The organism is Salinifilum aidingensis (genome assembly GCF_054782015.1).
This window is the reverse complement of sequence record NZ_BAAGTH010000001.1, coordinates 169433-225493: the sequence shown is the minus strand read 5'-3', so window position 1 is coordinate 225493 and position 56061 is coordinate 169433. Positions and strand designations below refer to the sequence as shown.

The 56061-nt window shown below is 73.3% G+C and carries 52 protein-coding genes and 1 pseudogene (2 of these 53 only partly in view); 32 read left to right on the top strand and 21 right to left on the bottom strand.

The features are described 5' to 3' along the window. Positions 1 to 317, top strand: partial view of an NAD(P)/FAD-dependent oxidoreductase gene (locus tag ACYVJE_RS01075; protein WP_459159910.1) — the 3' end only. It extends 664 nt beyond the left edge of the window; 317 of the gene's 981 nt are visible here — the last part of the coding sequence; the start codon falls outside the window, past its left edge; its stop codon occupies positions 315 to 317. A 124-nt stretch (positions 318 to 441) separates the two neighbouring features. Here the strand turns inward: ACYVJE_RS01075 and glpX are convergent, their stop codons facing one another. Next, entirely contained in the window at positions 442 to 1488 is a 1047-nt protein-coding gene (glpX, locus tag ACYVJE_RS01070) for a class II fructose-bisphosphatase (protein ID WP_459158396.1), read from the bottom strand. Positions 1489 to 1658: 170 nt separating this feature from the next. On the opposite strand from glpX, the gene ACYVJE_RS01065 reads away from it, so the two are divergent. Further along, entirely contained in the window at positions 1659 to 2246 is a 588-nt protein-coding gene (locus tag ACYVJE_RS01065) for a DUF4245 domain-containing protein (RefSeq protein ID WP_461142846.1), read from the top strand. Between the two features lie 229 nt (positions 2247 to 2475). On the opposite strand, the gene ACYVJE_RS01060 is transcribed toward ACYVJE_RS01065, so the two are convergent. From ACYVJE_RS01060 to ACYVJE_RS01045, 4 genes are all read right to left on the bottom strand, one after another. Next, positions 2476 to 2730 (bottom strand): exodeoxyribonuclease VII small subunit, encoded by a 255-nt coding sequence (locus ACYVJE_RS01060; protein ID WP_461143143.1) that lies wholly within the window; start codon positions 2728 to 2730, stop codon positions 2476 to 2478. 92 nt (positions 2731 to 2822) lie between these two features. Next, on the bottom strand, positions 2823 to 3434 hold the full coding sequence (locus ACYVJE_RS01055; protein WP_461142845.1) for a hypothetical protein: 612 nt from the start codon (positions 3432 to 3434) through the stop codon (positions 2823 to 2825). A gap of 17 nt (positions 3435 to 3451) precedes the next feature. Further along, on the bottom strand, positions 3452 to 4684 hold the full coding sequence (gene xseA / locus ACYVJE_RS01050) for an exodeoxyribonuclease VII large subunit (RefSeq protein ID WP_461143142.1): 1233 nt from the start codon (positions 4682 to 4684) through the stop codon (positions 3452 to 3454). Between the two features lie 57 nt (positions 4685 to 4741). Next, positions 4742 to 5287, bottom strand: coding sequence for a lipid droplet-associated protein (locus ACYVJE_RS01045; protein WP_461142844.1), 546 nt, complete (start codon positions 5285 to 5287; stop codon positions 4742 to 4744). Positions 5288 to 5432: 145 nt separating this feature from the next. Between ACYVJE_RS01045 and ACYVJE_RS01040 the strand changes: the two genes are divergently transcribed. Further along, a complete protein-coding gene (locus ACYVJE_RS01040; RefSeq protein ID WP_461142843.1) occupies positions 5433 to 6497 on the top strand; it encodes a 4-hydroxy-3-methylbut-2-enyl diphosphate reductase in 1065 nt (354 codons plus the stop codon). Between the two features lie 49 nt (positions 6498 to 6546). On the opposite strand, the gene ACYVJE_RS01035 is transcribed toward ACYVJE_RS01040, so the two are convergent. Beyond that, positions 6547 to 7584, bottom strand: a complete 1038-nt coding sequence (locus ACYVJE_RS01035) for a DUF6542 domain-containing protein (RefSeq protein WP_461142842.1) — start codon at positions 7582 to 7584, stop codon at positions 6547 to 6549. A gap of 694 nt (positions 7585 to 8278) precedes the next feature. Between ACYVJE_RS01035 and ACYVJE_RS01030 the strand changes: the two genes are divergently transcribed. From ACYVJE_RS01030 to ACYVJE_RS01015, 4 genes are all read left to right on the top strand, one after another. Further along, complete coding sequence (locus ACYVJE_RS01030; RefSeq protein WP_461142841.1) at positions 8279 to 10840, top strand: glycoside hydrolase family 172 protein; 2562 nt, start codon at positions 8279 to 8281, stop codon at positions 10838 to 10840. A 369-nt stretch (positions 10841 to 11209) separates the two neighbouring features. After that, on the top strand, positions 11210 to 12625 hold the full coding sequence (locus ACYVJE_RS01025) for an L-fucose/L-arabinose isomerase family protein (protein WP_461142840.1): 1416 nt from the start codon (positions 11210 to 11212) through the stop codon (positions 12623 to 12625). Continuing rightward, on the top strand, positions 12622 to 13593 hold the full coding sequence (locus ACYVJE_RS01020; protein WP_461142839.1) for a family 43 glycosylhydrolase: 972 nt from the start codon (positions 12622 to 12624) through the stop codon (positions 13591 to 13593). Before ACYVJE_RS01025 ends, ACYVJE_RS01020 begins: the two co-directional genes overlap by 4 nt. A gap of 96 nt (positions 13594 to 13689) precedes the next feature. Then, positions 13690 to 15183: an FGGY-family carbohydrate kinase gene (locus tag ACYVJE_RS01015; protein WP_461142838.1), complete on the top strand. Its 1494-nt coding sequence runs from the start codon at positions 13690 to 13692 to the stop codon at positions 15181 to 15183. Positions 15184 to 15198: 15 nt separating this feature from the next. On the opposite strand, the gene ACYVJE_RS01010 is transcribed toward ACYVJE_RS01015, so the two are convergent. Continuing rightward, entirely contained in the window at positions 15199 to 16146 is a 948-nt protein-coding gene (locus tag ACYVJE_RS01010; protein WP_461142837.1) for a DNA recombination protein RmuC, read from the bottom strand. A gap of 152 nt (positions 16147 to 16298) precedes the next feature. On the opposite strand from ACYVJE_RS01010, the gene ACYVJE_RS01005 reads away from it, so the two are divergent. After that, complete coding sequence (locus ACYVJE_RS01005) at positions 16299 to 17474, top strand: exonuclease SbcCD subunit D (protein WP_461142836.1); 1176 nt, start codon at positions 16299 to 16301, stop codon at positions 17472 to 17474. Next, a complete protein-coding gene (locus ACYVJE_RS01000) occupies positions 17474 to 20524 on the top strand; it encodes an AAA family ATPase (RefSeq protein WP_461142835.1) in 3051 nt (1016 codons plus the stop codon). The genes ACYVJE_RS01005 and ACYVJE_RS01000 overlap by 1 nt, the downstream gene beginning before the upstream one ends. Positions 20525 to 20689: 165 nt before the next feature. Here ACYVJE_RS01000 and ACYVJE_RS00995 read toward each other — a convergent pair whose 3' ends face one another. Both ACYVJE_RS00995 and ACYVJE_RS00990 read right to left on the bottom strand, forming a co-directional pair. Continuing rightward, positions 20690 to 21232, bottom strand: a complete 543-nt coding sequence (locus tag ACYVJE_RS00995; RefSeq protein ID WP_461142834.1) for a methylated-DNA--[protein]-cysteine S-methyltransferase — start codon at positions 21230 to 21232, stop codon at positions 20690 to 20692. Then, positions 21214 to 22773: an AlkA N-terminal domain-containing protein gene (locus ACYVJE_RS00990; RefSeq protein WP_461142833.1), complete on the bottom strand. Its 1560-nt coding sequence runs from the start codon at positions 22771 to 22773 to the stop codon at positions 21214 to 21216. Before ACYVJE_RS00990 ends, ACYVJE_RS00995 begins: the two co-directional genes overlap by 19 nt. A gap of 88 nt (positions 22774 to 22861) precedes the next feature. On the opposite strand from ACYVJE_RS00990, the gene ACYVJE_RS00985 reads away from it, so the two are divergent. Beyond that, entirely contained in the window at positions 22862 to 23155 is a 294-nt protein-coding gene (locus ACYVJE_RS00985; protein ID WP_461142832.1) for a hypothetical protein, read from the top strand. Positions 23156 to 23295: 140 nt separating this feature from the next. Continuing rightward, a complete protein-coding gene (gene ychF, locus ACYVJE_RS00980; RefSeq protein ID WP_461142831.1) occupies positions 23296 to 24372 on the top strand; it encodes a redox-regulated ATPase YchF in 1077 nt (358 codons plus the stop codon). A 205-nt stretch (positions 24373 to 24577) separates the two neighbouring features. On the opposite strand, the gene ACYVJE_RS00975 is transcribed toward ychF, so the two are convergent. From ACYVJE_RS00975 to ACYVJE_RS00965, 3 genes are read right to left on the bottom strand one after another with little or no spacing between them, the layout of a single operon-like run. After that, positions 24578 to 25678, bottom strand: coding sequence for a tyrosine-type recombinase/integrase (locus tag ACYVJE_RS00975; protein WP_461142830.1), 1101 nt, complete (start codon positions 25676 to 25678; stop codon positions 24578 to 24580). Between the two features lie 2 nt (positions 25679 to 25680). Further along, on the bottom strand, positions 25681 to 25854 hold the full coding sequence (locus ACYVJE_RS00970) for a helix-turn-helix domain-containing protein (RefSeq protein ID WP_461143141.1): 174 nt from the start codon (positions 25852 to 25854) through the stop codon (positions 25681 to 25683). Positions 25855 to 25856: 2 nt separating this feature from the next. Further along, positions 25857 to 26192, bottom strand: a complete 336-nt coding sequence (locus ACYVJE_RS00965) for a replication initiator (RefSeq protein ID WP_461142829.1) — start codon at positions 26190 to 26192, stop codon at positions 25857 to 25859. Between the two features lie 635 nt (positions 26193 to 26827). On the opposite strand from ACYVJE_RS00965, the gene ACYVJE_RS00960 reads away from it, so the two are divergent. Beyond that, entirely contained in the window at positions 26828 to 27301 is a 474-nt protein-coding gene (locus ACYVJE_RS00960) for a hypothetical protein (RefSeq protein WP_461142828.1), read from the top strand. 39 nt (positions 27302 to 27340) lie between these two features. Then, the gene (locus ACYVJE_RS00955; RefSeq protein WP_461142827.1) at positions 27341 to 27547 is read left to right on the top strand and encodes a hypothetical protein; all 207 of its coding nucleotides are present in this window, start codon (positions 27341 to 27343) and stop codon (positions 27545 to 27547) included. 110 nt (positions 27548 to 27657) lie between these two features. Here the strand turns inward: ACYVJE_RS00955 and ACYVJE_RS00950 are convergent, their stop codons facing one another. Next, positions 27658 to 29358 (bottom strand): putative bifunctional diguanylate cyclase/phosphodiesterase, encoded by a 1701-nt coding sequence (locus ACYVJE_RS00950; RefSeq protein ID WP_461142826.1) that lies wholly within the window; start codon positions 29356 to 29358, stop codon positions 27658 to 27660. 503 nt (positions 29359 to 29861) lie between these two features. Here ACYVJE_RS00950 and ACYVJE_RS00945 point away from each other — a divergent pair. Further along, entirely contained in the window at positions 29862 to 30518 is a 657-nt protein-coding gene (locus tag ACYVJE_RS00945) for an arsenate-mycothiol transferase ArsC (protein WP_461142825.1), read from the top strand. Positions 30519 to 30969: 451 nt separating this feature from the next. Here the strand turns inward: ACYVJE_RS00945 and ACYVJE_RS00940 are convergent, their stop codons facing one another. Continuing rightward, positions 30970 to 31383 carry a VOC family protein gene (locus ACYVJE_RS00940; RefSeq protein ID WP_461142824.1) on the bottom strand — a complete coding sequence of 138 codons (414 nt, stop codon included), beginning with the start codon at positions 31381 to 31383 and terminating at the stop codon, positions 30970 to 30972. A 459-nt stretch (positions 31384 to 31842) separates the two neighbouring features. On the opposite strand from ACYVJE_RS00940, the gene ACYVJE_RS00935 reads away from it, so the two are divergent. The 3 genes from ACYVJE_RS00935 to ACYVJE_RS00925 all read left to right on the top strand — a co-directional run bounded on the left by ACYVJE_RS00935 (position 31843) and on the right by ACYVJE_RS00925 (position 33726). Then, on the top strand, positions 31843 to 32043 hold the full coding sequence (locus tag ACYVJE_RS00935; RefSeq protein WP_459158420.1) for a cold-shock protein: 201 nt from the start codon (positions 31843 to 31845) through the stop codon (positions 32041 to 32043). Positions 32044 to 32173: 130 nt separating this feature from the next. Next, positions 32174 to 32443 (top strand): hypothetical protein, encoded by a 270-nt coding sequence (locus ACYVJE_RS00930; RefSeq protein ID WP_461142823.1) that lies wholly within the window; start codon positions 32174 to 32176, stop codon positions 32441 to 32443. A 419-nt stretch (positions 32444 to 32862) separates the two neighbouring features. Further along, a complete protein-coding gene (locus ACYVJE_RS00925; protein WP_461142822.1) occupies positions 32863 to 33726 on the top strand; it encodes an AraC family transcriptional regulator in 864 nt (287 codons plus the stop codon). A 121-nt stretch (positions 33727 to 33847) separates the two neighbouring features. Here the strand turns inward: ACYVJE_RS00925 and ACYVJE_RS00920 are convergent, their stop codons facing one another. Further along, on the bottom strand, positions 33848 to 34819 hold the full coding sequence (locus tag ACYVJE_RS00920) for a zinc-binding dehydrogenase (protein WP_461142821.1): 972 nt from the start codon (positions 34817 to 34819) through the stop codon (positions 33848 to 33850). A gap of 477 nt (positions 34820 to 35296) precedes the next feature. Between ACYVJE_RS00920 and ACYVJE_RS00915 the strand changes: the two genes are divergently transcribed. Next, positions 35297 to 36253, top strand: coding sequence for an FAD-dependent oxidoreductase (locus ACYVJE_RS00915; RefSeq protein ID WP_461142820.1), 957 nt, complete (start codon positions 35297 to 35299; stop codon positions 36251 to 36253). A gap of 3 nt (positions 36254 to 36256) precedes the next feature. On the opposite strand, the gene ACYVJE_RS00910 is transcribed toward ACYVJE_RS00915, so the two are convergent. Continuing rightward, positions 36257 to 36553: a 4a-hydroxytetrahydrobiopterin dehydratase gene (locus ACYVJE_RS00910; RefSeq protein ID WP_459158424.1), complete on the bottom strand. Its 297-nt coding sequence runs from the start codon at positions 36551 to 36553 to the stop codon at positions 36257 to 36259. 190 nt (positions 36554 to 36743) lie between these two features. Here ACYVJE_RS00910 and ACYVJE_RS00905 point away from each other — a divergent pair, with 190 nt between their 5' ends. Then, positions 36744 to 37613 carry a (deoxy)nucleoside triphosphate pyrophosphohydrolase gene (locus tag ACYVJE_RS00905; protein ID WP_461142819.1) on the top strand — a complete coding sequence of 290 codons (870 nt, stop codon included), beginning with the start codon at positions 36744 to 36746 and terminating at the stop codon, positions 37611 to 37613. A gap of 119 nt (positions 37614 to 37732) precedes the next feature. On the opposite strand, the gene trpS is transcribed toward ACYVJE_RS00905, so the two are convergent. Both trpS and ACYVJE_RS00895 read right to left on the bottom strand, forming a co-directional pair. Beyond that, on the bottom strand, positions 37733 to 38896 hold the full coding sequence (gene trpS, locus ACYVJE_RS00900; RefSeq protein ID WP_461142818.1) for a tryptophan--tRNA ligase: 1164 nt from the start codon (positions 38894 to 38896) through the stop codon (positions 37733 to 37735). Positions 38897 to 39054: 158 nt separating this feature from the next. Continuing rightward, positions 39055 to 39480, bottom strand: coding sequence for a hypothetical protein (locus tag ACYVJE_RS00895; RefSeq protein WP_461142817.1), 426 nt, complete (start codon positions 39478 to 39480; stop codon positions 39055 to 39057). Between the two features lie 135 nt (positions 39481 to 39615). On the opposite strand from ACYVJE_RS00895, the gene ACYVJE_RS00890 reads away from it, so the two are divergent. The 7 genes from ACYVJE_RS00890 (at position 39616) to dapC (ending at position 47726) form a co-directional block, all read left to right on the top strand. Continuing rightward, entirely contained in the window at positions 39616 to 39924 is a 309-nt protein-coding gene (locus tag ACYVJE_RS00890; protein ID WP_459158426.1) for a YciI family protein, read from the top strand. 365 nt (positions 39925 to 40289) lie between these two features. Then, positions 40290 to 42290: a translational GTPase TypA gene (gene typA, locus ACYVJE_RS00885; RefSeq protein ID WP_461142816.1), complete on the top strand. Its 2001-nt coding sequence runs from the start codon at positions 40290 to 40292 to the stop codon at positions 42288 to 42290. A 337-nt stretch (positions 42291 to 42627) separates the two neighbouring features. After that, positions 42628 to 44382: an ABC transporter family substrate-binding protein gene (locus tag ACYVJE_RS00880; RefSeq protein ID WP_461142815.1), complete on the top strand. Its 1755-nt coding sequence runs from the start codon at positions 42628 to 42630 to the stop codon at positions 44380 to 44382. Between the two features lie 159 nt (positions 44383 to 44541). Then, positions 44542 to 45441, top strand: a complete 900-nt coding sequence (gene mshB, locus ACYVJE_RS00875) for an N-acetyl-1-D-myo-inositol-2-amino-2-deoxy-alpha-D-glucopyranoside deacetylase (protein WP_461142814.1) — start codon at positions 44542 to 44544, stop codon at positions 45439 to 45441. Further along, the gene (locus ACYVJE_RS00870; RefSeq protein ID WP_459158430.1) at positions 45438 to 45854 is read left to right on the top strand and encodes a hypothetical protein; all 417 of its coding nucleotides are present in this window, start codon (positions 45438 to 45440) and stop codon (positions 45852 to 45854) included. Before mshB ends, ACYVJE_RS00870 begins: the two co-directional genes overlap by 4 nt. Before the next feature lie 448 nt (positions 45855 to 46302). Continuing rightward, positions 46303 to 46623, top strand: a complete 321-nt coding sequence (gene fdxA / locus ACYVJE_RS00865; RefSeq protein WP_459158431.1) for a ferredoxin — start codon at positions 46303 to 46305, stop codon at positions 46621 to 46623. After that, on the top strand, positions 46620 to 47726 hold the full coding sequence (gene dapC, locus ACYVJE_RS00860; protein WP_461142813.1) for a succinyldiaminopimelate transaminase: 1107 nt from the start codon (positions 46620 to 46622) through the stop codon (positions 47724 to 47726). Before fdxA ends, dapC begins: the two co-directional genes overlap by 4 nt. A gap of 141 nt (positions 47727 to 47867) precedes the next feature. On the opposite strand, the gene ACYVJE_RS00855 is transcribed toward dapC, so the two are convergent. Both ACYVJE_RS00855 and dapD read right to left on the bottom strand, forming a co-directional pair. After that, positions 47868 to 48905: a CHAD domain-containing protein gene (locus ACYVJE_RS00855; RefSeq protein WP_461142812.1), complete on the bottom strand. Its 1038-nt coding sequence runs from the start codon at positions 48903 to 48905 to the stop codon at positions 47868 to 47870. 271 nt (positions 48906 to 49176) lie between these two features. Further along, the gene (dapD, locus tag ACYVJE_RS00850) at positions 49177 to 50172 is read right to left on the bottom strand and encodes a 2,3,4,5-tetrahydropyridine-2,6-dicarboxylate N-succinyltransferase (protein WP_459158434.1); all 996 of its coding nucleotides are present in this window, start codon (positions 50170 to 50172) and stop codon (positions 49177 to 49179) included. Positions 50173 to 50197: 25 nt separating this feature from the next. Here dapD and dapE point away from each other — a divergent pair, with 25 nt between their 5' ends. Continuing rightward, positions 50198 to 51274, top strand: coding sequence for a succinyl-diaminopimelate desuccinylase (gene dapE / locus ACYVJE_RS00845; protein WP_459158435.1), 1077 nt, complete (start codon positions 50198 to 50200; stop codon positions 51272 to 51274). 668 nt (positions 51275 to 51942) lie between these two features. Here dapE and ACYVJE_RS00840 read toward each other — a convergent pair. After that, positions 51943 to 52681: pseudogene (locus tag ACYVJE_RS00840) on the bottom strand (slipin family protein); the annotation flags it as partial. 292 nt (positions 52682 to 52973) lie between these two features. Here ACYVJE_RS00840 and ACYVJE_RS00835 point away from each other — a divergent pair. The 5 genes from ACYVJE_RS00835 to ACYVJE_RS00815 form a co-directional block, all read left to right on the top strand. Continuing rightward, on the top strand, positions 52974 to 53540 hold the full coding sequence (locus tag ACYVJE_RS00835) for an LOG family protein (protein WP_461142811.1): 567 nt from the start codon (positions 52974 to 52976) through the stop codon (positions 53538 to 53540). After that, positions 53540 to 54418 carry a dihydropteroate synthase gene (gene folP / locus ACYVJE_RS00830; protein WP_459158437.1) on the top strand — a complete coding sequence of 293 codons (879 nt, stop codon included), beginning with the start codon at positions 53540 to 53542 and terminating at the stop codon, positions 54416 to 54418. The genes ACYVJE_RS00835 and folP overlap by 1 nt, the downstream gene beginning before the upstream one ends. A gap of 315 nt (positions 54419 to 54733) precedes the next feature. Next, positions 54734 to 55069 carry a PadR family transcriptional regulator gene (locus ACYVJE_RS00825; protein WP_459158438.1) on the top strand — a complete coding sequence of 112 codons (336 nt, stop codon included), beginning with the start codon at positions 54734 to 54736 and terminating at the stop codon, positions 55067 to 55069. Between the two features lie 171 nt (positions 55070 to 55240). After that, complete coding sequence (locus ACYVJE_RS00820; protein ID WP_461142810.1) at positions 55241 to 55828, top strand: DivIVA domain-containing protein; 588 nt, start codon at positions 55241 to 55243, stop codon at positions 55826 to 55828. Then, positions 55825 to 56061 carry the 5' end (the start) of a DNA-3-methyladenine glycosylase I gene (locus tag ACYVJE_RS00815; RefSeq protein ID WP_461142809.1) on the top strand. 333 nt of this gene lie beyond the right edge of the window, so 237 of the gene's 570 nt are visible here — the first part of the coding sequence; its start codon is at positions 55825 to 55827; its stop codon lies beyond the right edge, outside the window. Before ACYVJE_RS00820 ends, ACYVJE_RS00815 begins: the two co-directional genes overlap by 4 nt.

Sequence of the window (56061 nt, the reverse complement as noted above, 5' to 3'; positions counted from 1 at the left end):
AGCTGGTCGACCGGGAGGGCGCCCGCAGCGTGCTGCCCGCGCAGACGGTCGTCGCCGCCCTCGGGTTCACCGCCTCGCTCGGGCCGATCGAGTCCTGGGGGCTGGAGATCGACAAGCGGTCGATCCACGTGGACACGCACATGCGCACCGCCCGGCAGCGGGTGTACGCCGCGGGGGACGTGGCCACCTACCCGGGGAAGGTGAAGCTCATCGCCACCGGGTTCGGCGAGGCGGCCACGGCCGTGAACAACATCGCGGTCGAGCTCGACCCGGGAGCTCACCTGTTCCCCGGGCACTCCTCGGACATGGACACCTGAGCGGTGGGGACGGGTGTGCCGGGGCGGCTGGAAGCGCCGGGACGAGCGGGCCTGCAGCCGCCCCCGGAACGTCGGCCGCCGAACCGCCCCGGTGCGGTCCGCGGACTCCCCCAGCCGGGCCCGGTCAGCCGTCCTCGGGGCTGCCGAGGTCGACGTTGGCGTACTCGCGCAGCTTCGCCAGCTTGTGCGAGGCGTCGACCACGCGCACGGTGCCGGACTTGGAGCGCATCACGATCGATTGCGTCGTCGCCCGGTTCGCCCGGAAGTGCACGCCGTCGAGCAGGGCGCCGTCGGTGATGCCGGTGGCGCAGAAGAACGAGTTCTCCCCGCCGACCAGGTCCGAGGTGCCCAGCACCTGGTTCGGGTCGTAGCCCAGCTCGGACACGCGGGCGCGCTCGGCGTCGTCCTTCGGCCACAGCCGCCCCTGGATCTCGCCGTCCATGCACTTGAGCGCGCAGGCGGTGAGGATGCCCTCCGGCGTGCCGCCGATGCCCAGCAGCATGTCCACACCGCTGTTCGGCCGGGCCGCCGCGATCGCACCGGCCACGTCCCCGTCGCTGATGAACCGGACCCGGGCGCCGGCCTGCCGCACCTGGGCGACGAGGTCCTCGTGCCGCGAGCGGTCCAGCACGCACACCGTCACGTCCGAGACGTCCAGCGACTTCGCCTTGGCGACCCGGCGGATGTTGTCCGCCACCGGAGCGTTCAGGTCGATCGTGCCGGCGGCCTCCGGGCCGACGGCGATCTTCTCCATGTAGAACACGGCTGAGGGGTCGAACATGGCGCCGCGTTCGGCCACCGCCAGCACCGACAACGAGTTCGGCATCCCCTTGGACAGCAGCGTGGTGCCGTCGATCGGGTCCACGGCGACGTCGCACTCGGGTCCCTGCCCGGTGCCGACGTGCTCGCCGTTGTACAGCATCGGCGCCTCGTCCTTCTCGCCCTCGCCGATGACCACGACACCGCGCATGGACACCGTGCTGATGAGCTTGCGCATGGCGTCGACGGCAGCGCCGTCCCCCGAGTTCTTGTCGCCGCGTCCGACCCAGCGTCCCGCGGACATCGCCGCGGCCTCGGTCACCCGGACCAGTTCCATGGCCAGGTTGCGGTCGGGGGCATCGTTGATGCCCTGCGCAGCCTCGTTGGTGCCCTGCGCGCCGGCAGTGCTCATGGGCCCTCCCCGTGATGCGTCGTTGCATGCCGCCGAGGTGCCGTCCCCGACGTGTGTGGCGCCTCGGTGCGCCGGATCCTGGCAGATGATCGGGTCGCGCACCGCTGTGTGGTGGGACACGACACGTCGGTGCCCGGTGGGCGGGGGCGCTTCTGCGGACGGGTGAGAGCATGCGGGTCGTGGCCCAGTCCCGCAACCAGCAGCCGAACTCCGGTCAGCAGCGCACCATGACCGGGATGGTCATGGCCGTGCTCGCGCTGGCGCTCGTGGTCGGCGGTGTGACCGCTCTGATGGGCCGCTGCTCGTTCACCCCCGGCGGGCCCGAGGTGGACGGCTCCGCCGCGCCGAGCGTGAACGCCGCCCGCGAGCTCGACGAGGCGGAGGAGCGGGTGGACTTCCCGCTTGCGCACCCGCGGGTGCCGGACGGCTGGCAGGCGAACTCGGCCAACGTGACCACGCTGCCCTCCCACGACGAGGTCGTGCGCGTCGGATGGGTCACCGGCGCGCGGCACTACCTCCGGCTGGCCCAGTCCGCGGCCGCGGAGGAGGAGTTCGTCGCCGCCGAGACCCGGCAGCAGCGGCCGCGGGCGCGGGGCACCGCCGAGGTCGGCGGCCAGCGGTGGGTGATCTACGACAGCATCCGCGATGAGCGGGCCTGGATCACCGAGCGCGGGGGCGCGCACCTGCTGATCACCGGCGACGGGCAGCGGTCGGAGTTCCGCGAGCTCGCCCGGGCCGCCCTCCGCGACGCCGGCTGAAGGACCTGCTCCCGCGGAGCCCGGGGCGGGTTCGCGCGGCCGCTGGCGGAGCCGGGGCCGCTGCGCTGGCGAAGGTGCGCGAACCGAAGCCCCGTGCCGGTTTCGCAGGACGCGGGGCGACGAGCGCGAACCGAACTGTTCTTCGATGCGTCAGCGTCGAGCGGAGCTCGAGCAACCGGACCCGCCGCGGGGGGTTCTGCTGCTGAACCCCGCGCGCGAACAGGTGGCTCTACTCGGATCCGTCCTCCTGGACGGACTGGAGCGCCTGGTCGACCCGCTCCTGCGCCCCGGCGAGGTGCCGCTCGCACACGGTGGCGAGGGCTTCGCCGCGTTCCCACAGGGCCAACGAGTCCTCCAGCGACAGCCCGCCGGCTTCGAGCCGCTTGACCACGTCGGCGAGCTCGTCGCGGGCCTGCTCGTAGCCGAGCTCGGCGACCTCGGGGTGCGCTGCGACCGGGTCGAAGGGCTCGGACTCCGCGGCCACCGCCTGCTCGGCCGCCTCGGCCTCCGCGGCCTGGGCCCGCGGGCCGCCCTCCGCGGCTTCCGCGGGGTCCTCGGGGGTGTCGTGCGTGTCGCTCAACGGGTCGAACTCTCCACTGTGGTGCGTGCGGAAACCATCGCGGTGGCCAGCGCCTGGTCGTAGCCGACGAACGCCTCGGCGAACTCGGCGCCGTCCCCCTCGTGCACGGCCTCGTCGATGCGCTGCTGCGCCTCCGCGACCTTACGCCGGTGCGGTGACCCCCTGCCGTACCACCACCGGGGGTCGACGTAGTCGGAGGCGGCCTGCACGAGGTCGTCCAGCCGCGCCGGCAGCAGGGCGCGCTCCGCCGAGCGGCAACCGCCGCGCAGCGCGTTCCAGCAGCCGTCCGCGGTGAACTCCGCCGCCTCGGCGCAGCGGCGCACCTCCTGGGCGGAACCCCGTGCTCCGGACCCCTGGGCACCGGGCTCCTGGGCACCGGACCCCTGCGAACCGGATCCCTGGGCACCGCGCGGGCCGCCTCGCGCACCGGGGGAGGGGGCGCCCGCCGCACCGGCGGGCGCGGCGCGGCGCGGCGCCTCGGCGCGCTTCGGCTCCGCGGTGGCGACCGAACGCGCGACCTGCACCGTCAGCGGCAGGAACACCGGTTGCCGGTGCCCGGCACCGCGGGCGGTGTCGCCGGCGGGTGTGTGTCGCGGGGAAGTGTGCACGTCGTGTTCCTCACCGATCAGTCCGCACCGTGCTCGCCGACCACGGCGTGCAGCACCCCGTCGGCGACCCGCACGCGCAGGCGGGTGCCAGGGGGAGCTTCGTCGACCGAGCGCACGACTCCGTCCACACCGTGGAAGTCGACACGCTGCACGATCGCGTAGCCGCGCGCAAGGGTCGCCGCCGGACCGAGCGTCGTCAGCCGCGACCGCATCGCGGCCAGGGCGCGCTGCTCGGTGCCGAGCAGGGTGGTCACCGCGCGCCGGCTCCGCTGCCGCATCTGCTCGACCTGCTCGGCGCGCTGCCGCAGCGGTCCGTGCGGGTCGGCCAGCGCGGGGCGGCTGCGCAGCGCCTCCACGGTGCGCCGCTCCCGCTCGACCCAGCCCTGCAGGGCGCGGCGGGCGCGGTCGCGCAGCTGCCCCACCTGCCGGGTCTCCTCGGCCACGTCCGGGGCGACGCGCTTGCCCGCGGCCGTGGGGGTGGAGCAGCGCACGTCGGCGACGTGGTCGACCAGCGGCGAGTCCGGCTCGTGCCCGATCGCGCTGACGACCGGGGTGCGGCAGTTCGCCACGGCCCGGCACAGCGTCTCGTCCGAGAACGGCAGCAGGTCCTCCACGCTGCCGCCGCCGCGCGCGAGCACGACCACCTCCACCGCCGGGTCCCGGTCGAGCTCGTCGAGCGCGTCGAGGACCTGGCTGACCGCGCTGGCCCCCTGCACGGCGACGTTGCGCACCTCGAAGCTCACCGCGGGCCAGCGCAGGCGGGCGTTGCTGAGCACGTCGTGCTCGGCGGCCGAGGCCCGCCCGGTGATGAGGCCGACGCGGTTCGGCAGGAACGGCAGTTCCCGCTTGCGCGCCGGGTCGAACAGGCCTTCGGCCTTGAGCAGCTGCCGCAGCCGCTCGATCCGGGCGAGCAGCTCGCCGATGCCGACCTGGCGCATGTCGTCCACGCGCAGGCTCAGCGTGCCGCGGGCGACGTAGAAGTCGAACTTGCCGTGCACGACGACGCGCGTGCCCTCCACCGGCGCCGGGTCCATCCCCCGCAGCAGGGAGGCGGCGCAGGTCAGCGTCAGCGAGACGTCGGCGCTCGGGTCGCGCAGGGTGACGAACGCGGTCTTCGCGCCCGGCCGCAGCGAGATCTGCGTGATCTGCCCCTCCACCCAGACGGCGCCGAGCCGGTGGATCCACTCGGCCACTTTGCGGGCGACGGTGCGGACCGGCCACGGCTGGTCGGCGCTGGTGGCGGAACTCAGTGCTGCTCCCGGGGTCGTCGGTGCGTGCGGTTTCGTCGGTGTGCTGGTGGGCGCGGGCTAGCGACCGGTGCGGATCCGGTCGAGCCGGTTGCTGAGCATCCGCTCGAACTCCGGTCTGGCCGCGTGCTCGCGCTCGTGGCGCACGAGTTCGACCAGGTCGTCCTCGGACAGCGCGCGGAGCTTGCCGCGCAGCTGCGCCAGCGACAGCGAGGTGTACTCGGGCAGGCACGCCGGTGGCGCGTCGTCCCGGGCGCGGCCCGGCGGAGCGTTCGCGGCCGCTGGGCCCGGCCCATCCTCCTCCACCGGACCGGCGGGACCGAGATCGTCCCCCGCCGGGGTGGTCGACCCCACCTCGTCCTCGTCGTCCTCGTCGAAGGTCGCCCACGCCGGGCGCTCCTCCGGGCGCCCCAGCCCGGCCAGTGCGGTGTCGCCCTTCAGCGCGAGCTCGGTGACCTGCTGCTGCAGCCGCATCGACGTCTGCAACGTCCAGCTCAGCGCGGTGATCGGCAGTCCTGCGAGCGCGCCGGGGGCCCGCCGCGCGCATTCCGCGGCGGTCACGGCGGCGCCGGCGGCGACCCGCACGGGGAGGGGGAACGATCGCATGTGCCCAGCCTGCCCCAGGCGGGCGCGCGAATCCATGGGGCGGGACGCGTCGGGCGGCCACCCGGGTGTTCCGTGTCCCACGGCGGGGCGGGGAGGAGGCGGCTGCGGCTGACTGCTTTCCGCGGCGATCCGTACCCTTGGTGGCATGACGAGCTCGCCGCAGGCCCCCCAAGCCGCCGACGACACAGCCGACGACACAGCCGGAGCCGCCCTCTCGTCCGCGGACGGGGCGACGGGCAACGGCAAACGCGTCCTCCTCGCCCGGCCGCGCGGTTACTGCGCCGGCGTCGACCGCGCCGTCATCACGGTGGAGAAAGCCCTGGAGAACTACGGTCCGCCGGTGTACGTCCGCAAGGAGATCGTGCACAACAGGCACGTGGTCGACACGCTCACCGAACGGGGCGTGATCTTCGTCGACGAGGTCGAGGAAGTGCCGGAGGGCTCCCTGCTGGTGTTCTCCGCGCACGGCATCTCCCCGGCGGTGCGCCAGGAGGCCGCCGAGCGCAACCTGCAGACCATCGACGCCACGTGCCCGCTGGTCACGAAGGTGCACAAGGAGGTCAACCGGTTCGCCCGGGACGACTACGACATCCTGCTGATCGGGCACGAGGGCCACGAGGAGGTCGAGGGCACCGCGGGTGAGGCGCCCGAGCGGGTCCAGCTCGTGGACAAGCCCGAGGACGTGGACCAGGTCCAGGTCCGCGATCCGAACAAGGTCGTGTGGCTGTCGCAGACGACCCTCAGCGTCGACGAGACGATGGAGCGCGTCGACCAGCTGCAGGGCCGGTTCCCCGACCTGCAGGCGCCGCCGAGCGACGACATCTGCTACGCCACGTCGAACCGGCAGCACGCGGTGAAGGCGATGGCGGCCGAGTGCGACCTGGTGCTGGTCGTGGGCTCGCAGAACTCGTCGAACTCGAAGCGGCTGGTGGAGGTCTCCCTCGACGCCGGCGCTTCGGACGCGCGGCTCATCGACTTCCCGCGCCAGGTGCAGCCGGAGTGGCTGAACGGCGTGCGCACGGTCGGTGTGACCAGCGGGGCCTCGGTGCCGGACGTGCTGGTGATGCAGCTGCTGGACTACCTGGCCGAGCAGGGCTGGGACGACGTGGACGAGGTGACCACGGCCAACGAGAAGGTCTCCTTCGCCCTGCCCCGGGAGCTGCGCAAGGACCTGGACAACAACCCCGACCAGCCTTCCAGCGTCCGCTGACGTCGAGGGATCTCCGCCCGCCCGGGACCGGGTCGCCCCGGGCGGGCTCTCAGCGCTCGTGCGGGGGGCGCGGGCGCCGCGGCGGCTGCTGACCCCGCCCCGGCGGTGGTTCGGGAGGGCGGCCCCGCCCCGGTGCCGGCCTGCCCGGCGTGTTGCCCTGCGACGGGCGCCGCCCCTCCGGCGCGGCGCGCTGCTCCCCGCGGCGGGGCGGCTGCTGGCCGCTCGGCGGGGGCTGCTTCTGCGGTCGCCGAGCGGGCGGGCGCGCCGCGCGCTGCGGGTCGGCCTGAGCCCGCGGTTCGGGTTCCTCGGCGGGGTCCTTCCTCTTGCGCGCCGGGGCGTCCTTCTTCGGCGGAGCTTCCCGCTTCGCGCGGGAGTCCTTCTTCGGCGGGGCGTCGCGTTCGCGCGGGGACGATCCGCGCTTGCGCGGGGGAGAACCCTGCTGCGCGGCGCTCTCCTTCCGCGCGGGGCCTTCCTCGCGAGCGGCCCCCTCCTTCTTCCGCGCGGGTGCGTCCGCGGGGGACTTCCGCTGGGACCGACCTCGCCCGCCCCGGCCTCGTTGCCGACCGCCGGCCGCCCGGTCCTTGTCACCGCCGGCCTCGGGATCGACGGGTTTGCGCTTCTTCGTCGGTTTGTCGTCGCCGTGCGCGATGGCGGCCTCGGTCGAGGCGCGCCGGCGCCGCGGGTCGCGCTGCGTCACGAAGATGCGGACCAGTCCGATGCCGAGCGTGGCGGTCGTGGTGGCCGCCATGACGGGGAAGCTGCTGATGAGCGGCTGCAGCAGGCTCAGCGCGGCACCGATGACGCCGCCGCCCCCACCGCCGCTGGTCAGCAGCACGACCGCGGGCACGACCACCGCGAGGACGAGGGGAGGCTGCACCATCGGTCCGAACACGCTCTTGCGCCGGGTCAGCCCGACCGCGAGGACGCTGCCGGTGAAGAACGCCGCCGAGACGATCAGGGAGGGCCGCGACCAGACGAGGACGTCCAGTGCGGCTCCGAGCGCGGTGGGAAGCGCGGCGAGCAGCAACGCCCCCCACAGCGGGATGCCCCGTACGCTGGGTACGACGCTTCGTTCCCACCATTGCACGGGGCCGTTACCGCGTCGGCGGGTTTCGCGCTGACTCTCGCGGGTGGCGGTCACGGTTTCCAACCGTAACGGTCCAGCGCCCATGTGCGGGACGTGTCCGGGCATCTTCCCCGATCGGTGGGCGTGCGCTGCGGAGATTGCTCACCTGTTCCCGCTGTTCGGTGTCCGGTTCCGCCTGCGCTGGGGTTCTCGCGGAACGGCCGCTGTGAGGCGCCGCATACTCGCGCCGGTCCCGCCGCCCTCTCGCGGCGGGAAAGCGCCCCCTGCGCTCGTTCCGGTTCGTCGCGGTGCCGCCACGTGCCGTGACGCCGGAGGCGGCGGGTCCGCGATCGCGACGACCGTCCCGGGAATGTCGATAGTGGACAAAAATGCCGCGGCGGGAACGTGCCGGAAATACCGGAGATGACACTCGGTTGGAGGTTGCCGCTGCCGGTGCGCGCGGCAACCATCACTTCGTGTGATTCGCGGTCCCGGGCCCGGGTCTCGCGCTGAGAGCACCGCGATCAGCGGGGACGATCGTCGGCGTCTTCAGTTGATCTCCGCGAACCGGCCGCGGGGACGCGGTCCTCGGCGGTGAGGACCGTTCCCGTGCTCCGGGAGCGGCCGCGCGAGCGGGGATCCGTTCACGCCGTGCGTCACCGTTGGCGAGCACTGCTGTCCGCAGTGGACATCAGTGCGGGGAGGGGCGAGTCCGATGGGCAACGCGACAGCACCGCAGCACCACCGTCGGCGGCGCAGGAGGCACCGGCGCGGTGCGCTCCTCGGCGCTGCGCTCCTCGCGGCGACCGCGCTCGCGGTCGACGCGGGCACCGGCGGCCCACCCGCCGGGGCAGCACCCCCGAACCGGATCGGCCCGGTCGGCTGGGAGGCCTACCGGGACCTCGACGCGTTGGCCCAGTCCCGCGGGGACGAGCAGAGCCTCCAGTTCTCCAGCTTCGACCGCAGCGGCGGCAACGACGACGGGTTCGAGGGAACCTACTCGTGCCTGCGGCAGAGCTCCCAGGGCTGCGTGATCGCCGAACACGCCGGAGCCGGGGAGATCTCCACGATGTGGTTCACCCGGGAACCGATGGGCGACGTCACCGGCACCGGCGACATCACCGTGGAGCTCGACGGCGAGGTGGTGCTCGACGCCCCGCTGCGCGACGTCGTCGACGGCAAGCTCGGCGACCCCTTCTCCTGGCCGCTGGTGGCCAACGCCGCCGACGCCTCCGGCGGGGCGGTGATCAAAGTTCCCATGCCCTACCGCGAATCGATGCGGGTCACCGTGGACAACAACCCCCGCTTCTACCACGTGGACTACCGCGCCTTCCCCGACGCGTCCGGGGTGCGGACCTTCGACCCGTCCGACCCGGCCACCGACGTGCTCGAACGGCTGCGGCGGTTCGGCGTCGCCGACCCGAAACCGCCCGCGCGCGAGGCCCGCTCGACGCGGGAGGACTTCCGGCTGGCGCCCGGCGAGACGCGGACGATCGCCGAGCTCGGCGGGCCGGGCCGGATCGACCGGTTGCGCGTGCGGATCCCGCAGATCACCGCCAGCCCGCGGGTGGTCGACGACGGCCGCGCGTACGGCCCTGGGGGCGGCAGCAGCTTCACCGCGCGGATCGACCCGGGCAACGACGGCATCCGCCTGAGCCGCCGCTACGACCCGAGCACCGCCGGGCAACGCGCCGAGGTGTTCGTCGACGGGCAGCGCGTGGGCCTGTGGGACGGCGGAGCGGCGCGCAGCGGCGAGTGGGGCGTGCAGGAGATCGACGTGCCGCCCGAGCTGACCGCGGGCAAGAGCAGCGTCCGCATCAGCACCCGCTTCGCCGGTGCCTCCGGGGACGAGCAGCGCGGCGTCACCGAGTACCGCTACGACGTGCGGAGCAAGCTCGGCGGCGATTGGCACCGCACCGACGTGCTCGACCTGGGCCCGAACCACCCGGGTGAGGAGCAGGCGCACGACTACCGCATCGAGCGGCAGAGCTCGCAGGACGGCAAGCGCGTGGCGCGCTACCCCGCCGCCCAGGAGGACGTGCTCGCGACGAAGCGGTTGCTGGAGAGCACGCGGGTGCGGATCACCTTCGACGGGCGCACCACAGTGGACGCACCGCTCGGCGAGTTCTTCGGCTCCGGCCTCGGCGCCTACGACGTGCGCACGATGATGAGCTCGATCGACCCCGCCCGGGGCTGGTTCACGGCCTGGTGGCCGATGCCGTTCCGCGAGCGCGCCGAGGTCGAGCTGGTCAACAACAGCGACGTGCCCGTCGCGGAGGCCACCGGCGAAGTCACCAGCGCTCCCGCGGAGATGCCGGCCGACGCCGGCTACTTCCACGCCACGCACCACCGCGGGCGCACCGCGCAGGGCCAGGACTGGACGTTCCTCGACGCGCAGGGGGCGGGCACCTTCTACGGGGTCACGCACAGCATGCGCGGGCTGATCCCGCCGGGCGGTGCGGGTCAGCAGCAGCGTCCGCACTCGTTGGACACCCCGCAGGCGAACCAGCGCAACTACCTGGAGGGCGACGAGCGCTTCTACGTCGACGGCTCGTCCACGCCCGCCTGGCACGGCACCGGCACCGAGGACCTGTACGAGGGCGGCTGGTACTTCCGCGAGGGGACGACCTTCTCCATGCCGCTGGCGGGCAATCCGTCGCACGAGCGCTCCGCCGACGGTTGCCGCTACGACTGCACCGGTGCCTACCGGCTGTTGAACAACGACGCGGTGCCGTTCTCCGACGGCGGCCTGTTCGGCATCGAGCACGGCCCGGCCAACGACGAACCGGGCGAGTACAGCTCCACCGCGTACTGGTACGGCGGACGACCCGCCGAGCAGCACCGCACCGATGCGATCGACCTCGGCGACCCGGTGAGCCGGGCGCTGCACGGCTACACCGCCGAAGGCGAGCGCAGCGCGCCGCTGACCGCGCGCTTCGAGGGCGGGCGGGCCCCGGAGCCGCGGACGCGGACGGCGACCACCGCCACCGGGCCGGTCTCCTTCCGCGTGGCGCTCGACCCGGACAACCGGGGGCTGCGGCTGCGGCGGATGAGCGACCAGCAGCAGGCGTACCAGCAAGTGCGGGTGCGCGTCGACGGCGAACCGGCGGGGACGTGGATGCAGCCGCGCGGCAACGAGCACCACCGCTGGCTGCAGGACCACTTCGACGTGCCGGCGCGGCTGACCGCGGGCAAGGACCACGTGCGCGTCGAGCTGGCCCCCGTTGACGGGGCGCCCGGGTGGTCGGCCGCGAGCTACACCGCGCTCTCCCGGTGATCCCCGGTGGTCGACGAGCGCGGCACCGGACCGGCCGCAGCACGGCCGGCCCGGTGCCGCGCACCGGCCGCGGGGACGTGCGCCCACCGGCCCGGGTGTCGCCGGACCGGGTCACAATCGCGGTCGCACGACGCCGATCCGCTGCCCGCGTGATCGCGCGGCGATATTCTTGACACCCGCACGGGGCGTGCTTAGCTTGCCGACCACGACCGCTCGACCGTCCTTCGGTGGCCGGATTCGTGGAAGTGCGCCAACCGGAATCGGCCGGCACGTCCGCGGTGGCGGCCCGCTGCTGCGGCGCGCTCAGGCGCAGCGGCGGGCCCGGGCACCGCGCACCATCACCGCGCCCGTCTGCGTGTGGGAGGAATCGTGGCTCGAATCGGCGTCATCAGCATCTCGGACGGTCGTGGGCACGTCCACGAGCGCAACAGCGACTTCATCAGGTCCAAACAGGACGCCCTCGTGGCCTCGCTGCGGCGCGCCGGGCACGAGGTGGTCGTCGGCGAGGACCTCGTCGCCGCCAACGTCACCGCGAACGCCGTCGCCCGGCAGGTCGCCGCCGCCGACGTGGACCTCACGGTGCTGTACTACACCGTCTGGTCCTTCCCGCACTTCACGATGCTCGTCGCCGATGCCACCAGCAGCCCGCTGCTGCTCGCGGCCAGCACCGATCCGACCGAACCCGGCCTGGTCGGGATGCTCGCCGCGGGCGGTGCGCTCGACCAGGTCGGCCGCACCCACGCGCGCGCCTGGGGCGCACCGGACGAGCCCGCGCTCCTCGAAGCGATCGGCGTGCGCGCGGCCGCCGCGGCCGCGGTGAAATCGCTGCACGGCTGCACGTTCGGCCGGTTCGGCGGACGTCCGATGGGCATGAACACCGCCGTGGCCAACACCGACCAGTGGCAGCGGCAGTTCGGCATCGACGTGGAGGAGATCGACCAGTACGAACTGGTGCTGCGCGCCGAACGCGCCGACGCCGCCGAAGCCCGCGGCGCGCGGGAGTGGCTCGAGCGGCACGCGGCCGGGGTGCACTACGACGGCGACAAGCTCACCCCGGAACTGCTGGAGCGGCAGATCCGCTCCTACCTGGCGATCCGCGAGATCATCGCCGAGCGCCGCATCGACTTCTCCGGCATCAAGGCCCAGCCGGAGCTGACGGAGAACTTCGCGACGATGGACGTCACCGAGGCCTTCCTCAACGACCCGTACGACTGGAACGGGCCGAAGCAGCCGCACGTGTGCGCCACCGAAGCGGACATGGACGGCGCGCTGACGATGCAGCTGTTCAAGGCGGTGTCCGGCACCCCGGTGCTGTTCGCCGACGTGCGGCACTACCACGCCGACCGCGACATCTGGGACCTGTGCAACTCGGGCCAGCACGCCACCTGGTTCGCAGCCCGCAGCGATGACCCAGCGGTGAACCTGGCCAACGTGCACCTGTACCCCGAGGTGTTCTTCTTCCCCGCGGGCGGGGCCTCGGTGCAGCACGTCGCCGCACCCGGGGACATGACGCTCGGCCGGCTCACCCGCGAGGACGGCCAGTACCGGCTGCAGCTGATGCTCGGCGCGTTCGAGAGCTACGACGACGACACGAACAAGGCGCTGATGCACCAGTCCACGCCGGAGTGGCCGCACGCCTTCACCCGGCTGGACGTTGCCGGGGAGGTGTTCCTCTCCCGGTTCGGCGCGAACCACATCCACGCCGTGCCCGGCGACCACCGCGCCGCGCTGCGCGCCGCGGCCGAGCAGCTCGGCGTCCGCGTGGACGAATGGACCCGGGGTTGACGCCGGCGGCGCCGGGGCCGGCGCGGACCGGGCGCCGCGCGCTGCTCGGCGTGCTGGCCGCGGCCCCGCTGCTCGCCGGCGGCCGCGGGGCGCGGGCCGGTGCGGAGGGGAGCGCCGTGCCGGAGGAGGTGAGCGCGGGCGAGTACCGCCGCGTCTACGACCCGAGCGCCGGCGAGGACCGCCCGTGGTACATCAACGACCACTGCTTCGTCCGCGGCCGCGACGGGCTGTGGCACCTGTTCGGCATCACGCACCCCGAACCGGCCGAGCCGATGGACGAGCGCACCTTCGCCCACGCCACCGCGCCGCACCCGCTGGGGCCGTGGACGAAGCGCGCGCCGGCGCTGACCGCCGATCCCGACTACTTCGGCGAAACCGTCCTGTGGGCGCCGCACGTGGTCGAGCACCGCGGGCTGTACTGGATGTTCTACTGCGGCGGCGGGCACGACCGCACGCGCTTCGCCATCAGCGCGGCGGTGTCCGCGGACCTGTGGCGGTGGCGCCGCCTGCCCACCGGTCCGCTGTTCCGCGACGGCTACGACGCCCGCGATCCAGCGCTGGTGCGGCGCGGCGGGCGGTGGTTGCTGTTCTACACCGCCACGAGCGAACCGGCTGGCGGGAACCACGTCGTGGCCTGCCGCACCAGCGCGGACCTGCTGCGGTGGAGCGAGCGGTTCGTCGTCTTCCGCGACGAGGAGCGGGGGACGTGGGGCGGGCCCACCGAGTCGCCGTTCGTCCTCGAGCGCGGCGGGAGCTGGTACCTGTTCATCGGCCCGCGCGGCGGCTACGTGGGCACCGACGTGTTCGCCGGCGTCGACCCGCTGCACTTCGACCTCTCGCAGCGGGTGGGCCACGTCCCCTCGCACGCGGCCGAGGTGCTCCGCGCCGGCGGGCGCTGGTGGGTCAGCTCCGCCGGGTGGGGGCAGGGCGGCGTGCACCTGGCCCCGCTCGTGTTCGGCGGGTCGTGACGCGGCCCGGCGGGTTCCCCGCGCTGCGAGAATGACCGGAGTCCGACGGGACGCGCCGGGGCGGGCGCGCCCGGTGCGAGAGGAGGGAGTGCGGCCGTGGCTGAGGAAGTGCTGCTGGGCGTGGACATCGGGACCGGCAGTGCCAAGGGGGCCCTGGTCACCACGCGGGGGCAGGTGCTCGCGCGGGCCAGTTGCCGGCACGAGACGTCCTACCCGCACCCCGGTTGGGTCGAGCACGACGCGGAAGCGGTGTGGTGGAGCGATTTCCGCGCGCTGCTCGCCGAGCTGCTGCCGGCCGCGGAGGGCAAGCACCTCGTCGGGCTCGGGCTCAGCGGCATCGGCCCCGTGTTCCTGCCCGCCGATGCCGGCGGCAACCCGCTGCGCCCGGCCATCCTGTACGGTGTGGACACTCGCGCGACCGCGGAGATCGACGAGCTCAACGCCGAGTTCGGCGCCGAGGACGTCCTCGCGCGCGGCGGGTCCGCGCTGTCCAGCCAGGCGGTGGGGCCGAAGGTCCGCTGGCTGGCCAACCACGAACCGGAGACGTTCGCCCGCGCGGAGAAGCTGCTCATGTGCAGCTCCTACCTGGTGCACCGGCTGACCGGGGAGTACGTGCTCGACCACCACTCGGCCAGCCAGTGCGACCCGCTGTACGACCTGGCCCGCCGCGAGTGGGCCGCGGACCGGGCGCAGCGGATCGTCGGCGGGATGCGACTGCCCGAGCTGGTCTGGCCGACCGAGGTGGCCGGGCGGGTGACGGCGCAGGCCGCCGCGGAAACCGGCCTGCCGGAAGGGCTTCCGGTCACCGCCGGCACCGTCGACGCGTGGTCCGAGGCCGCGAGCGCGGGTGTGCGCGAGCCGGGTGACGTGATGCTCATGTACGGCACGACGATGTTCTTCGTGCAGGTGCTCTCGGAGCCGCGCCCGCACCCGGTGCTGTGGGGGACCTGCGGGGCCTTCCCGGGCACGTACACGCTCGCCGCGGGCATGGCCACCTCGGGAGCGGTGACGGACTGGCTGCGGGGGCTGGTCGCCGGGGAGTTCTCCGACCTCGTCGAGGAGGCCGGGCAGGTGCCCGCGGGCAGCCGCGGGCTGCTGGTGCTGCCGTACTTCGCCGGCGAGCGCACGCCGATCATGGATCCGGACGCGCGCGGGGTCGTCGCCGGGCTGACCACCACGCACGGGCGCGCCGAGCTGTACCGGGCCGCGTTGGAGGGCACCGGCTACGGCGTGCGGCACAACCTCGAGGCCATGCGCGAGGTGGGCGCCGGGGCGCGGCGGCTCGTCGCCGTCGGCGGCGGCACCCAGGGCGGGTTGTGGACCCGCATCGTCTCCGACATCACCGGGCTGGAGCAGCAGGTCCCGGCGGAGACGGTGGGCGCCTCCTACGGCGACGCGCTGCTGGCGGGCATCGCCACGAACACCGCCGTGGGGCCGGAGGAGTGGAACCCGATCGTGGACGTCGTCAAACCGGACCCGGACAGCACCGAGCGCTACGACGCGTTCTACCGGCACTACCGGGGCCTGTACGGCTCGACGCGGGACACCGCCCACTTCCTCGCCGAGCAGCAGCGCATCGCCGGGTTGTAGGGTGCGCGACTCCGTTCAGTTCTGCGACCGCTCGGTCTCACCGGGGTCGAGCTCCGTGGCGATGCCGTCCTCGTCGCGGCGCACCGCGGTGATCTCACCGGACCCGGCCGATTCGGCCAGCGGCCGAACGGTGGTGCGGAACGCCTCGAGCGCGTCGAGCTCGCGCCGCCGCGCGGAGGCGAAGCGCTGCAGGTGCGTGCTGGAGAGGTTCACCGCCTCCACCGCCTGGTGCGCCGAGCGCTGCGCCCGCACGGCCTGCTCCCGGATGTGCTCGATGTCCTCGGTCAGCGTCTGCTCGGTCGCGGCGAACAGCGCCGCCGAGGCGAGCACCGCGAAACCCGTCGGCCCGCACGGGAAGACGCGCCGCTCCAGCATCCACGACAGCAGCTGCGGATCGGTGTCCAGCGCGGCCACCAGGGCCGCGTCCGAGGGCACGAACATGATCGTGCCGTAGATCGCGTCCGCCCACTTGTGGTAGTTCTTGCCGGCCAGCTCGCCGGCGCGGGTGCGCAGGTTGCGCGCGTGCACCCGCAGGGCCTCCGCCCGCTCGGCGGGGTCGTCGGTCTCCATCGCCTCGGCCCACACCGCCAGGCTCGCCTTGGCGTCCACCGGCACCCGCCGCCCGCCGCCGACGGTCAGCACCATGTCCGGGCGCGCCGCACCGCCCCCGGCGAGGTCGGTCTGCAGGCTGAAGTGCACGTCCTCGCGCAGCCCGAGCGAGCGGGCCGTCTCCGTCAGCACCTGTTCCCCGAGTTCGCCGCGGCCGGTGCTGGAGGCGAAGGCCACCTCGTAGCGGCGCAGCGCGTGCTGCTGCTCGGTGGTGCGGGCGCGTTCGGCCTCGACCATGCGCAGCGCTTCGTCGGCACGCCGCGCGCTGTCGCTGTACAACCGCCACAGCAGCGCCAGCGCGCCCGCGAACAGCAGCGCCAGCACGACGACGACGGTGAGCAGGATGCCGGTCAACGGACCTCCTTCGCGGCGGGTGCGTCCGCTCGATCATGCCCCGCCCCGGCTCGGTGCGCGACGCCCGGATCGCCGCGGGCGCGTCGGGGCCCTCCCGACACGGACGCACCGGTCGGCCGATCCCGCCGGCCCGCCCCGTTAGGTTGGTCCGCATGCGGGTACTGCACACCTCCGACTGGCACGTGGGCCGCACCTTCCACGGCCGCGACCTGCTGGCCGACCAGGAGTCCGTGCTCACCGAGATCGCCGGGATCGCGGCCGAGGAGCGCGTCGACGTCGTGGTCGTCGCCGGTGACCTGTACGACCGCGCCGTGCCGTCGCAGGAGGCGGTGCGCACGTGCATGCGGGTGCTGCGCCGCATCGCCGACACCGGGGCCCGCCTGGTGATCACGCCGGGCAACCACGACTCGGCCGCGCGGGTCGGCGCGTTCGCCGACTTCGCCGCCGCAGGCGGGCTGCACCTGCGCACCCGCATCGCCGAGCTGCACGAACCGGTGCTGCTGCACGACGAGCACGGCCCGGTCGCCGTCTACGGACTGCCCTACCTCGAACCGGACCCGGCGCGGCAGGTGCTGCGCGACACCGCGGAGGTGGTGGGCGGTTCCGCGCCCGAGCAGCGCGGTCACGCCGCGGTGCTGGGCGAGGCGATGCACCGCGTGCGGGCGGATCTGGCGGGACGCAGCGCGGGCACCCGTTCGGTCGTGCTCGCGCACGCCTTCGTCACCGGCGGCGAGGGGGCCGGCTCGGAACGCACCGTCGCCGTCGGCGGCGCGGAGCAGGTGCCCGCCTCCGCGTTCGACGGGGTGGACTACGTCGCCCTCGGCCACCTGCACGGACCGCAGGTGCTGCGCGACGGGCTGCGCTACTCGGGCAGCCCGCTGGCCTACTCCTTCGCCGAGCGCGAGCACCGCAAGTGCGTCTGGATCGCCGAGCTGGACGCGGGCGGGCTCGGCGAGGTGCGGCGCCGGGACCTGCCGGTGCCGCGCCGCCTGGCCGCGCTGCGCGGACCGCTGGAGGAGCTGCTCAGCGCCCCGGAGCACGCCGAGGCGACCGACTGCTACGTCTCGGCCGTGCTCACCGACGAGGTGCGCCCGCTCGAGCCGATGCGGCGGCTGCAGCAGCGGTTCCCGCACGCGGTGCACCTCGAGTGGGAACCGGAGCAGGGCCGCGCCACCGGGCAACTGCGCTACTCCGAGGCGGTGCGCGGGCGCGACGACGTCGAGCTGGCCGAGCAGTTCCTGGCCGACTGCCGCGGCAGCGGCCCCACCGGGTCGGAGCGGACCCTGCTGGACGAGGCGCTGCGCGCGGTGCGGGCGGAGGTGGACTGATGCAGCTGCACCGGCTGGAGCTCTCCGCGTTCGGCCCCTACCCGACTCATCAGGTGGTGGACTTCGACGCGCTCTCCGCCGACGGCCTGTTCCTGCTGCACGGTGACACGGGCGCGGGCAAGACGACGGTGCTGGACGCGGTGGCCTTCGCGCTGTACGGCCGCGTGCCGGGGGCGCGCGATCAGGGGCGCCGCCTGCGCTGCGACACGGCCGCTGCGGACGCGCACACCAGCGTCGTGCTGGAGCTGACCGTGCAGGGCCACCGGATGCGCGTCGAGCGCAGCCCCGAGCACCGGCGGCGGAAGAAGCGCGGTTCCGGCTACACGAAGAAGCAGGCCACGGCCTCGCTGACCTGGCTGGGCGCGCCCCCGGAGGGCGAGGCGGCCGAAGGCGCGACCCGCATCGACGAGGTCGCCCGCACGGTGCAGCGGCTGCTGGGGATGACCGCGGAGCAGTTCTTCCAGGTCGTGCTGCTGCCGCAGGGGGAGTTCGCCAAGTTCCTCCGCGCGGACACGGCCGAGCGGGAGAAGCTGCTGGAGCGGTTGTTCGGCACCGAGCGCTTCGCCCGGGTGGAGACGTGGTTCCGCGAGCACCGCGCGCAGCGCTCCCGCGCGGCCGAGCGGGCCGAGCAGCAGGTGCGGCAGCTGCTCGCCCGCGCGGTGCAGGTCGTCGGGCACGGTCCGGACGAGGCGAGCTCCGCCGGCACCGCCTCGGGGGAGACCGGCCCCGGGGAGACCGGCCCCGGTGGGACGAGCCCGGGCGGGGCGCGCACCGGTGGGACCGCGGAGGTCGCCGACGAGCGGTCCTGGCTGGAGCAGGCGGAGAAGACCGCCACGCGCGAGCGCGAGCAGGAGCAGTCCGAGCGGGTGCGCGCCCGCCGCGCGCGCGACGCCGCGGAGCAGCGCCTGGCCGAGCGCCGCGCGTCGGCCGAGCGGGTGCGCCGGGTGCGGCAGGCGCGGCAGGTGCTGGACGAGCTCCAGCGGCGGCGCGACGAGCACGACCGGTGGCGGGCGGAGCTGTCCGCGGCGCGCAGCGCTGTTCCCGCCGTGGCCGCGCGGGAGGCGGTGCAGCGCGCCGAGAGGTCGCTGGCCGAGGCGCGCGAGCAGGTGCGGCGGGCTGCCGAGAGCGCCGGCGCGGAGGCGGAGACCGAGCTCGCCGAGCTGCGCCGCCGCGCGGGCGCGGACCGGGAGCAGGCCGGTGGCCTGCGGGAGCTCGCCGCCGAGGCGGAACAGCAGCACGCCGACGAGCGCGGAGTGGCCGAGCTGGACGAACGCATCGCGGAGCTCGTCGCCGCCGAGGAGGACCTGCACGCGCAGCAGACCGCGCTGCCGGAGCGGCTGCGGACCGCGCGGCAGCAGCTCGACGAGGCGGCCCGCGCCGGGCACCGGCTGGAGGTGGTCCGCGAGCGCCTGGCCGAGCGCACCGAGCTGCACCAGCAGGCGCGTGCGCTGCCCGCCGCGCAGCGCGAGCTGGCAGGGGCCGAGCGGGAGCGCGGCGCCGCGGTGGACGCCCACCAGCAGGCGCGCGACGAACTGCAGCGGCTGCGCGAGGCCCGCCTGGCCGGCATGGCCGCGGAGCTGGCCGACGGGCTGGTCGACGGCCGGCCGTGCGCCGTGTGCGGCGGGGTTGAGCACCCCGCACCGGCCCGGCAGGTGGCCGAGCAGGTCGGCCCGGACGACGAGGAGCGCGCCCGGTCCGCGGAGCAGCGGGCCGCGCAGCGGCGCAGCACGGCCGAGCAGGCCGAGCAGGCCGCGCGCGGGGAGGTCGAGCGGTTGCGGGAACGCCTCGGCGAGCGCACCGAGGACGGGCTCGTGGCCGAGGTCGCCGCGCTCAGCGAGGAGGCCGAGGGGCTCGCGGCCGCCGCCGGCGAGCACGAGGCCCGCGCGGGAGCGGTCGCCGAGCTCGAGACCGCGGCCGAGGACCTGGGCGCGCGGCTGTCGCGGACGGGTTCGGACCTGGCCGCCTGCCGCACCGAACGCGGCAACCTCCAGTCCACTGTGTCCGAACGCGCGGAAAGGCTGCGCGAGGCGCGGGGCGAGTTCGCCGGTATCGAGCAGCGGCGGGAGTTCCTGCAGGACCGGGCGGAGCGCTTCGAAACGCTCGTCGCGGCCCGCACCGCGCGCGACGACGCCGCCGAGCACCTCGCCGAGCAGCAGCGCGCGCTGGCCGATGCCGCGGTGCGCGCCGGGTTCGGCGGGGTGTCCGAAGCGCTCGACGCGCACCGGGACGAGCAGCGGCAGGCGCAGCTCGAACAGGAGCTGTCCCGAGTGGATGAACAGGCCGCCGGTGCTCGGTCCACACTGGCCGAACCGGAACTGGCCGACGTGGATGCCGGGGCCGAGGTCGACGTCGAGTCCGCCGAGCGGGAGTACGCCGCGGAGCAGGGGCGCGCCGAGCGGGCCGCCGCGGCGGCGCAGCAGGCCGAGGAGCGCGAGCGCCAGCTGGGCGAGGTCGCCGAGCAGCTGCGCGCGGCGTGGGCGGAGCTCGACCCGCTGCGCGCCGAGTTCGCCGAGCTCGACGCGCTGACCGACGTGGTCAACGGGCAGGGGCAGAACGCACGCAGGATGTCGCTGCGCTCGTTCGTGCTGGCCGCACGGCTGGAGGAAGTCGCCGTCGCCGCCACCCGCAGGCTGCAGCGGATGAGTGACGGGCGCTACTCCTTCGTGCACTCCGACGCCGCGGGTGAGCGCGGCAAGCGTGGCGGGCTCGGCCTGGAGGTCCTCGACGACTACTCCGGGCAGGTGCGGCCCACCGCCACGCTCTCCGGGGGCGAGTCCTTCCTGGCCTCGCTGTCGCTGGCGCTCGGACTGGCCGACGTGGTCGCCGCCGAATCGGGCGGGGCGATGCTCGACACGCTGTTCATCGACGAGGGCTTCGGCAGCCTCGACCCGGACGCGCTGGACATGGTCATGGACACGCTGGACGAACTGCGCGCGGGTGGCCGCGTGGTCGGGCTGGTGTCGCACGTGGAGGAGATGCGCCAGCGCATCCCGGTGCGGTTGCGGGTGCGGAAGGCGCGCGCCGGGTCCAGCGTCGAACACGTCTGCTGAGCAGGTCGGCGCAGCGGCGTGCGCTGCCAGTCCTCCCCGCGGTGCCCGGCACTGCGGGGAGGAGCCTGGTGCGGTGTTCCCCGCTGAAGGCGGTGTTCGCTCCGGTCGGTACGGGGCGGACTTCCTCGTGCGGGGCGCGGCGAGCCTCCCGGAGGAGGTCGCGGTTCACGGCAGCGCCGCGGCCGTCTCGGCGTCCTCCTCGGCGCCGCAGCCGGCGGCGGAGCGCTCGTGCTCGAGCAGCCAGCGCTTGACCTCCAGGCCCCAGCGGAACCCGCCGAGCGAGCCGTCGCTGCGCAGCACGCGGTGGCACGGCACGAACAGCGCTGCGGCGTTGTTCGCGCAGGCCGACGCCGCGCCCCGCGCGGCTCGTGGACGTCCGGTCAGGTCCGCGTAGCGGGTGTAGGTGATCGGGCTGCCGGCGGGCACGCTGCGCAGCACTTCCCAGGCGTGCTGGAAGTACGGGCCGGAGCGCTGCCGCACCGCGATGTCCTCCACGGCGGCGAGGTCCCCGTCGTGGTAGGCGCGCACGGCCTCGCCGATGGCGCCGAGGTCGGCCGTCCACCGCGGGGTTCCCGCGCGCAGCGCGGGGGAGATCAGCGGGAGGAGGTCGTCGAGCTCGGCGGTCCAACCGGAGGCGAGCACGGCGCCCTCGGAGTCCACGACCGCGCTGAACGGCCCCGTGGGGGTGTCTACTGTGGACCAGTACATGTCGGTGTCCTTTCCGCTGCGATCCGGGCGCTCTGCCGCAGCAGCGCACCCGCGTAGGAACGCCAGGGCCGCCAGCGCCGCGCGTGCTCCAGCAGCTCCGCGGGATCGTTCGGCAGCCCGGCGAGTTCGGCGCCGCGCAGCAGTGCGCGGTCGGGGACCAGCACGTCGGGCAGGCCCAGCACCCGCACCGCCACGGCGTCCGCGGTCTCCGCGGTGAGGCCGGGCAGCTCGCGCAACCGCGCGCGCAGCGTCCCGGCCGCGCACCCCGGGTGCACCCGCAGGTCGTCCGCGGCCAGCGCGGACGCCACCGCCCGCAGCGCCTCCACTCCCCGGCCCGCCACCGCCGGAGGTCGGCCCAGCACTTCGGCACCGCGGTCGGCGACCAGCGCCGGTTCGGGGAACAGGCGCGGCTCCTCGTCCCCGGGCCAGTCCTCGTCCCCGGACCAGCCGTCCAGGTCCAGAGGTGCACCCAACGCGGCGACGAGCCGTTGCGCACCGGATTCCGCGCCGGGGGTGTGCAGCGCGGCGCGCAGCAGCGTTTCCGCCCCGTCCACGCTGCCCGGCACGCGCGCACCGGGGCGCCGCCGCACCAGCGGTGCCAGCGCCGGGTCGTCCCCCAGCACCTCGGCGACCGCGGCCGCGTCCGCGTCGAGGTCGAACAGCCTGCGCACGCGGTTGACCGCGCTGCCCAGGTCCCGCAGGTCGGTCAACCGCAGCGTGCACGCCAGGTGCGCCTCCTCCGGGCGCACCTCGGCGACGGCCGCGCCGTGCGGCAGGCGCAGCGTGCGGGCGTAGCCGCCGGTGCCGGCGTGCTCGAGGCCGGGGACGGCCTGCCCGCGCAGGAACAGCAGCACCCCGTCCAGGTCGCACGGCTCGCGGAACGGCAACCGCAGCCGGATCCGCCCGGTGCCCGCCGGAGCGCTCGCGTGCCGAGCGCGGTGGCGCAGCTCAGTCGGCGCGGCCGCGAAGACCTCCCGCACGGTGGCGTTGAACTGGCGCAGGCTGGCGAAGCCGGCGGCGAAGGCGATGTCGCTGAACGCGAGCTCGGTGGTTTCGATGAGCAGGCGCGCCGCGTGCGCCCGGTGGGCGCGGGCGAGCCCCAGCGGTCCGGCGCCGAGTTCCGCGGTGAGCACGCGGGTGAGGTGGCGGGTGGAGTAGCCCAGCTCCGCCGCCAGTCCGCGCACGCCGACGCGGTCGAGCACCCCGTCGTTGATCAGCCGCATCGCGCGCCCTGCCAGGTCCGACCGCACGTCCCACTCGGGCGAGCCGGGCACGGCGTCGGGCAGGCAGCGGCGGCACGCGCGGTATCCGGCCGCGTGCGCTGCGGCGGAAGTGGGGAAGAAGACGCTGTTGTCGCGGTGCGGGGTGCGCGCGGGGCAGGAGGGGCGGCAGTAGATGCCGGTCGAGCGCACGGCGTGCACGAAGCACCCGTCGAAACGGGTGTCGCGGGCGGCGACTGCCCGGTACGCCTGCTCCGTTCCCACCAGCACAGCTCGATCCTGCCACCGCCGCAGCGGCCTCCACCAGCGGGAATCGGACATCGCGGTGCTCCGTCCGCGGGGTCCGCGCGGGCGGTTCCGTCCGGGCGAGGGACTGCGCGCCCGTCGCGGTGAGGACTAGTCTCGCCCCATGGCGACGACGCGGCGGAAGGGATCGCGCCTGGTTAAAGCGGCCGGGCTGGCTCTGGCGGGGGTGTGCGCGTTCGGGGCTGCGGCCTGCGACGACACGATGCCCGGTCAGGACGGTGATCAGGATACGCGCTACCAGGAGCGGCCCGGCGAGCAGCAGCAGGACCAGGAGGGCGGCCAGCAGGACCAGGAGGGCGGCCAGCAGGACCAGGAGGGCGGCCAGGGCGACGGTCAGCAGCAGGACGGCGACCAGCAGGGCGACCAGGACGACCAGCGGGAACGGGAGGACGGCTGACCTGGTGCGCTCGGCCTGGTGGCGGTGCCCTCCGAGGGCGCGGTTGACAGCCCAACCGGCGGCGCAGCGTGGGCGAGATGCCGCACACCGCCGCGGACCGGGGGCCGTCGACGCGCGCACCGGCTCCTAGACTGGCGGGCGTGAGCCTCACCCTTGGAATCGTCGGCCTGCCCAACGTGGGCAAGTCCACCCTGTTCAACGCGCTGACCAACAACGAGGTCGTCTCGGCGAACTACCCGTTCGCGACCATCGAGCCGAACGTGGGCGTGGTCCCGCTGCCCGACCCGCGCCTGGACAAGCTCGCAGAGATGTTCAACTCGGCGCGCACGCTGCCCGCCACGGTGTCGTTCGTGGACATCGCCGGTCTGGTCAAGGGCGCGTCCGAGGGGCAGGGGCTGGGCAACCAGTTCCTCGCGAACGTCCGCGAGGCCGATGCGATCTGCCAGGTCATCCGCGTCTTCGACGATCCGGACGTGGTGCACGTCGACGGCGAGCTCGACCCGTCCAGCGACATGGAGACGATCAACACCGAGTTGATCATCGCCGACATCCAGACGCTGGAGAAGGCGCTGCCGCGGCTGGAGAAGGAAGCGCGCACGCACAAGGAGAAGCGCCCCGCGCTGGACGTGGCCAAGCAGGCCAAGGAGATCCTCGACTCCGGTCGGACGTTGTTCGCCGCCGGCATGGAGGACTCCGCGGACCTGCGCGAGCTGAACCTGCTGACGACGAAGCCGTTCCTGTACGTGTTCAACGCGGACGAGGGCGTGCTCGCGGACGAGGCCAAGAAGCAGGAGCTGCGCGATCTCGTGGCGCCGGCCGACGCGGTGTTCCTGGACGCGAAGGTCGAGGAGGAGCTCAAGGAGCTCGACGAGGAGTCGGCGCGCGAACTGCTCGAGTCGGTGGGGCAGAACGAGCCGGGTCTGAACGCGATGGCCCGCGCCGGGTTCCACACCCTCGGGCTGCAGACCTACCTGACGGCCGGGCCGAAGGAGGCCCGCGCGTGGACGATCCGCAAGGGCTGGACCGCGCCGCAGGCCGCCGGCGTCATCCACACCGACTTCGAGCGCGGGTTCATCAAGGCCGAGATCATCTCCTACGACGAGCTCGTCGAAGCGGGCTCCACGCAGGCCGCCCGGTCGTCCGGGAAGATGCGCATGGAGGGCAAGGACTACGTCATGCAGGACGGCGACGTGGTCGAGTTCAGGTTCAACGTCTGATCCGGCGCCTTTTCCCAGGGCACGGATCTGATGGTGGGAGACGTTCGTCAGTCGTTCGTCAGCAGCGCGGTCGTGAGCTGGACCGGCCAGCAACGCCCCCGGGTCAACGCATGAGGGCTCCCGGCGGTCGAACCGCGGGGAGCCCTGCCGGCGAGGTGGGCCGGAGCTGAGTCGGGGGAGGGCACTGGTCCGGCCCCGGCGACGGTCATGCGCGGAGCACACCGTCCATCAGTTGTGCCGCCGCGTTGCGGGTTCGATCTTCCGCGCTCGGCCACAGGTGCGCGTAGGTGTTGAGCGTGATCGTCGCGTTCGAGTGCCCGAGAGCGCGCTGAACCGTCACGACATCGCAACCGGCGGCGATGAGGCCCGACGCGTAGAAGTGGCGCAGATCGTGCAGCCGGACCTCGTCCAGACCTGCCGCCTTCCGGGTCTTGCGCCACCAGTAGCCAACAGTGTTCTGATGGGGTGGATTGCCCTCCTCGCCGCGGAACAGCCATTCCCCCGGGGAGCTGCCCGAGTGGTGTTCCTCGAGGTACTCCTTCAACCTCAGGACGAGACCATCAGCGAGGTAGACGGTGCGGTGCGACCCGTACTTCGGGGCCCGGATCTCGACCTCTTGTCCACCCGCACGTTGCACCTGTCGAACTACGCGCAGGGTCCGTTCTTCGAGGCTGATGTCCTCGACTCGGAGCGCTGCCGTCTCCCCGAGGCGTAGCCCTGTGAAAGCGCACAACGCTATGAAGGGGCGGAAGTAGGGGTCCGAGCAGTGCAGCAGCTTGCCCACGTCTTCAGAGGAGGGCATGTTCAGAGGCGACTTGTCCTTGCGAGGCAGCCGGACCCCTTCACTGGGATCGCTCGCGATGATCCGATCGCGGACAGCGGCGCGAAAGACCGCTCGCACGTTGTTGAACCGAGTTCGAATCGTCCCGGGCGCTAGCCCGTAGTCCCTGCCGTAGCCGTGCTGCTCGGTCTGCATGTGCTTGACCCATTGCTCCACATGCGAGCGAAGTATCCTCCCGATGGGGACATCGCCGAAGGTAACCGATCGGGCTGCGAGGTTCATCGCACGATCCGTGCCCGGAACCCACACTTGACGAGCTGCCCGCTGCTCGAAGTACTCCGAGAACGTGATTTTGCCGTCTCGCGGGTCGACGAACTGGCCTGTGGTGAGAGCGGCCGTCTGCTCGTCGAGCCATTTCTGAACGTCGATCTTCCTACGAGCCGTCTTCGTGATCTGCTTGCCACCGGCCACCGGTCGGAACTGCGCCTGCCAGCGTCCATTCGGAAGCTTCCGGATGCTCGCCACGATCAACCCTCCAAGCCGACGAACCAGGCTTCGACATCCTCGGGCCGATAGCGCAAGTGCTTACCGACTCGACGCGACGTAGGCCCGTAGCCCTTGTGTCGCCACTGGTACACGGTCTGCACGGGCACGCCGAGGTAGTCGGCGACGTCGGTGGGTCCCCAGAGGTTGCGCAGCATGGTCACTCTCTCCTTTCGTTGGCGTACTTGAGCTTTCGCAGTTCGCGGGTGCGGTCGCCGATGGCTTCGGCGAGTTCGCGTTCCTCGTCGCTGGCGTGGCCGATGTGGGTCATGTGCCAGTGGTTGACCACGAGCACGGAGTCTTCGGCCACGCCGAGCTCGGCAAGGTTCTCCTCCAGCCGGAAGCGCTGGCGGTCGCCGCGCAGGCGCTTGAAGGTGGTCGAGTAGCGCTTCGATTTGGTGAGGAAGTGGCCGCGGAAGGCGAGCATGTGCGCCCAGTGGCGCAGCTTGAGCTCGGCCAGGTCTTCGTTCTCGGCGAGGTCCCAGGCGGTGCGCATGATCCGCCAAGGCCGCAGCAGAAAACAAGGCCACGGCGACGCGGACTGCCCGGCTGGTCGACAAGCTGGGCTCGCGAACGAATGCGCTGTTGCAAGCCAACCTCAATGGAAAGATCAACCCGAGCACGGTTGGAAACAAGTTCCTACGAGGAAGCCTCAAGGTGGGTAGCAAACTACCCGTCGTCGGTCTTGGTGTTACCGCCCTGGGAATCGGCTACGATGCAACGATCGCAGGCAAGGATCCGACAACAAGCGTTGCTTCCGGTCTTGGGGGGGTACGCCGCAGGCGCAGGTGCCTCCGCCGCTGTACTTGCCGCCGGTGGTCCTGTTGGTTGGGCTGTCGGGCTCGGATCCGTTGCCTCGGTCGGTGTTGGTTTCGCCGTTGAGGAGTGGGGTGACGACGTCGCTGGAGCGGTTGGGGACACCGCTAGCGCGGTCGGCGACTGGGCGAGTGATCTGTTCTAGGACGAGTGACAACCATGCGTGAAACCGATCTACCCCCGAAGCCGGACTCCCGAACCGGCGAGCCACGTCCTCCGCGCGCACCGCTTGAGCCGGACTGGAAGAGGCCAGAGGATAAGCACAAAAACGGCGCGAACAAGGTTCCTCGGCCTCCGGAGGGCGAAACTCCGATCTTGGAATGGTTCTACCCGACGAGGGGGCGTGGCGGTGCCTTCATCGGGATCGCGCTGGTCATCTTCGTCGGCTTCCTCACCGTGCGCGACGGCGGATTCGTCTGGATGACGAGCTGGGTGCTGTGGGCCATCATGGTCCCGTTCCTGGTCTTCTTCTGGTTCTACAACCGGAGTACCCGGATTTCAGCAGGCGCCGACTGGCTCTGCTACGGCAAGAATTCCTTCATCAAGACCTACGAACTGGTGAAGGTCACCGCCACCACGGGTGGCGCAGCACGGTACCTCGAGCTGAAGGACCGCCACGGTAACGAGTTCTCTACGCAGCTCAACGACCTCCAACTCAAAGGGGAGCTCTGGGATCTCGTCTACAACGGGATTCTGCACTCCGTCCACGTGCACGGCGCGGAGACCAACAAGATGGCGAGGGACTTCCTGGGGCTCAACACGCCGCCGCAACACCGGCGACAGCGGTAGTCTCGGAACACCCCGCGCACGGACCGGAGGCTGAGCGCTGTGTACGACGTCTTGTATCGAACCAACGGCGGCGGTGCAAAGCCGCGCGTGTTCGTCACCGCCATCCCCGAGCGGCACACCGCCGAGCACATCGCGGTACAGCTCTTCGACGACGGATTCGTAGCCGCCTCGTGGGTGGAGGAGACCACTGAGGCCCGGTGGACCACCCGGCAAGCGGGCAACGACCACCGTCATCGAGCCCTGTAGACGCCGGTCCGGGCGTGCTGGCTCGCCCGCCTGCGGATGCGTGGGCATCTCGTTCGGACGGGTTCCGCGGCGGGGTGGGTGGTGCCGCGCTCGCCGCTGCCAGGGCAGGATCACGGGGTGGGTGGCCGGGTGATGAGTGTGGCCAGTTCGGAGTTCGGAACGGCGCCGGAAAAGAGGAATCCCTGGAAGGTGTCGTAGCCGAGACCGGCCAGTCGGTGCAGTTGGGTGCGGGTTTCCACTCCTTCGGCCACGCAGAAGCCCCCCATCGCGTGGGCGAGGGTCTGGGCGGAGCGGGCGACGGCGGTCGCGATGGGGGCGTGTTCGAGGCCGGCGGTGAAGGTGCGGTCGAGTTTGAGTACCTGGGCGGGGATTTCTTGGAGGCGGGCCAGCGAGGAGTAGCCGATGCCGAAGTCGTCGATGGCGAACCGCACCCCGCGGTCGACCAGGTCGGTCATGGCTTTCTGCGTCGCAGCGGTGAGGTCGAGCAGGTCTGTTTCGGTGATCTCCAGCCCGAGCCGCTGCCAGGCCAGGCCTGCCTCGGTGACAGCGGCGATGACCGTCTCGAGGAACGCGGGATCGTGCAGCAGCTGGCTGCCGAGGTTGATCGCGACGTCGATCGGGCGTGCACCGGGCGCGGGCCAGTTCGCCGCCTGGTGCACTGCGGTGCGCAGCACCCATCGGTCGAGTTCGCCCAGCAGGCCGGCGCGGCGGGCCACGGGCAGGATCACGTCCGGGTGCAGCAATCCGCGCTCGGGGTGCGGCCAACGCAGCAGCGCCTCGGCGGCGACCACACGACCGCGCCGGTCGACGACGGGTTGGTAGTGCAGGGACAACTCGTCGCGCTCGAGGGCCGGGCGCAACTGGCCTTCCAGCGCCACGTCCTGTTCGATGGAGGTGAGCAAGCCGGCATCGGCGCAGATGACGCGGTCCCGGCCCTGGTCCTTGGCCTGGAACAGAGCCGCATCGGCGAACCGCAGGAGATCGGCAGCGGTGTTGCCCGCGTGGGGCACGGTGGCCGCTCCGACCGAGACCGACACCCCGATGGAACATCCCCGGGCGACCACGGTGGTGCGCAGCAAGGAGAGGACGTGCTCGGAAAGGGCGTCCAGCCCACCGGCCGCCCTCAGGTCCGAGCAGACGATGAAGAACTCGTCACCGGAATGCCGCGCCGGGGTGCACCCGGAGGGCAGGCCCTCCTGCAACCGCTCGGCGACGGTCACCAGCAACTCGTCGCCGACCTCGTGGCCCAACGCGTCGTTGACGCGTTTGAAGTTGTCGATGTCGCAAAGCAGCACTCCCAGTTGCCGATCATCGTCGGACTCGTCGGCCAGGAGTTGTTCCAGCAGTTCCCGGGTGCCCTTGCGGTTGAGCAGCCCGGTGAGCTCGTCGTGGGTGGCCTCGTGGCGCAGCGCTTGGACGAGGGACCGGCGCTGGCCGACGTTGACGAACGAGGTCACCCACACCCGGTGGCCCTCGCTGTCGGTCCGGATGGTGCTGAAGACGTCGCAGAACACGCTGGTCCCGGTGGCGTCGACGAACCGCCGCTGGTCGCGGAAAAGGCCCCCGGGCGCGAGGGCGGGGTCCGCGGCCCGGGCGGCGAGGTCCTCGGAGGACTCCCCCGCGTGGAGCAGCTCGGGCACGCGCAGATTCGTGATCTGCTCGTGCGAGTACTCCAGCAGGCTGCACAGGGCGTCGTTGGCTCGTCGCACGCGCCCGTGGTTGTCGATGATGGCCGCCGCGACCGGCAGGGCCTGGAACAGCGCGTCGCACTCGGCGGGCCAGTCCTCGACCGAGATCCTGCTTTCGACCACGCGTCACCCCGCTAGAGCACAGCAAGCCGCCGGAAAGCACACTGTAATCAGCTCTTCGCTGGTAACGCCAATTGCGGCACTCCGCTCCGCCCCAGGCCGTGCGCGGCTCCGGAGCAGGGGTAGCTCAGACCACGTTTCCCCCAGGTTGACCATCGTGCGTGCCAGTGCTTGCATCAACGCATGTTGTTGATCGAACAACCAACCGGAACCCGAGGAACAGCGGAGCATTTCCTGCCACGTGGAAGGGCGATTTCCGCTTTTCCGCGGAGAGGGATTTCCGGCGACCACCTGCCGGGAGTCGCAATTGCTCGCCCCCGTGGGCGCGGGCACCCATCACCGCGGATTCTGCGCGAGGGGGGCTCAGCAGAAGGGCATCCGCACGTTCCACGCACCACCCCTGCGCACGGCAGGTGGCCCGCCGCCCGCGCTCGCTCGCCGCACCGCGCATGAGCGCCCCAGTCCCGATCGAGCAACCACCACGTACCGATCCACAGGCGGATGCCATGTCCACGCACTCCCACCACGACGCCGGGCGGTGCCCGCCGTCCACCGCGGACGTTCCCGAACTCCTCGACCGGGCCGCCGACGATCTGCACTTCGAATTCCAGGGATTCTTCGCCCGGGAAACGATTCGTGCCGTCCTCTCCGCGGCCCACGCCGATCTCCGCGAGACCACCCGGGTGCACACCCACCTCGTCACGCTCGCGACGCGCTCCGCCCACGAGTACCTCTCCTCGGTCGTCGAGTGCGCGAAAGACCCCTTGTCCTCACCTCCCGAAGTGCTGTTCGTCTGCGTGCGCGACGCGGGGCGTTCCCAGATGGCTGCTGAGATGTTGCAACATCGCGCGCGAAGCCGCGTGAACGTGCGCTTGGCCGGCTCTGCGCCTGCTGGGACGATCGGTCCAGCAGCTCGAGAAGCGATGGCGGAATTCGGCGTGGAGCTGCAGCGGGAGGGGCCGGAACCACTGGGACCTCGGGCGGCCGCGGCGGCCGACGTGGTCGTCACGACGGGCCGTGGCGACACCCTCCCGCTCTACCCCGGAAAGCGTTACCTCGACTGGGAGGTCGAGGACCCGGCCGGAAAGCCGATCGAGGAAGTGCGCGGCATCAGGAACGACATCGACCGCCGGGTCACCGGACTGCTCGCCGAACTGGTCTAGCAGGTCCGCGGTTCTCGGAGGAGCGCTCGGAGCTGAGCAGTTGCACCGGCCGGTGCGGGCGGCACGAGCGGGCCGGAACCCCCGTGCTGCAGGGGAGGCCGGCCCACCGGCCACCGTGCACGGCCCTTCGGGTGCAGAGTGGACGCGTGAGGCCGGGGTCTCCTGATCGCCGCGTCCGCTGGAATGCCGCACTCGCCGCGCTCCGCCACCCTCACCCCCGAACTCCACGGAGGACGGTGGGAAGGAACTCACCAACGAAGTCCTCGCGCATGTGGGGCTCCGGGGCGAACGGGGCCCTCTCCGGTGAACCCTGCGACTGCGACGGGGTATCTGCGTGCGCACCCGGGTCTTCCGGCCCGGGTGCGCATGGTTCGGAGCGCTCATCCACGGAGTGGAGCGTACTCAGGCCGCTGGCTGGATCTGTGGCGCGCCAGGGCTCTACGGCTCGGGGTCACCCGACAGCACCAGCAGCGTCGGCATGCCGTTCTTCCTGCTCGACGTCGTGCACGGACCGGTGGAGCAGGCAGAACTCGTTGCCCTCCGGGTCGGCGAGCACCACCCAGGACACGTCGGGTGCCTGCCCAACATCCACGCGCTGAGCTCCCAGCCCGATCAGGCGCTCGAGCTCATCCGCCGTGGTGACGCCATCAGCACGCAGGTCGAGGTGGAGGCGGTTCTTGCCTGCCTTGTGCTCAGGGACCGGAGCAACGTCGATGTGTGGCCACGCACCGTTCAGCGGTGCGATCCCGATAACTCCTTCGGCGGACTCCTCAACGATCCGCCAATCGAGCACTTGGCACCAGAAGTCGGCGACGGCGCGGGGGTCAGCGGCGTCGATGGCGAGAACTGCGATGCGACTGGGCATTCCGCCAGCCTCATCCACGGGAGCCGTGGGATCAAGACGACCTCGGTGCTCGCGGCGCCGCCGGCGGGATCACCCTTCCGACCGGAACAGGGTCGAGGACGTTCGACCGCCGGTCCTGCCGGGTCGGCGGGCACCGGCGGGCGCGGTCGCCCCGGCGCGGTCGTGGCACGTGCTGTCCGGGCGGGCCGGCGGCGTCCACCACCGGTCCGCGCGCCGCGGTGCGCGGGGACACCCCGGCGCGCGGCACCGCGTGTTTGTCGGACGAGCGCGCGGGGTGTACCGTTCGTGGTGGTCGTTGTTAGTTCTGGTTCGTGTTTCGCGCACGCTCGCAGGATGTCGATGCGGGCGAGCTGCTGTCTTTGGTGAAACTGGAGCTGGCTGCCGTCTGAGATCCCTCCGGCCCGGGCTGCCACGCCGTGTGGTCGTCCGTCATACCCCAGCTCCCCGAAGGAGACAGTCATGATCCAGGGAACCGTGAAGTGGTTCAGCGCGGAAAAGGGCTTCGGCTTCATCGCCCCCGACGACGGCGGTCCGGACGTGTTCGTCCACTACTCCGCCATCGACGCCTCGGGCTTCCGCGAGCTGAGCGAGAACCAGGCCGTGAGCTACGAGGTCACCGAAGGGCCCAAGGGCCCGCAGGCCTCCACCGTGCGCGTCTGATCGGGACTCCGGTCCGCGCTCGCACCCCGTGGTGCTCGTTCGAACGCGACTCGTTCGAGCGGAAGCCACGGGGTGCTCCCGCATCCGGCACGTCCGCTGACCGCAGGAGCGTGCCCTCGAAAGGAGTTGCATGAGTACTTCGACATTCCGCCACCGCGGTCCGCCCGCCGGTCACCGGCAGAGCGGCCCTGCCGCGCCCGAGACGTCGCACCGGCACCACGACCGGACGCGCGCGGTCGACACGGCACCGCCGGTGCACTTCGTCGCACCCGAGACGGGCACCAGCGAACAGCCGGCGCCCACCCCGCCGTCGACCGGGGACAGCGCTGCTTCCGCGCACCACCTCCGTTCGCCCTTCATCCCCGCTCCCGCTGACGGCGAACTCGCCGACGAGCGCTGACGAGCGCACCGCGCAGGAGCTCGTTCCCGCGCGCCGGTGAACAGCAGCACTCCGACCGCGTGCGGGACGGCCGCGTCCGCCCGGTCAGCAGGACCGCTCCAAGTCGCAGCGCGCACTCTCGCGCCGAGGGCGGCGAACTCCGCTCGACGGCCGCGATCGGTTCCTCACCCCGCGTTCCGCCGCGCTCATCCCTCCGCGCACCGGACCGCTGCCGCAGCGCACGAGCACCCGCGCCGAGTCCGGACTCCCCGCCCGGCGCCGACGACCGCCCGACCGCGTGCCGGGCAGAATCGACGGCAGCCCGCAGCGGCGCGGCGCACGCAGCCCGTGGCACGCGTCACCCGACTCGTCCGGGCACGGATCGTCGGGTGCGCGGGCGGGGCGCTGCCCTACGTTCGAAGTCGGGAGGGAGACCCGGCATGCTCGACCGCTTCAACGAGGCGATGGCCCAGATCGAACAGCACCTCGGCGAGGAGCTCGACGTGGGACGGCTGGCGCGCACCGCGCGCACCTCGGAATACCACTTCCGCAGGATGTTCTCGGCGCTCGCGGGGATTCCGCTGTCGGAGTACGTGCGCAGGCGGCGGCTGACGCTGGCCGCCGGACGCGTGCTCGCCGGCGTCGAGCCGCTGCTCGACATCGCGATCAGCTGCGGCTACACCTCCGGCGAGGCGTTCGCCCGGGCGTTCCGCGCGATGCACGGCGTCGGACCGGCCGAGGCGAGGCGGACCGGTGCGGTTCTCCGCTCCCAACCGCGCATGATGTTCCACCTCACCGTCGAAGGGAGCGCGTCGATGGACTACCGCATCGCAGAACGAGGGGATTTCCGGATCATCGGTCACAGCACCGTCGTTCCGATCATCCACGTGGGACCGAACGAATCGATCGACGAGTTCGTCCGGAGCATCGGGTCCGATGAGGTCGAGCGGCTGGTGAAACTGTCCGATCAGGAACCGCGCGGCGTCGTGGCCGCGGTGGAAGCGCTCGACGAGTCCCGCGAGGAGGGCGCTCGGGTGCACTACCTGCACGGCGTCGCCTCCACCGCCGAAGCACCGCGCGGCACCGACACGTGGGAGGTCCCCGCGGGAACCTGGGCGGTGTTCACGGCTTCGGGAGAGGCGCCCGAGGCCGCGCAGTACCTGTGGCGCGACATCTACACCGAGTGGTTCCCGTCGAACCCGTACCGCAGCGCACCGGGGCCGGCGGTGCTGTCGACCGAACTGTCCGAGGACGGGTCCCGGATGAGCTGCGAGCTGTGGATCCCGGTCGAGCACGAGGGGTAGGACGCTTCGCGGAGCCCGGTCGCAGCCGCCACGAGGACCGACCGGCCCGCGCCGAGCTCGGCCGCGGTCGTGCGGGTACCGCGGGACTCCCGGGCACCCGGCCACCGCGTTCGCGGGCACGTCACCCGATCTCGAGCACGGGCCTGCCGATCGTGGTGCGTTCGGTGAGCGAGCGGTGCGCTTCGCGGGCGCGGTCGAGCGGGTAGCTCGCCGCGATGACCGGTTTGATCCGCCCCTGCTCGACGAGGGCGAGTGCGCGTGCGAGCAGGTCGCGGACCACCGCTTGCCCGGGGGATCCGGAGGCGAGGGCGTTGGTCGCGGAGATGTTCCTGAGCTCGGCCCGCTGCTCGTCGATGTCGGCGAATTCGCCGCCGGCGGAACCGTAGGTGACGAACTCCCCGCCCGGGCGCACCGCTTCGAACGCCTCGCGTCCGAGGCGGCCGCCCGCCCCGTCGAAGGCCAGGTCGACACCGGAACCGCCGGCCGCTTCCCGCACGCGTTCGGTCCAGCCTTCCGCGGAGTAGTCCACCGCGCGGTGCGCGCCCAGCTCCCGCGCCAGCGCGAGCTTGCGCTCACCGCGGGCCGCCGCGATGACGTGCGCGCCCGCGGCGCGCGCGAGCTGCACCAACCAGGTGCCCGCGCCCCCGGTCGCAGCCGCCACGAGGACCGACCGGCCCGCGCCGAGCTCGGCGGTGGTCGACAGGTTCAGCGCGGTGACGCCGTCGTGCAGCGCTGCGGCCGCGTCCGCATCGGTCACCGCGTCCGGAACCGCGACGCAGTCGTCGACATCGGCGACGATCCGCTCGGCGTAACCGGTCGCGGCGCGGGCCAGCGCGCGGCGGCCGCGCCAGTCAGGATCCACGCCCTCGCCGGTGGCCAGCACCCTGCCGACACCGCCACCACCGGGAACGTAGGGCGGTTCGAGCGGGAAGTGCTCACCTCCCCAGCCCGACCGCAGCAGCGTGTCGAGGTAGATGACGTCCGCGGCCGCCGTTCGCAGAACCACCTGGCCCGGACCCGCCGCGGGGTCGGGGACCTCCTCGACCGCCATGACGTCGGGGCCGCCGAACTCCCGCACCTGGATCGCACGCATAGCAGCTGAACTCCTCGTCGTCGGAAACGCGTGCGCGCAACCTAGAGGTTCGAGTGAACTCGAAGTCAACGCCCGCCGCGCGTTCGCCGGACGTCCTGGCTCCTCCTGCCCGTGGCCGGAACTTCTGCGGTGCGCGGGATCGGCGGCATGGGCGGTGATCCGTGCTCAGCGCAAGCAGATCTGCCGCGGATCTCACCCGAAAGGAGGGTTTGAACCTCACGAGAAATGTTCCCTTCCCTGGTCAGGAAGGGGAAACGCGGTTCGGGTCGGTGCGCGCCGTGCACTCCGGGTGAAACCCCGCCGCTGCCCCGGGGTGACGGGAGCGCGCCCGACACGTGACTGCTGCGCCCGCTCGTACGCGGGAACGCGGTCCGCCTTCTCGAACGCGGGAACGCGGTCCGCCTTCTCGAACGCGGGAATGCGGTTCGCACGCTCGAGAGCGGGAACGCGGTCCGCCCGCCTGATACGGTGCGGAGCGTGGCTGAGGTGCGCGCGCCGGTGCTCGTGATCGGAGCCGGGGTCATGGGGCTGACCACCGGCATCGTGCTCGCCGAAGCCGGATGGCCGGTGCGCATCCGCACCTCGGAGCCGCCCGCCGAGACGGCCTCGGCCGCCGCCGCGGCGATGTGGGCGCCGGCGATGCTGGAACCGCGCGAGCGCGTCGTCGAGTGGGTCTCCCGCACGCACGCCGAACTGGTCCGCCTCGCCGAGGACCCCGAGACCGGGGTGCACCTGGCCGGCGGGCGCATCGCCGCCCGCTTCGACCTGAGCGTGGGGCTGCCGCGGGAAGCGGAACTCGTGCCCAACCTGCGCCGCTGCACCGCGAACGAGCTGCCCGCGCCGTTCCTCAGCGGTTACCACGGCACGTTCCCGCTGGTGGACATGCTGCGCTACCTCGACTACCTGGTGCGCCGCTTCCGCGGCGCCGGGGGTGAACTGCTGCGCTCGGAAGTGCCGGTGCTCGCGGACGCGGCCGCCGAGTCGGACCGGGTGGTCAACTGCGCCGGCATCGGCGCCCGCATGTTCGGCGATCCCTCGGTCGTGCCCGTCTGGGGGCAGCAGGTGGTCGTGGAGAACCCGGGCGTCGAGGAGTTCCTGCTCGAGATCGCCCGGGAGACCGAGTTCGTCTCGATCATGCCGCACGCGGACCGCGTCGTGCTCGGCGGGATCGCCGCCGAGCACGAGTGGTCGACCGCGCCCGACCACGAGCTCAGCGAGCGGATCATGGCCCGGTGCGCCCGGGTGGAGCCGCGGTTGAGCCGCGCGCGCCAGCTCGAGGAGCGGGTGGGACTGCGCCCCGCGCGCCCGCGGGTGCGCGTGGAGGCCGAGGACTACGCGGGGGCGCGGATCGTGCACAACTACGGCCACGGCGGCTCCGGCGTCGCCCTCTCCTGGGGGTGCGCCCGCGCCGCCGCGGAGCTGGTAGAGCGGTGAGGCTCAGCCGAGCAGCTGCTCCACGACTCCGTTGATCTCCCGCGCCAGCGAGAAGTCGTTCTCCGTGAGGCCACCGAGGAAGTGCGTGGTGCACGCGAAGCGGACGACCGTGTGGCGGATGTCCACGTCCGGGTGATGGTCCTCGGACTCGGCGATCTCCGCGATCCGGTTGACCGCCTGGATGGCCTGGGTGAAGGACGGGAACTCGACGGTGCGCGAGATGCTTTCGCCTTCGCGCTTCCACTCCGGGAGGTGTTCGAGGGATTCGGTGATCCGCTCCTCGCTCAGCAATTCGACCATGTGCGCCATCCTCGCGCAGCGGCCCCGTGCGATGCGAGCCGACGCGGCCGGGCGCGCTGAGGACTCCGGGAGCCACTCTGGAACGGTTCCAGATTTTCCAATTTTCATGAAAATTGCGTTGACCGATTCAGTGCGGGGTCGGGAGAGGCCGCCGCGGTGGCGCGGGTGCGGCGGGGCACCATGGGTGCCCGTGCCGGAACAGCGGATGACCGGGGTGATCGACGCGCCCGCCACGACGGTGGCCGCGGCGCTGCGCCACACGCGCACGGCCGAGCGGGCCCTCACTGGGGTGGGCGTGCGCGGCCGGGCGCGCACCGGAGCGGGCGAACTGCTGCTGCCGGGGGACGTGCTCGACTTCCGCGTGCACGCGTGCGGCGTGCGCGTGCCGATGAGCACCCGGATCACCGAGGCAGGCGCAGGCGGGCTCCGCTCCGCGGGGCTCGGTCCGCGGCCGCGCGAGCTGCGGCACGACTCGACCGTGAGCGAGGGGGCCGGGGGCGCGGTGCTCACCGAAACCGCGTCCTGGCAGCTGCTCGGCGGCGCGGCCGCGCGTGCGCTGGAGAGGGGGCCGGCGGACGCGGTGGTGCGCCGGTTCGTGCGCCGCGTGCTCGAAGCGCGGCTGGCTGTGGTGCGCGACCTCGCCGAGACCTGGGCGGGACGTCCGGTGGTGGTGGGCGCGGCCATCGTCCGCAGTGGACTCCTGCTGGCGCAGCAGCGCCGCCGTCCGGCACGGCACGCCGGGCGCTGGGAGCTCCCCGGCGGGCGCGTCGAACCGGGCGAGAGCGAGCACGACGCGGTGGTGCGCGAGTGCTCCGAGGAGCTCGACGTCACCGTGCGCCCCGTCGCGCGGGTGGGCACCGACGTCCCGCTGCCGAACGGGATGCTGCTGCGGATGCACGCCGCGGAGCTCGTCGAGGACGGCGCCGACCCGCGCCCCGTGGAGCACCGCGCACTGCGGTGGCTGCCCGCGCCGGAGCTGTCGAGCGTGGACTGGCTGGAGGCCGACCGGCTGGTGCTGCCCGCGCTCGCGGGGCTGCTCGGCGCGGACAGCACCCGGTAGGGACCGCGCAGCGCCGCCGGGGCGACGTCTCGTGCGCGTGCGGCGCCGCGGCCGCTCGCCGGCCAGTGCGGACCCCGGCCGGCTCGGTGCGCACCGGTGCCGCCCGGGGCGGGCTCCCTTCAGTCCAGCCCGCCCAGCCCACCCAGCCCGCCCAGCCCACCCAGCCCGGCCAGCCGCAGCGCCGCGTCCAGACGCGGGCGCATCCGCTCCCGCGCCCGCTCGGCCCCGCGGGCGCGGACGCGCGCCAGCTCGCCGGGGTCGTCCAGCAGCTCGCGGGCCCGCGAGCGCACCGGTCGCAGGGTCTCCACGACCGCCTCGGCGGCGGCCTCCTTGAGCTGCGCGTACGAATCGATCCCGGAGGCCGCCGCGTACGGGCTGCGGTCCTGGCAGGCCCCGAGGACCTCCAGCAGGTTCGCGACCCCGGGCTGCTGCTCCGGCGCGTAGCGCACCGCGCCGCGGTCGTCGGTGACGGCGCGGCGGAACTTCCGCCGGATCGCGTCCGGCTCGTCGAGCACGAACACCACCCCGGCTGACTGCTGCGTCGACTTGGCCATCTTGCGGTCGGGGTCGGCGAGATCGCGCACCCGGGCTCCCACGAGCGGCGTCACCGGCTCGGGCACGGCGAAGGCGGCCCCGTGGGCGTGGTTGAACCGGCGGGCCAGGGTGCGCGCCAGTTCGACGTGCTGCTGCTGGTCGGCGCCCACCGGCACGTGCGTGGCCCCCTGCGCGAGGATGTCGGCGGCCATGAGCACGGGGTAGGTGAGCAGCCCGAGGCGCACCGCCTCGGCACCGGTGCTCTTCTCCTTGAACTGCACCATGCGCGCGGCCTCGCCGTGGGTGCACGTGCATTCGAGCACCCAGTTCAGCGCGCCGAGCTCGCAGGCCAGGTCGGACTGCACGAACACGGTTTCCGGGGCGAGCCCGGCCGCGAGCACCACGGCGAGCTGCTCCCGGGTGAGGGTGCGCAACCGCTCCGGGCTGTGCGGGGTGGTCATGGCGTGCAGGTCGGAGACGAAGTACAGGTGCGCGTCCTGCTGCGCCGTTCCCCCCGAGCTCCGCTCGCGGTCGGCCTGCTGGCCGGCGACCCAGCGGCGCACGGCGCCGAGGTGGTTGCCGAGCTGGACGTGCCCGGAGGGGGTGATCGCGGACAGGAGCGTGCGCGGGGAGCGGTCGCCGTCCGGACGCCCCGCCGATGGGTGCCCTGCCGGTGGGTGCCCCGCCGGTGGGTGCTCAACCGACGGTTCGGGGTGCTCGAGGTCCGCGGTGTGCGCGGTGGAGTGCATCGTTCCTCCTCGGTGGCCGTGCCACCACCGGGAACGACGTCGCTGCGACCGGCCGCCCGGTGGCGGCCGGTGATCAGGTGCGTCAGCGCACGCGCACTCGGGGCCGCCCCGCGGCGGCCCACCAGGATCCGTGCTGAAGTGCGCGCACGTCGGTGATCCTACACGTCGGTGATCGGCGTCCTCGTGTTCAGCGGCCGAGTCGGCGAAGCGGCCGGGGTTTCGATGGCGCCTTCGAGCGCTCGTGCATCGCGCGGTTGTTGCGTGGAGAGCTCGTCGAGGAACTCCTCCGCCTGTTTGAGCAGTTCGACCTGATACCCCGCGGTCGATGACCGCGCCGTCCGGCGCACGAACGGCACCCGCTCGTTGTCCCCGGCCGCGTGCGCTTCCAGGGCTTGGTGCACGGCTTCGGTGTCGACGAGCTCCTCGAGGGCCTCGAGCAGTTCCGCGTCCTCGGCCGGGACCACGGCAGCGGCGCGGTGTCCGTGCTTGGTCAGGTACGTGGTCTCGCCGGCGTGCTCCGCGCGTGCGGTCACCGGCCCCAGCTCGCTCGCGGCCATCTCACCGGGCACGTGCAAAACGCACATTGATGGGATGGTCGTGCGCCAGGACCGGCTGGCATCGGGTTGCGGCCGTGCTGCGGGCGCTCCGGTGGGTGCGCACCAGCCGTTCCTGCGCGCAGGTGATCGGCGGCACCGGGCGGGCGGCGTTACATTGGGAGGATGTACGTGGTCTTGCTGCATTTCACCGCACCGAAAACCCGCGTCGACGAGCGGTTGGTCGAGCACCACGAATGGGTCAACCAGCATTACGAGGCGGGGGATTTCATCTGCGCCGGAACCCGCGAGTCGGAGGACGGCGTGGTGATCATCGCGCGCGCGATGTCCCGCGGGAGGTTGGACGCGCTCCTGGCGACGGACCCGTTCGTCCTGCACAAGCTGGCCCGCTACGAGGTCATCCCGTTCGAGGTCCGGCACACCATCCCCGAACTCGCCAATTACGCTGATTCGGTGCGTTCGTCGAGCCAGTGACCGACCTGGTCCGCATGATCCGGCCCCGGTGACGCCGAGGTCCCGGTGACGTCGAGGTATCCGCCCCGGCGGCGCCGAGGTCGGATCATCCGGCACCGCGTTCCGGAAGCGGTGTTCCGGAACGCGCATTCCCCGAGCGGTGCGATTCCGGTGCGGCCGCGGAACTGCGCGGGCGGCGAAGAATTCCCTCCGGTTCCCGCGCGCGGGCCGCGGTGAGCGCGCCGAGCCCCCAGCAGCACGACCCCGCGCGGGCTCCTGCGCGCGGGCAGGAGCCGGGGCGAGGAGCGCCTGCCGGCGCCACCGGTGTTGCACCGGGCACGTGCGCGCCGCTGGCCGCAGCTGCTGGACTACCCTGGGTAGAGCGCATGCCGACCTCGTGGCACGGAAACGAACTCCCGGTCGGCAGCTTTCCGCGTAGAAGGAGCAGGAGTAACCGCGTGTCCAGCAGCCTCAGCGCCCCAACCAGGTCGGTGACCGCGCGCCCCGACCTGCGCAACGTCGCCCTCGTGGCGCACGTTGACCACGGCAAGACCACTCTGGTGGACGCGATGCTGCGTCAATCCGGTGTGTTCTCCGAGCGCACCGAGCCCGTCGACCGGATCATGGACTCGAACGATCTGGAGCGGGAAAAGGGCATCACGATCCTGGCGAAGAACACGGCCATCCACCGGCAGACCGAGGGCGGGCCGGTGACGATCAACGTCGTCGACACCCCCGGCCACGCCGACTTCGGCGGCGAGGTGGAACGCGCCCTGAGCATGGTGGACGGCGTGCTGCTGCTGGTGGACGCCAGCGAGGGGCCGCTGCCGCAGACCCGGTTCGTGCTGCGCAAAGCACTGGCGGCGAAGCTGCCGGTGCAGCTGGTCGTGAACAAGGTCGACCGCGCCGAGGCCCGCAGCGCCGAGGTCGTCGAGGAGGTCCACGACCTGCTGCTCGAGCTGGCCACCGAACTGGCCGCCGAGATGGAGGACGGCGGGATCGACGAGGAGGCCGTCCTCGACATGCCCGTCGTCTACGCCTCCGCCCGCGCCGGCCGCGCCAGCCTCACCCGCCCCACCGACGGGGAGGTGCCCGAGGACGAGAACCTCGACGTGCTGTTCGACCTGCTGCTGCGGAACGTCCCCGCGCCGACGGTCGACCTCGAGGCCCCCACGCGGGCGCTGGTGACCAACCTGGACGCCTCGCCGTTCCTCGGCCGGATCGCGCTGTGCCGGATCCACGCGGGCACGCTCCGCAAGGGGCAGAACGTGGCCTGGTGCCGCGCCGACGGCAGCGCCCAGCGGGTCCGCCTGACCGAGCTGCTGAAGAACGACGGGCTGGAGCGCGTCCCCGCCGAGGAGGCCTCCGCGGGCGATCTCGTCGCCATCGCGGGCATCCCGGAGATCACCATCGGTGACACGCTCGCCGATCCGGAGGACCCGCAGCCGCTGCCGCGGATCACCGTCGACGAGCCCGCCATCTCCATGACCTTCGGTGTGAACACCTCGCCGATGGCCGGCCGCAACGGCGGCACCAAGCTCACCGCGCGCCAGGTGAAGTCCCGGCTCGACCAGGAGCTCATCGGCAACGTGAGCATGCGCGTCGAGGACACCGAGCGCCCCGACGTGTGGGAGGTGCAGGGCCGCGGCGAGCTCGCCCTGGCCGTGCTGGTGGAGACGATGCGCCGCGAGGGCTTCGAGCTCACCATCGGCAAGCCGGACGTGGTCACCAAGCACGTCGACGGCAAGCTGCACGAGCCCTTCGAGCGGCTCAGCGTCGACGTGCCCGAGGAACACCTCGGCAACGTCACCCAGCTGCTGGCCGGGCGCAAGGGCAAGATGGAGACCATGTCCGGCCACGGCACCGGGCGCATCAAGCTCGACTACCTGGTGCCCTCCCGCGGGCTCATCGGCTTCCGCACCGACTTCCTCACCGAGACCCGCGGCGGCGGTATCGCCAACCAGGTCTTCGAGGGCTACTTCCCGTGGGCGGGGGATCTGCACACGCGCCACTCCGGTTCGCTGGTGGCCGACCGGTCCGGGCCGGTCACGACGTACGCGCTGATGCAGCTGGCCGACCGCGGCACGTTCTTCGTCTCCCCGGGTGACGAGGTCTACGAGGGCATGGTCGTGGGCGAGAGCCCGCGCAACGAGGACCTCGACCTCAACGTCACCAAGGAGAAGAAGCTCACCAACATGCGCTCGGCCGGAGCCGAGGAGCTGGAGCGGCTCGCGCGGCCGCGCACGCTGAGCCTGGAGGAGGCCCTCGAGTTCTGCGGCGGCGACGAGTGCGTGGAAGCGGGACCGAAGGCCGTCCGGGTGCGCAAGAACACCCTCGAGGGGGGCGCCCGCGCCCGCGAGCGCTCCCGCGCCAAGTCCCGCGGCTGACGGCCCGCCGCGCGTGGCCGCCCGATCTCCGCTGTCCGGGGCGGGCGGCCGGGGGAGTCGGACGTTCCCCGCCCGACTCGCCGCGCCGGCCGTCCGCGGACTGCCCCGCCCTGCCGCGAGCGCGGACCCGCCTGCCACCCGGTGTGCGGGGCCGCGCACCGGGCTCGGGACTCGTGTGCGGACGCCCCGCCCGTCCGGCGCGGCCGCCGGTTCCGGTCTGCCCGGTCCCCGGGCAGGCCCGGTGCCGGGGCCCCGATGTCCGGGCGCGCGGGCCGGCACGTAACGATAGGAGCCTCGCGGGGTTCCGCCGCGGGTGTCGACCGAGGGGAGGTTCGGCGTGCAGCAGGGGCACCGCCGCCGACGCGTCGCGCTCCCGGTGCTGGTGAGCGCGGTCGGACTGGTGGCAGCCTGCACCAACGCGCCACCGCCGCCGCTGGCGGACCCGAACGAGACCACCCCGCCGCCGCCCTCCTCGGACGTGCCGACCACGCAGCCCATGCCCACCGAGGTCGTCGTCGGGGTGGACGACTTCGAGGGCGGTTTCAACCCGCACACCCTCGCCGACATGTCCCCGTCCACCTCGGCGCTGGCCAACCTCATGCTGCCCTCGGTGTTCGTGCCGGGGAAGGACGGCGCGCCCGCGCTGAACACGACGCTGATGGAGTCGGCCGAGCCGGTCCCGGGCGCGGAGAAGTTCACCGTGCGCTACCGGATCAAGCGGGAGGCCAGCTGGTCCGACGGCGCGCCGATCGCCGCCGAGGACTTCGTCTACCTCGCCGAGCAGATGAGCACCCAGGCCGGCGTGGCCAACCCCGCCGGGTACCAGCTCATCGACGACGTGTCCTCCTCGCACGGGGGCAAGGTCGTCGACGTGACGTTCACCCAGCCGTTCCAGGGCTGGCGCTCCCTGTTCGACCACCTGCTGCCCGCGCACCTGATGCGGGACGCACCGCGCGGCTGGAACACGGTCCTCGACAACGGATACCCCGCTTCCGGGGGACCGTTCGCCATCCGGCAGGTCGACCTGGACCGCGGCGAGGTCTCGCTGGAGCGCAACGACCGCTACTGGGGACCGCCGGCGCGCGCCGACCGCCTGACGCTGCGCGCCGTGGACACCCCCCTGCAGGTGGAAGCCCTGCGCAGCGGTGATTCGCACCTGGCCGTGTTCGACAGCGACAAGCGCACGCTGGACACGCTGCGCTCCCTCGGGGACAAGGTGGACGTGCGCACGGTGCCGCGGCCGCAGACGCTGCAGATGCTGCTGCGGCCGGACAGCCCGGCCCTGGCCGACACGCCGGTGCGCCGCGCCGTGCTCGCCGGGCTGGACCGGCAGCGGCTCGTCACCGCGGGCACCGGCGGCGGCCCCGCCCAGGGCCTGACCGCGCACGCCCAGGTGCGTGCGCCCTCCGAGCCGAGCTACCGGCCCACCGAACCGCCCGCGATCCGCTCGAAGCCGGATCCGCAGCGCGTCCGCCAGCTGCTGCGCGAGGCCGGCTACACCGAGTCCGGGGGGCGGTGGACGCGCGGCGGCGAGCGGCTGACGCTGACCATCGCCGCCCCGTTCGAGCGGCAGAGCTACCGCGACGTGGCCGAGGAGGCCGCCCGGCAGCTGCGCGAGCTCGGCATCGGGGCCACCGTGGTCACCCCCACCGGTGACGAGCTGTACGGGTCGATGCTCTCGGCGAACCCGCTGCAGCAGGAGTCCTCCGGCGAGTCGGCCGTGGACATGGCGGTGGCGCCGCGCGCCGCGGGAGGCGATCCCGCGGCCATGCTGGCCTCCTCGTTCGGCTGCGCGGGCACCGTGCCCGGTTCGGACCAGCCGGTGCCGTTCAACCCGACGGGCTTCTGCGATCCGCTGCTGCAGCCGCGGATCGACGCCGCGCTGGCGGGCCGGGTCGACCCCTGGCGGGCCTCGCGCGCGGTCGAGGGCGAGGTGTGGGCCGAGGCGGTGTCGCTGCCGCTGTACCAGGACGCGCAGGTGGTGGCCGTGCGCCGGGACACCGAGGGCGTCGGCCCGGGCAACGGCTTCGCCGGCCCGTTCTCCACCGCCGGCGAGTGGCGCGGCAGCCCGATGGACCACGACGGCTGGTGAGCTCCGGTGCGACCGGGCGGGCGGCTACCCGATGTCGGGGGGTCCCGCAGCGAGGCCTCGCCGGAGGTCCCTCCCAGCTACCCCCATCCCCCCGCCCTCAACAGCCGATCCGCGGACTCCCTGAACCAGCCGATCCGCGGACTCACCTACCCTGGGCGGGTGACGTTCGCAGATGTTCCGCGCCTGCTGCTGGTCCACGCCCACCCCGACGACGAGACGCTGATGACCGGGGGCGCGATCGCCCGCTGCGCCGCGCGCGGGGTGCACGTGACGCTGGTGACCTGCACGCTCGGCGAGGAGGGCGAGGTCATCCCGGCGGGCCTGCGGACCCTCGCGGCGGACCGGGCCGACCAGCTCGGCGGTTACCGGGTGGGGGAGCTGCGGGCGGCCTGCTCGGCGCTGGGGGTGCACGACCACCGGTTCCTCGGCGGTACCGGCCGCTGGCGGGACTCGGGGATGCGCTGGGAGGGCCCGGGCCGGGCCGCGGCGCTGCCGAGCGCGCACCCGCGGGCGTTCGCCACCGGTGACCAGGAGGAGCAGGTGGCCGAGTTGGAAGACGTGCTGCGCGAGGTGCGACCGCAGGTGGTCGTGACCTACGCCGACGACGGTGGCTACGGGCATCCCGACCACGTGCGCGCGCACCACGTGACCACGGCCGCGGCCGCCCGGGTGCCGGAGGTGCGGCGCGTGTTCCACGCGGTCACCTCCCGGGACGAGCTCGCCGCCGAGCTGAGCGCGTTGGCCGGGGCGGACGGGTTGCCGTGGCGGCTGCCGCACCTGGAGGAGGTGCCGCACGTGCCGGACGAGGAGATCACCACGGTCGTGGACGTCTCCGACCAGCTGGCGGCGAAGACCGAAGCGCTGCGGGCCCACCGCACCCAGGTGCAGGTGTGGCCGGACGACCCCGCCGGTTCGGCCGCCCGCGCCTACGCGCTGTCGAACGACATCGGCCTGCCGGTCCTGCGGCGCGAGCACTTCGCGCTGGCCGCGGGGGAGGGCGCCGGCTGCGGGGCGGACCTGTTCGGCGGGTTGGACCTCGGGGTGGTGAGCGAGCGGTGAGCCGCTCCGACCGCGCGCTGTCCGGGCTGCTCGTGCTGGACGCGGTGCTGCTGGGCGTGCTCGAGGTGATGTACCTGCCGCTGTACCTCGGTCCGGTGCAGTTCCCGATCACCGCGGCGGTGGCCGTGGTGACCACGCCGCTGCTGGTGCGCCTCGCCTCCCGCACGTCGGACCACCGCGCGGTGTCCGCGGCACCGCTCGTGGCGTGGTTCGCCGCGGTGTTCGTGCTCGGCATGGTCGGTCCCGGCGGGGATGCGGTGCTGCTGCAGGACTGGCGCACGCTGCTGCTGCTCGGCGGTGGCGCGCTGTCCGGCGCGTTGATGCTCGGCGTGGCGCTGGGCGAGCAGGGCGCCCGGGCCAACGCCCGCGGGGGCGGGGGCCAGCGCGGCGTGCGGTTCGGCCCCCGCCCCTGACCGCGCCCGGGAAAAGTTCCCACCACCCGGATGGGTGCGTCTGCGGAGGCGCCGTCGCCGTGGAGCGCGGCGGGGCGACCGCCGAACGGGGCACACCGGGTGTGGCGAACGGCATGTCCGGGTTGCGCGGGATGTCGCCGCGGCTGCGGGCGCGGCGGGTGCGCGCGCCCGCCGGCCGGCGAATCCCCACGTCGCCGGGGTGCACCTCGGGTTTGCCGCACGCCGCCGGGCGGGTACGTGCGGCGGGCGGACGGCATGGGCGCCGCCGGGCTGTGATCCCGATCGTTTACGCTGTTTTCCCGCTCCGCATAGAGTCGCCCGGTGAAGTCGATGTCGTTCCGCACTCTGGGACTGCTGCGAGCTCGCGGGCCCGAGGAGCGATATTCTCGACGCGTCGCGCCAGGAGATTCCTGCGCGTCGGAACTACGCTGCAAGCAGGAGAGCAACCGTGACCTACGTGATCGCCGAACCCTGCGTCGACGTGCTCGACAAGGGCTGCATCGAGGAGTGCCCTGTCGACTGCATCTACGAGGGCGGTCGGATGCTCTACATCCACCCGGACGAATGCGTCGACTGCGGCGCGTGCGAGCCGGTGTGCCCCGTCGAGGCCATCTACTACGAGGACGACGTCCCGGACGAGTGGACGGCGTACACCCAGGCCAACGCGGACTTCTTCGACGACCTGGGTTCGCCGGGCGGTGCCGCCAAGGTCGGCAAGGTCAACAAGGACGTCGAGCCGGTCGTGAGCCTGCCTCCGCAGGCCGAATGAGCACCGCGAGCAGTGGTGCGCCGCGCGGTCCGCGGCTGCCCGAGTTCCCGTGGGACTCGTTGGCGGAGCACGCGGCGACCGCGCGGGCGCACCCCGACGGCATCGTCGACCTGTCCGTCGGCACCCCCGTGGACCCGGTCCCGGAGGTCCTGCGCACCGCGTTGAACGCGGCCGCGGACCAGCCGGGCTACCCCGCCACGCACGGCACCCGCGCGCTGCGCGAGGCCGCCGCCGGGGCGCTGCACCGGCGGCACGGCGTGACCGCGCCCGATCCGGAGGCGGTGCTGCCGACGGTCGGGTCGAAGGAACTCGTCGCGTGGTTGCCAACGCTCGTCGGGGTGCGGCCGGGCGAGCTGGTCGCGATCCCCGAGCTGGCCTACCCGACCTACGAGGTGGGGGCGCGGCTGGCGGGCGCCGACGTCGTGCGCCTCGCGCCCGGCGAGGAACCCCCGGCGGGGACGGCGCTGGTCTGGCTGAACTCGCCGTCGAACCCCACCGGCCGGGTGGCCGACGCCGGCGAGCTGCGGCGCACCGCGCGCGCGGCGCAGGACATGGGGGCGGTGGTCGCCTCGGACGAGTGCTACCTCGCGCTCGGCTGGGAGACCGATCCCGTGTCCGTGCTGCACCCGTCCGTGGGCCTGGAGCCGACCGGCGTGCTGGCGGTGCACTCGCTGTCGAAGTCGTCGAACCTCGCCGGGTACCGCGCCGGCTTCGTCACCGGCGACCCGGACCTGGTGCGGCGGCTGCTGGAGGTGCGCAAGCACGCCGGCATGATCATGCCGCGCCCGGTGCAGGAAGCCGTGACCGCGGCGCTGCAGGACGACACCCACGTGCAGCAGCAGCGCAAGCGCTACGCCGAGCGGCGCGCCGCGCTGCTGCCCGCGCTGGAGTCCGCCGGGTTCACCGTCGAGCACTCGCGCGCCGGGCTGTACCTGTGGGCCACGTGCGGTGAGGACGCGTGGAGCACGATCGACCGGCTGGCCCGCCGCGGCGTCCTCGCCGCGCCCGGCACGTTCTACGGGCCCGCGGGGCAGCAGCACGTGCGGATCGGGCTGACCGCCACCGACGAGCGGATCGCCGCGGCCGTGCAGCGCCTGACCTGAGCTCGTTCCGCGACTTCCTCCGCTGCGAGCGGGGTTCGGCGCGGGCGCCTCGCGAGGCGGGGCGGCGCGCCGGTGATCCCCGCCGCACGCCGGTGCTCCCCGCCGCACCGGGCCAGCCCGCGACGGCCGGTCCGCGGGCCCTCAGCTCAGCTCGCCGGCCGCTGAGCGGAGCTCCTGCCAGGTCCGCGGCCACTGCTCGCGGCGCTGCAGGCGCCGCCGGTTCTCCTGCTCGGCGAGGCGGCCGGCGGTGAACCCCGCCGGGGCGTCACCGCGCGAGCCCAGCTGCCCGCCGAGTTCGCGGAGCTGCTCCAGGGCCACGCAGGCGTCCTGGTGCTCGCCGAGCACGTCCTGCAGCGCCTTCGCCGCCTTCCGCACCCCGCGCACCGGTTCGCCGCACAGCGGTTCGGCGAACTCGGCGGTGTAGCGCAGCGACTTGCCGCGGATGCGCAGGTCGTGCAGCTGCTCGTCGCTCGGCTCGTCCGGCAGCTCGCGCACCGCCTTGCGCAGCTTGCGGTACTGCCGCCCGGTCAGCCGCAGCAGCTGCTCGGCCGCCCCGGTCGTGGCGGCCCGGCCGGTCGGGGCGGCTGCGCCGACCGGGGCGGAGGTGTACTCGACGAGCCCGCGCAGCAGGTGGCCGTAGCGGGCGCTGTCCAGCGCGGACAGCATCGCCTCCCGCTCCCGCTCGCGCCGCCGGCGCAGTTCCCGCAGCAGCGACTCACCGCCGGCGCGGTCGATCTCCGGCAGCGCGGCGACCTGCTCGGCGAGGTGCCCGAGCTGCACGTCGAGGTCGCGCACGGGGCCGAGGGAGCGGCCGAGCCAACCGAGCTCGGCGCGCAACGGGTCCGAGCGGCCGCGGTCGAGGAAGTCGCGCGCCGTTTTGAGCATGGCGCGCATGCGCCGCACGGACACGCGCATCTGGTGCAGGTCTTCCGGGTCCTCGCCGCTGCGCGTGCCCGGGTCGCGGTCGACGAGCACCCGCAGGCGGTGGTCCAGCCCGGCGCGCACCTGCTCGGCCGGATCGCTGTCGTCGGCCGGGGTCACGGGTGCGGCGGTCAGGCCGATGCTCGCGGCGAGCTCGCCGCGAGCGGTGCGGCCCGTCGCTCCCGGCGCGTCCGAACTCCCCGCGGCGGGGTGCGCGCCGTTCGGGGACGAGGAGGCGCCGCGCTGCTCAACAGCCATCACCCGATTCTAGGAGCGCACGCGGCACTGGCGGTTGCTCCGAACGGTGAGTTGCCGGGGCGGGCGGGCGTGCCGACCGCCCCGGCAACTGTCACCGGTGTCCGCGGGCGCGGACCGGTGGATGTGCGCTTGGGCGCAGCGGTCCGCCAGGCGGCCTGCGGGTGGCTACCCGAGGGGTCGGGGATCCCGCAGCGAGGCCCCGCCGGAGATTCCTCCCAGCTACCCCCATCCCCCGCCCTCAACAGCCGCTCCGCGGACTCCCGGAGTCCTGTCAGTCGTTGGCGTGCAGCGCGGCGTTCAGCTCGACGGGACCGCCGCTGCGGGCGCTGGCCTGGACGACGCCGGTGGTGGAGTCGCGGCGCAGCAGCAGCCCGTTGGAGCTGGACAGGTCGCGGGCGCGGGTGATCGTGCCGTCCGGCAGGGTGATCTTGGTGCCTGCGGTGACGTACAGGCCGGCTTCGACGACGCAGTCGTCGCCGAGCGAGATGCCGACACCGCCGTTGGCGCCGATGAGGCAGCGCTCGCCGACGGAGATGACCTCCTTGCCGCCACCGGAGAGCGTGCCCATGATCGACGCGCCGCCGCCGACGTCGGAGCCGTCGCCGACGACGACCCCGGCGGAGATGCGGCCCTCCACCATGGACGCGCCGAGCGTGCCCGCGTTGAAGTTGACGAAGCCCTCGTGCATCACCGTCGTGCCGCTGGCCAGGTGGGCACCGAGCCGCACGCGGTCGGCGTCCCCGATGCGCACCCCGGAGGGCACGACGTAATCGATCATCCGGGGGAACTTGTCGACGCTGTAGACGGTGACCGCGCCGCGGGCGCGCAGCCGCATCCGCGTGGCCTCGAAGCCTTCCACCGCGCACGGCCCGTGGTTGGTCCACACGACGTTCGACAGCAGGCCGAAGATGCCTTCCAGGCTCTGGCCGTGCGGGCGCACCAGCCGGTGCGACAGCAGGTGCAGCCGCAGGTACACGTCGTGCGTGTCGGCGGGCGGCGTGTCGAGCCGGTCGACCGCGGTCCGCACGGCGACGATCTCCACGTTGCGCGCGTCGTCCCGGCCGAGCAGCTCCGCGCCGGCGGCGCCGAGGTACTCGGCGGCCTGCTCCGGGGTCAGCCGGGTGCTGCCGGGCTCGGTGGCCTCACCGGGGTCGGTGAGCTTGACGCTGGGGAACCACGTGTCCAGCACCGTGCCGTCATCGGTGACCGTGGCCACGCCCACGCCCTGGGCGCCCGTGCTCTGCTGGTCGGGAGTACCTGTGCTCATGGCTAAAACGGTAACCTGCCGGGTCATGAGCGATGCGCTGGATCTGGCCGCCGACCCCGTCGATCTCACCGCCGCGCTGGTGGACGTCGCCAGCGTCTCCGGCGAGGAGGGGGAGATCGCCGACGCGGTGGAGTCGGCGCTGCGCCGCCAGGCACCGCACCTCGAGGTCGTGCGCAGCGGGCACGCGGTGCTGGCGCGGACGGACCTCGGCCGGTCCGGGCGGGTCGTGCTCGCCGGGCACCTGGACACCGTCCCGGTCAACGACAACCTGCCGTCGCACCGCACCGGCGCGGGGGAGGAGGAGGTCGTGCACGGCTGCGGCACCACGGACATGAAGAGCGGCGACGCGGTGCTGCTGCGGCTGGCCGCCGAGCTGACCGCGCCGCGCTACGACCTGACGTTCGTGTTCTACGACTGCGAGGAGGTCGAGGCCGAGCGCAACGGGCTCAACCGCATCGAGCGCGAGCTGCCGGAGTGGCTGGACGGGGACCTGGCCGTGGTGGGCGAACCGTCCAACGCGGTCGTCGAGGCCGGCTGCCAGGGCACGATGCGGGTGCGCGTGCGCACCACCGGCGTGCGGGCGCACTCCGCGCGCGCGTGGATGGGCAGCAACGCGATCCACGCCGCCGAACCGGTGCTGCGGCGCCTGGCCGAGTACACCCCGCGGCGGCCGGAGGTCGACGGGCTCGCCTTCCACGAGGGACTGCAGGCGGTGCGCGTCGAGGGCGGGGTCGCCGGCAACGTGGTGCCCGATTCCTGCGTGGTGACGGTCAACCACCGCTTCGCCCCGGACCGCACCGTGACCGAGGCGGAAGCGCACCTGCGCGAGGTGTTCGAGGGCTTCGAGGTGGCGGTGGAGGACGCGGCCGCGCCCGCGCGCCCGGGGGTGGACCGGGCGCCCGCGACGGAGCTGGTGGCCGCCTCGGGGGCCGAACCGGTGGCCAAGCTCGGCTGGACCGACGTGTCCCGGTTCGCCGCGCGCGGGCAGCCGGCGGTGAACTTCGGGCCGGGCGACCCCGCGCTGGCGCACACCCGGCAGGAGCACGTGCACGCCGCGCACGTGCGCCACTGCACCGAGGTGCTGCGCAGCTTCCTCGGCTGACCGGGCGCTTCCCGCCGGGGCCGCGCGCTCAGCCGGGCGGAGCGCGTCGAGCGCGGCTCCGAGCCGGTCCTCGGCGACCGCGCGGTCGTGGTCGGCCTGCGGGCCGGGTCAGAACCTCCCGGACGCGCCGACCGCCGTGCACCCCGCTCAGGGGTGCACGGCGGTGCCCGGGCGCAGCTCCGCCCGGCAGCTCGGGGCAGGGCCGCTCGGGGCTGGGGCCGCTCAGGAGAGGCCGGAGTAGCCGGAGAACTCGCGCTCCTCGGTCCCGCGCTGGCCGGGGAGGCCGTTGTGCGCGGCCGCGCGGCCGTCCTCGTCCGCGGAAGCCCGCGCGGAGTCCGCGGCGTCCGCAGCCCCGGGCCGGTCGGAGTACCCGCTCGCCCCGGTGGTGCCCTCCTCGGCGCCCTCGGGAGCGACTTCCTCGGCGGCCTCGGCAGCCGGGGCCGCCTCGGCAGCAGACGCCTCGGCGGGTGAGTCCTCCTCGCTCGAGCGCGGAGCCGGCGGCACCTCGGCGGCGGGGATCTCCGGGTCGGCCAGGGCGGCCAGCGCCGCGGTCGACGGCGTGCCCGGCTCCTCCGGCTCGGTGTTCTTCGTGTCCGCCGGGGTGCTCGCGGCGGAGGTGGTGCTCTCCGCGGACTGCTCGCCCGCACCGGTCGCCATCCCCGCCGTCTGGTCGACGAACCGCAGCAGCTCCACCGGGAAGGGCAGCACGAGCGTCGAGTTCCGCTCCGCGGCGACCTCGACGACCGTTTCCAGCAGGCGCAGCTGCAGCGCGGCGGGCGTGTCGGACATGACGTTGGCCGCGTCCGAGAGCTTCCGGGAGGCCTGGTACTCGCCGTCGGCGGAGATGATGCGCGAGCGGCGCTCCCGCTCCGCCTCGGCCTGCCGCGCGATGGAGCGCTTCATCGTGTCCGGCAGCGAGACGTCCTTGATCTCCACCCGGTCGATGTGCACACCCCACCCCAGGGCGGGGTTGTCGATCATCAGCTCCAGGCCCTGGTTGAGCTTCTCCCGGTTGGACAGCAGGTCGTCGAGGTCGCTCTTGCCGATGATGGAGCGCAGCGAGGTCTGGGCGACCTGCCCCATGGCGAACTGGTAGTCCTCGACGTTGATGATCGCCCGCGGCGGGTCCTCGACGCGGAAGTACACCACCGCGTCCACGCGGACGGTCACGTTGTCCCGCGTGATGCCCTCCTGCGCGGGGATGGGCATGGTGACGATCTGCAGGCTGACTTTGTGCATGCGGTCGATCGCCGGGACGATCATGGTCAGGCCGGGGCTGCGGGTGTGCTCCAGCAGGCGGCCGAACCGGAAGACGACGCCGCGCTCGTACTGCCGGATGACCTTGATGCTGGTGGCGAGCCCGAGCACCAGCACCACCAGGATGATGACCGCGATTTCGGTGAGCATGACAGCCCCCTCGGGGCGCGAAGCCGGTCCGCCGGCGGGGCCGTCCGGCGCGGGATCGGTGCCCGCCGGGAACGATCCTTGTCGTCGCGCACGCGAGGTGCGCCGGCGTCCACGGTGCGTGACTGCTTCGTGTGTGCTCATCGTACGCCGCCGAGACGACATGTGAATCCCCGATGAACTGGTATTTCTGGTTGGCGGGGGGATGCGGCCGCGGGTTCCGCGCACCGCCGCGCCGCTACGATGATCCCGGCGGGCGCCGCAGGGGTGGGACGATGCAGCAGGAGGTTCGAAGGTGAGCACGAACGAGTCCACCGGGGCCACGGCCGTGTGCGTGTACTGCGCGTCCCGCGCCGTGCCGCAGCGCTACATGGACCTGGCCGCCGAGGTGGGCAGCGGCGTCGCCAAGCGCGACTGGACGCTCGTCTCCGGCGGCGGCCGGGTGTCGATGATGGGCGAGGTCGCCCGGGCCGCACGGGCGGGCGGTGGCCGCACGATCGGGGTCATCCCGCAGGCGCTCGTGGAGCACGAGATCGCCGACGACGAGGCCGACGAGCTGCTGGTCGTGGACAACATGCGCGAGCGCAAGGGCCTCATGGACAGCCACGCCTCGGCGTTCCTCGCCATGCCGGGCGGCATCGGCACCTGCGAGGAGCTGTTCGAGGTGTGGACCTCCCGCTACATCGGCCTGCACGCCAAACCGGTGGTGCTGCTCGACCCGGACGGGCACTTCGACGGCCTGCTCAGCTGGCTGCGCGGCATGGTGCGGTCCGGTTTCGCCGCGCAGTCCTCGCTGGACGTGCTGACCGTGGCCACCGACGTGGAGCAGGCGCTGGACGCCTGCGCCGCGAGCTCGGCGTGATGCCGGGGCGGGCCGGGCTGCGCTTCCGGGACAAGGTCGTGCCCGGGCAGCGCCCGCTGGTGATGGCGATCGTCAACCGCACGCGCGACTCCTTCTACGACCGCGGCAGCACGTTCGCGGCCGACGCCGCGGTGCAGGCGGTGGACCGCGCGGCCGAGGAGGGCGCGGACATCATCGACATCGGCGGGGTGCGCGCCGGGGCCCAGGGCGAGCCGGTCGACGCGGAGGAGGAGGCGCACCGCGTCGTCCCGTTCGTGCGGGAGGTCCGCCGCCGGCACCCGGAGCTGGTGCTCAGCGTGGACACGTGGCGGCACGAGGTGGCCCGCCAGGTCTGCGCGGAGGGCGCGGACCTGCTCAACGACACCTGGGCGGGGGCCGACCCGCTGCTGGCCGAGGTGGCCGCGGAGTTCGGCGCGGGCGTGGTCTGCTCGCACACGGGAGGGCTGCCGCCGCGCACCGACCCGTTCCGCCCCCGCTACACCGACGTGGTCGCCGAGGTCGCCGAGGAGCTGGTGCAGCGGGCCGAGCGGATGGTCGCCACCGGTGTGCCCGCGGAGGGCGTGCTCATCGACCCGACCCACGACTTCGGCAAGAACACCTGGCACGGGCTGGCGCTGCTGCGGCACGCCGACCGGTTCGCGGCCACCGGGTGGCCGGTGCTCATGGCCCTGTCCAACAAGGACTTCATCGGCGAAACGCTCGGGACGGGTGTGGACGAGCGCGTCGAGGGCACGTTGGCGGCCACGGCGGTCGCCGCCTGGCAGGGCGCGCGGGTCTTCCGCGCGCACCAGGTGGCGCAGACGCGGCGGGTGGTGGAGATGGTCGCGTCGATCGCCGGGACCCGCCCGCCCGACGCCGTGCTGCGCGCCCTGGCCTAGGGAGCGCCCCGCAGCGGCCTAGGAAGCGCCCCGCAGCCGCCCCTCGGCCCCCGAGCCCGGGGACAACTCCACCCCTTGTGGATGGATTGTGCTCCATTCGTGTGGGGACAACTTACAATTTTCATGAAAATTGCGCTTCCTGGAACGAGTCCAGATTGCGGGGCGGTGCGCGGGGTTCGCGTGTCGGGGGCGCCCCGGAGCGCGGGCACGCGGCGAGGCGTGAGGCAAATCATTCGAGCGCGCGCATTTCCGGGACCAAGGTCCCTTGCCGGAAGACGGTGACAGTGCGCCCGAACATCCGTAGAGTCGCTACTTGTGAAGGCAGATGCGCTACGCGGTCACCTGGATGCTCTGTTACTCGCCACGCTCGACGGCAAGGCACTGCACGGATACGCGATCATCGAGGTCCTGCAGCAACGCAGCGGTGGTGCGGTCGACCTGCCGACCGGGACCGTCTACCCGGCGCTGCGGCGGCTGGAAAGCGCAGGCTACGTGCGCAGCACGTGGAGCACGGTGGGCGGCCGCCGGCGGCGGACCTACCAGCTCACCGACGTCGGGCAGCAGACGTTGAACGCCGAGCGCCGGGCCTGGCGCGAGTTCACCTCCGCGATCGAGGGCGTGCTGGGCGGCCGGACGGCCGCTCCGGTGTGACGGCCGCTCCGGTGCGGTGCTCGCGCGCGCACCGCCGGGGTCTCGTCCGCCCCGGGCGGTCCCGTGCGCGCCACCGCCCGCGGACGCCCTCGGCGGGTCCCTTCCTCCCGGGCGTGCGGGTGCGCAGGTCCCGGACCGCGGCCGGGGCGCACCGTGTCACGATGGGCCACCGTGGCTAGTGCGCTCCTCTACCTGTTCGCGGCCCTGGTCGTCGGGGCCGTGGTGTTCCTGCTGGCCTCGGTGGTGTTCGGCCGCGGCGAGCAGCTCGAGTCGTTGCCGCCCGGGGCGACGCCGACCCGCCTGCCGTCCTCCGAGGTCGACGGTTCCGATGTGCGCGCGCTGCGGTTCCAGCAGGTGCTGCGCGGCTACAAGGCGGTCGAGGTCGACTGGGCGCTGGAACGCGTCGCCGGTGAGCTCGACGAGCTGCGCGGCCGGGTGGCGGTGCTGCAGCGCCAGCTCGCGGCGGCCGAGGAGCAGCTGCACCGCGCGCGCGGCGGGGAGCCCGGCCCGGCCGGCGACCCCGCGGACGGGCGCTCAGCGACGGCGCAGGAGGCCGCGACCGGCACCGGAGAAGTGCCCGAGCGCGCGGAAACCGGCGCAGCGGAGCCCGGCGCAGCGGAGGCCGGCGCAGCGGAGGCCGGCGCAGCGGAGGCCGGGGGAGGGGCGAGCACCGCCGAGGGCTCCGCTGCCGCCGGGAGCGGAGCTGCGGGCACCGCGGAGGGGGAGCACCCGCGTCCGGACGCCGGGGAGCGGGAGTGACCGGCGCGATCCGCGGTGACGACGGGTACGCGCGGTGCCCCTGGGGTGCGCACCCGCCGGACTACGCCGAGTACCACGACCACGAGTGGGGGCGCCCGCTGCACGGGGACCGGGCCCTGTTCGAGCGGCTCACCCTGGAGGCGTTCCAGTCGGGGCTGGCCTGGTTGACGATCCTGCGCAAGCGCCCCGCCTTCCGCCGCGCCTTCGCCGGTTTCGATCCGCACCGGGTGGCC

Bases quoted from the DNA above. Each gene is read 5' to 3' on its own strand.
- ACYVJE_RS01000 (WP_461142835.1), top strand. From the start codon at position 17,474: ATGCAGCTGCACCGGCTGGAGCTCTCCGCGTTCGGCCCCTACCCGACT.
- ACYVJE_RS01040 (WP_461142843.1), top strand. From the start codon at position 5,433: ATGACGAGCTCGCCGCAGGCCCCCCAAGCCGCCGACGACACAGCCGAC.
- ACYVJE_RS00970 (WP_461143141.1), bottom strand. From the start codon at position 25,854: ATGCTGCGCAACCTCTGGGGACCCACCGACGTCGCCGACTACCTCGGC.
- dapD (WP_459158434.1), bottom strand. From the start codon at position 50,172: ATGAGCACAGGTACTCCCGACCAGCAGAGCACGGGCGCCCAGGGCGTG.
- ACYVJE_RS01045 (WP_461142844.1), bottom strand. From the start codon at position 5,287: ATGCGATCGTTCCCCCTCCCCGTGCGGGTCGCCGCCGGCGCCGCCGTG.
- ACYVJE_RS01005 (WP_461142836.1), top strand. From the start codon at position 16,299: ATGCGGGTACTGCACACCTCCGACTGGCACGTGGGCCGCACCTTCCAC.
- dapE (WP_459158435.1), top strand. From the start codon at position 50,198: ATGAGCGATGCGCTGGATCTGGCCGCCGACCCCGTCGATCTCACCGCC.
- ACYVJE_RS00855 (WP_461142812.1), bottom strand. From the start codon at position 48,905: ATGGCTGTTGAGCAGCGCGGCGCCTCCTCGTCCCCGAACGGCGCGCAC.
- ACYVJE_RS00965 (WP_461142829.1), bottom strand. From the start codon at position 26,192: ATGCGCACCGCCTGGGACCTCGCCGAGAACGAAGACCTGGCCGAGCTC.
- ACYVJE_RS00925 (WP_461142822.1), top strand. From the start codon at position 32,863: ATGCTCGACCGCTTCAACGAGGCGATGGCCCAGATCGAACAGCACCTC.
- ACYVJE_RS00890 (WP_459158426.1), top strand. From the start codon at position 39,616: ATGTACGTGGTCTTGCTGCATTTCACCGCACCGAAAACCCGCGTCGAC.
- ACYVJE_RS00930 (WP_461142823.1), top strand. From the start codon at position 32,174: ATGAGTACTTCGACATTCCGCCACCGCGGTCCGCCCGCCGGTCACCGG.
- ACYVJE_RS00935 (WP_459158420.1), top strand. From the start codon at position 31,843: ATGATCCAGGGAACCGTGAAGTGGTTCAGCGCGGAAAAGGGCTTCGGC.
- ACYVJE_RS00985 (WP_461142832.1), top strand. From the start codon at position 22,862: ATGGCGACGACGCGGCGGAAGGGATCGCGCCTGGTTAAAGCGGCCGGG.
- folP (WP_459158437.1), top strand. From the start codon at position 53,540: ATGCCGGGGCGGGCCGGGCTGCGCTTCCGGGACAAGGTCGTGCCCGGG.
- ACYVJE_RS00990 (WP_461142833.1), bottom strand. From the start codon at position 22,773: ATGTCCGATTCCCGCTGGTGGAGGCCGCTGCGGCGGTGGCAGGATCGA.
- typA (WP_461142816.1), top strand. From the start codon at position 40,290: ATGCCGACCTCGTGGCACGGAAACGAACTCCCGGTCGGCAGCTTTCCG.
- dapC (WP_461142813.1), top strand. From the start codon at position 46,620: ATGAGCACCGCGAGCAGTGGTGCGCCGCGCGGTCCGCGGCTGCCCGAG.
- ACYVJE_RS00895 (WP_461142817.1), bottom strand. From the start codon at position 39,480: ATGTGCGTTTTGCACGTGCCCGGTGAGATGGCCGCGAGCGAGCTGGGG.
- ACYVJE_RS00995 (WP_461142834.1), bottom strand. From the start codon at position 21,232: ATGTACTGGTCCACAGTAGACACCCCCACGGGGCCGTTCAGCGCGGTC.
- ACYVJE_RS00940 (WP_461142824.1), bottom strand. From the start codon at position 31,383: ATGCCCAGTCGCATCGCAGTTCTCGCCATCGACGCCGCTGACCCCCGC.
- ACYVJE_RS01030 (WP_461142841.1), top strand. From the start codon at position 8,279: ATGGGCAACGCGACAGCACCGCAGCACCACCGTCGGCGGCGCAGGAGG.
- ACYVJE_RS00920 (WP_461142821.1), bottom strand. From the start codon at position 34,819: ATGCGTGCGATCCAGGTGCGGGAGTTCGGCGGCCCCGACGTCATGGCG.
- glpX (WP_459158396.1), bottom strand. From the start codon at position 1,488: ATGAGCACTGCCGGCGCGCAGGGCACCAACGAGGCTGCGCAGGGCATC.
- ACYVJE_RS00910 (WP_459158424.1), bottom strand. From the start codon at position 36,553: ATGGTCGAATTGCTGAGCGAGGAGCGGATCACCGAATCCCTCGAACAC.
- ACYVJE_RS00945 (WP_461142825.1), top strand. From the start codon at position 29,862: ATGTCCACGCACTCCCACCACGACGCCGGGCGGTGCCCGCCGTCCACC.
- trpS (WP_461142818.1), bottom strand. From the start codon at position 38,896: ATGCACTCCACCGCGCACACCGCGGACCTCGAGCACCCCGAACCGTCG.
- ACYVJE_RS01065 (WP_461142846.1), top strand. From the start codon at position 1,659: ATGCGGGTCGTGGCCCAGTCCCGCAACCAGCAGCCGAACTCCGGTCAG.